This window comes from Kribbella sp. NPDC058693 (assembly GCF_042715335.1).
GTDB lineage: Bacteria > Actinomycetota > Actinomycetes > Propionibacteriales > Kribbellaceae > Kribbella > Kribbella jiaozuonensis.
On record NZ_JBHXSQ010000003.1, the window covers coordinates 1 to 53,409 of the forward strand.

Annotated in this window: 59 protein-coding genes, 2 tRNA genes and 1 riboswitch (1 of these 62 only partly in view); of the genes, 33 read left to right on the forward strand and 28 right to left on the reverse strand. The window is 67.7% G+C overall.

Annotation, left to right across the window (positions count from 1 at the left end; genetic code table 11):
* Positions 1-117: 117 nt before the first annotated feature.
* Positions 118-190 (reverse strand) — tRNA-Pro (locus ACFWUU_RS17780).
* Between the two features lie 545 nt (positions 191-735).
* Here ACFWUU_RS17780 and ACFWUU_RS17785 point away from each other — a divergent pair.
* A tRNA-Thr gene (locus ACFWUU_RS17785) sits at positions 736-811 on the forward strand.
* Between the two features lie 448 nt (positions 812-1,259).
* Positions 1,260-1,703: an HAD family hydrolase gene (locus ACFWUU_RS17790; protein ID WP_380176892.1), complete on the forward strand. Its 444-nt coding sequence runs from the start codon at positions 1,260-1,262 to the stop codon at positions 1,701-1,703.
* Here ACFWUU_RS17790 and ACFWUU_RS17795 read toward each other — a convergent pair.
* Positions 1,669-2,028 (reverse strand): hypothetical protein, encoded by a 360-nt coding sequence (locus tag ACFWUU_RS17795; protein ID WP_380176894.1) that lies wholly within the window; start codon positions 2,026-2,028, stop codon positions 1,669-1,671. The genes ACFWUU_RS17790 and ACFWUU_RS17795 overlap by 35 nt on opposite strands.
* Before the next feature lie 469 nt (positions 2,029-2,497).
* On the opposite strand from ACFWUU_RS17795, the gene ACFWUU_RS17800 reads away from it, so the two are divergent.
* Positions 2,498-2,977 (forward strand): hypothetical protein, encoded by a 480-nt coding sequence (locus tag ACFWUU_RS17800; RefSeq protein WP_380176895.1) that lies wholly within the window; start codon positions 2,498-2,500, stop codon positions 2,975-2,977.
* A 243-nt stretch (positions 2,978-3,220) separates the two neighbouring features.
* On the opposite strand, the gene ACFWUU_RS17805 is transcribed toward ACFWUU_RS17800, so the two are convergent.
* Together ACFWUU_RS17805 and ACFWUU_RS17810 are read right to left on the reverse strand one after the other, a co-directional pair.
* Positions 3,221-3,562 carry a TraR/DksA family transcriptional regulator gene (locus ACFWUU_RS17805; RefSeq protein WP_380176897.1) on the reverse strand — a complete coding sequence of 114 codons (342 nt, stop codon included), beginning with the start codon at positions 3,560-3,562 and terminating at the stop codon, positions 3,221-3,223.
* 59 nt (positions 3,563-3,621) lie between these two features.
* Entirely contained in the window at positions 3,622-4,545 is a 924-nt protein-coding gene (locus ACFWUU_RS17810; RefSeq protein WP_380176899.1) for a phosphotransferase, read from the reverse strand.
* A 63-nt stretch (positions 4,546-4,608) separates the two neighbouring features.
* On the opposite strand from ACFWUU_RS17810, the gene ACFWUU_RS17815 reads away from it, so the two are divergent.
* Both ACFWUU_RS17815 and ACFWUU_RS17820 read left to right on the forward strand, forming a co-directional pair.
* Positions 4,609-5,163, forward strand: a complete 555-nt coding sequence (locus ACFWUU_RS17815; RefSeq protein ID WP_380176901.1) for a GNAT family N-acetyltransferase — start codon at positions 4,609-4,611, stop codon at positions 5,161-5,163.
* Between the two features lie 42 nt (positions 5,164-5,205).
* Entirely contained in the window at positions 5,206-5,784 is a 579-nt protein-coding gene (locus tag ACFWUU_RS17820) for a DUF664 domain-containing protein (protein WP_380176903.1), read from the forward strand.
* Here ACFWUU_RS17820 and ACFWUU_RS17825 read toward each other — a convergent pair.
* From ACFWUU_RS17825 to ACFWUU_RS17845, 5 genes are all read right to left on the reverse strand, one after another.
* Positions 5,777-7,669, reverse strand: a complete 1,893-nt coding sequence (locus ACFWUU_RS17825) for a heparinase II/III family protein (protein WP_380176905.1) — start codon at positions 7,667-7,669, stop codon at positions 5,777-5,779. The genes ACFWUU_RS17820 and ACFWUU_RS17825 overlap by 8 nt on opposite strands.
* Positions 7,670-7,900: 231 nt before the next feature.
* A complete protein-coding gene (locus ACFWUU_RS17830; RefSeq protein WP_380176907.1) occupies positions 7,901-8,665 on the reverse strand; it encodes a hypothetical protein in 765 nt (254 codons plus the stop codon).
* Positions 8,666-8,714: 49 nt separating this feature from the next.
* Positions 8,715-9,458 (reverse strand): hypothetical protein, encoded by a 744-nt coding sequence (locus ACFWUU_RS17835; RefSeq protein WP_380176909.1) that lies wholly within the window; start codon positions 9,456-9,458, stop codon positions 8,715-8,717.
* Positions 9,459-9,681: 223 nt separating this feature from the next.
* Entirely contained in the window at positions 9,682-9,816 is a 135-nt protein-coding gene (locus tag ACFWUU_RS17840; RefSeq protein ID WP_267901759.1) for a hypothetical protein, read from the reverse strand.
* Between the two features lie 59 nt (positions 9,817-9,875).
* On the reverse strand, positions 9,876-10,250 hold the full coding sequence (locus ACFWUU_RS17845) for a VOC family protein (protein WP_380176911.1): 375 nt from the start codon (positions 10,248-10,250) through the stop codon (positions 9,876-9,878).
* A gap of 119 nt (positions 10,251-10,369) precedes the next feature.
* Between ACFWUU_RS17845 and ACFWUU_RS17850 the strand changes: the two genes are divergently transcribed.
* Both ACFWUU_RS17850 and ACFWUU_RS17855 read left to right on the forward strand, forming a co-directional pair.
* Positions 10,370-10,783 (forward strand): VOC family protein, encoded by a 414-nt coding sequence (locus ACFWUU_RS17850; RefSeq protein WP_137256363.1) that lies wholly within the window; start codon positions 10,370-10,372, stop codon positions 10,781-10,783.
* Positions 10,784-10,851: 68 nt separating this feature from the next.
* Positions 10,852-11,367: a DinB family protein gene (locus ACFWUU_RS17855; RefSeq protein ID WP_380176913.1), complete on the forward strand. Its 516-nt coding sequence runs from the start codon at positions 10,852-10,854 to the stop codon at positions 11,365-11,367.
* Here the strand turns inward: ACFWUU_RS17855 and ACFWUU_RS17860 are convergent.
* On the reverse strand, positions 11,347-11,838 hold the full coding sequence (locus ACFWUU_RS17860; protein WP_380176915.1) for a carboxymuconolactone decarboxylase family protein: 492 nt from the start codon (positions 11,836-11,838) through the stop codon (positions 11,347-11,349). The genes ACFWUU_RS17855 and ACFWUU_RS17860 overlap by 21 nt on opposite strands.
* Before the next feature lie 162 nt (positions 11,839-12,000).
* On the opposite strand from ACFWUU_RS17860, the gene ACFWUU_RS17865 reads away from it, so the two are divergent.
* Positions 12,001-12,885 carry an RNA polymerase sigma-70 factor gene (locus tag ACFWUU_RS17865; RefSeq protein ID WP_202877799.1) on the forward strand — a complete coding sequence of 295 codons (885 nt, stop codon included), beginning with the start codon at positions 12,001-12,003 and terminating at the stop codon, positions 12,883-12,885.
* Here the strand turns inward: ACFWUU_RS17865 and ACFWUU_RS17870 are convergent.
* Both ACFWUU_RS17870 and ACFWUU_RS17875 read right to left on the reverse strand, forming a co-directional pair.
* Entirely contained in the window at positions 12,882-13,703 is an 822-nt protein-coding gene (locus ACFWUU_RS17870) for an alpha/beta fold hydrolase (protein ID WP_380176917.1), read from the reverse strand. The two genes, ACFWUU_RS17865 and ACFWUU_RS17870, sit on opposite strands and share 4 nt — an antisense overlap.
* A 116-nt stretch (positions 13,704-13,819) precedes the next feature.
* The gene (locus tag ACFWUU_RS17875; RefSeq protein ID WP_170989849.1) at positions 13,820-13,948 is read right to left on the reverse strand and encodes an AraC family transcriptional regulator; all 129 of its coding nucleotides are present in this window, start codon (positions 13,946-13,948) and stop codon (positions 13,820-13,822) included.
* 467 nt (positions 13,949-14,415) lie between these two features.
* On the opposite strand from ACFWUU_RS17875, the gene ACFWUU_RS17880 reads away from it, so the two are divergent.
* Positions 14,416-14,928 carry a hypothetical protein gene (locus ACFWUU_RS17880; protein WP_137256369.1) on the forward strand — a complete coding sequence of 171 codons (513 nt, stop codon included), beginning with the start codon at positions 14,416-14,418 and terminating at the stop codon, positions 14,926-14,928.
* Positions 14,929-15,509: 581 nt separating this feature from the next.
* Here the strand turns inward: ACFWUU_RS17880 and ACFWUU_RS17885 are convergent.
* Positions 15,510-16,472: a 2-hydroxyacid dehydrogenase gene (locus tag ACFWUU_RS17885; protein ID WP_380176919.1), complete on the reverse strand. Its 963-nt coding sequence runs from the start codon at positions 16,470-16,472 to the stop codon at positions 15,510-15,512.
* 90 nt (positions 16,473-16,562) lie between these two features.
* Here ACFWUU_RS17885 and ACFWUU_RS17890 point away from each other — a divergent pair, with 90 nt between their 5' ends.
* The 3 genes from ACFWUU_RS17890 (at position 16,563) to ACFWUU_RS17900 (ending at position 19,062) form a co-directional block, all read left to right on the forward strand.
* Entirely contained in the window at positions 16,563-17,567 is a 1,005-nt protein-coding gene (locus tag ACFWUU_RS17890) for a magnesium and cobalt transport protein CorA (RefSeq protein WP_380176921.1), read from the forward strand.
* 75 nt (positions 17,568-17,642) lie between these two features.
* Entirely contained in the window at positions 17,643-18,593 is a 951-nt protein-coding gene (locus tag ACFWUU_RS17895; RefSeq protein WP_380176923.1) for a hypothetical protein, read from the forward strand.
* Between the two features lie 52 nt (positions 18,594-18,645).
* Complete coding sequence (locus ACFWUU_RS17900; protein ID WP_380176924.1) at positions 18,646-19,062, forward strand: VOC family protein; 417 nt, start codon at positions 18,646-18,648, stop codon at positions 19,060-19,062.
* 12 nt (positions 19,063-19,074) lie between these two features.
* On the opposite strand, the gene ACFWUU_RS17905 is transcribed toward ACFWUU_RS17900, so the two are convergent.
* Entirely contained in the window at positions 19,075-20,391 is a 1,317-nt protein-coding gene (locus ACFWUU_RS17905; protein ID WP_380176925.1) for a Gfo/Idh/MocA family protein, read from the reverse strand.
* Positions 20,392-20,470: 79 nt separating this feature from the next.
* On the opposite strand from ACFWUU_RS17905, the gene ACFWUU_RS17910 reads away from it, so the two are divergent.
* Positions 20,471-21,436, forward strand: coding sequence for a LacI family DNA-binding transcriptional regulator (locus tag ACFWUU_RS17910; protein ID WP_380176926.1), 966 nt, complete (start codon positions 20,471-20,473; stop codon positions 21,434-21,436).
* Positions 21,437-21,444: 8 nt separating this feature from the next.
* Here ACFWUU_RS17910 and ACFWUU_RS17915 read toward each other — a convergent pair whose 3' ends face one another.
* Positions 21,445-21,933: an Lrp/AsnC family transcriptional regulator gene (locus tag ACFWUU_RS17915; protein WP_130387870.1), complete on the reverse strand. Its 489-nt coding sequence runs from the start codon at positions 21,931-21,933 to the stop codon at positions 21,445-21,447.
* A gap of 120 nt (positions 21,934-22,053) precedes the next feature.
* On the opposite strand from ACFWUU_RS17915, the gene ACFWUU_RS17920 reads away from it, so the two are divergent.
* From ACFWUU_RS17920 to ACFWUU_RS17935, 4 genes are read left to right on the forward strand one after another with little or no spacing between them, the layout of a single operon-like run.
* On the forward strand, positions 22,054-23,142 hold the full coding sequence (locus tag ACFWUU_RS17920; RefSeq protein WP_380176927.1) for a thiamine pyrophosphate-dependent dehydrogenase E1 component subunit alpha: 1,089 nt from the start codon (positions 22,054-22,056) through the stop codon (positions 23,140-23,142).
* A 4-nt stretch (positions 23,143-23,146) separates the two neighbouring features.
* Positions 23,147-24,133, forward strand: a complete 987-nt coding sequence (locus ACFWUU_RS17925) for an alpha-ketoacid dehydrogenase subunit beta (protein ID WP_380176928.1) — start codon at positions 23,147-23,149, stop codon at positions 24,131-24,133.
* The gene (locus tag ACFWUU_RS17930) at positions 24,130-25,407 is read left to right on the forward strand and encodes a dihydrolipoamide acetyltransferase family protein (protein ID WP_380176929.1); all 1,278 of its coding nucleotides are present in this window, start codon (positions 24,130-24,132) and stop codon (positions 25,405-25,407) included. The genes ACFWUU_RS17925 and ACFWUU_RS17930 overlap by 4 nt, the downstream gene beginning before the upstream one ends.
* Positions 25,408-25,427: 20 nt before the next feature.
* On the forward strand, positions 25,428-25,769 hold the full coding sequence (locus tag ACFWUU_RS17935) for a hypothetical protein (protein WP_380176930.1): 342 nt from the start codon (positions 25,428-25,430) through the stop codon (positions 25,767-25,769).
* Here the strand turns inward: ACFWUU_RS17935 and ACFWUU_RS17940 are convergent.
* Positions 25,766-26,473, reverse strand: a complete 708-nt coding sequence (locus tag ACFWUU_RS17940; protein ID WP_380176931.1) for a TetR/AcrR family transcriptional regulator — start codon at positions 26,471-26,473, stop codon at positions 25,766-25,768. The genes ACFWUU_RS17935 and ACFWUU_RS17940 overlap by 4 nt on opposite strands.
* Before the next feature lie 106 nt (positions 26,474-26,579).
* On the opposite strand from ACFWUU_RS17940, the gene ACFWUU_RS17945 reads away from it, so the two are divergent.
* Positions 26,580-27,698, forward strand: coding sequence for a hypothetical protein (locus ACFWUU_RS17945; protein ID WP_380176932.1), 1,119 nt, complete (start codon positions 26,580-26,582; stop codon positions 27,696-27,698).
* Between the two features lie 12 nt (positions 27,699-27,710).
* Positions 27,711-28,811: a dienelactone hydrolase family protein gene (locus tag ACFWUU_RS17950; protein WP_380176933.1), complete on the forward strand. Its 1,101-nt coding sequence runs from the start codon at positions 27,711-27,713 to the stop codon at positions 28,809-28,811.
* On the opposite strand, the gene ACFWUU_RS17955 is transcribed toward ACFWUU_RS17950, so the two are convergent.
* A complete protein-coding gene (locus ACFWUU_RS17955) occupies positions 28,707-29,936 on the reverse strand; it encodes an MFS transporter (RefSeq protein ID WP_380176934.1) in 1,230 nt (409 codons plus the stop codon). The genes ACFWUU_RS17950 and ACFWUU_RS17955 overlap by 105 nt on opposite strands.
* A gap of 123 nt (positions 29,937-30,059) precedes the next feature.
* On the opposite strand from ACFWUU_RS17955, the gene ACFWUU_RS17960 reads away from it, so the two are divergent.
* The gene (locus ACFWUU_RS17960; protein ID WP_137256382.1) at positions 30,060-30,509 is read left to right on the forward strand and encodes a MarR family winged helix-turn-helix transcriptional regulator; all 450 of its coding nucleotides are present in this window, start codon (positions 30,060-30,062) and stop codon (positions 30,507-30,509) included.
* Position 30,510: 1 nt separating this feature from the next.
* Positions 30,511-30,699: a DUF3099 domain-containing protein gene (locus ACFWUU_RS17965; RefSeq protein WP_137256383.1), complete on the forward strand. Its 189-nt coding sequence runs from the start codon at positions 30,511-30,513 to the stop codon at positions 30,697-30,699.
* On the opposite strand, the gene ACFWUU_RS17970 is transcribed toward ACFWUU_RS17965, so the two are convergent.
* A complete protein-coding gene (locus tag ACFWUU_RS17970; RefSeq protein WP_380176935.1) occupies positions 30,665-31,618 on the reverse strand; it encodes a cation diffusion facilitator family transporter in 954 nt (317 codons plus the stop codon). The genes ACFWUU_RS17965 and ACFWUU_RS17970 overlap by 35 nt on opposite strands.
* The gene (locus ACFWUU_RS17975; RefSeq protein ID WP_380176936.1) at positions 31,618-32,502 is read right to left on the reverse strand and encodes a LysR family transcriptional regulator; all 885 of its coding nucleotides are present in this window, start codon (positions 32,500-32,502) and stop codon (positions 31,618-31,620) included. The genes ACFWUU_RS17970 and ACFWUU_RS17975 overlap by 1 nt, the downstream gene beginning before the upstream one ends.
* Positions 32,503-32,572: 70 nt before the next feature.
* On the opposite strand from ACFWUU_RS17975, the gene ACFWUU_RS17980 reads away from it, so the two are divergent.
* The gene (locus ACFWUU_RS17980; protein ID WP_380176937.1) at positions 32,573-33,625 is read left to right on the forward strand and encodes an SDR family oxidoreductase; all 1,053 of its coding nucleotides are present in this window, start codon (positions 32,573-32,575) and stop codon (positions 33,623-33,625) included.
* Here ACFWUU_RS17980 and ACFWUU_RS17985 read toward each other — a convergent pair whose 3' ends face one another.
* Positions 33,626-34,498 carry a hypothetical protein gene (locus ACFWUU_RS17985; RefSeq protein WP_380176938.1) on the reverse strand — a complete coding sequence of 291 codons (873 nt, stop codon included), beginning with the start codon at positions 34,496-34,498 and terminating at the stop codon, positions 33,626-33,628.
* An 89-nt stretch (positions 34,499-34,587) separates the two neighbouring features.
* Here ACFWUU_RS17985 and ACFWUU_RS17990 point away from each other — a divergent pair, with 89 nt between their 5' ends.
* The 5 genes from ACFWUU_RS17990 to ACFWUU_RS18010 all read left to right on the forward strand — a co-directional run bounded on the left by ACFWUU_RS17990 (position 34,588) and on the right by ACFWUU_RS18010 (position 40,123).
* Positions 34,588-35,172 carry a helix-turn-helix domain-containing protein gene (locus tag ACFWUU_RS17990; protein ID WP_380179025.1) on the forward strand — a complete coding sequence of 195 codons (585 nt, stop codon included), beginning with the start codon at positions 34,588-34,590 and terminating at the stop codon, positions 35,170-35,172.
* A 109-nt stretch (positions 35,173-35,281) separates the two neighbouring features.
* The gene (locus ACFWUU_RS17995) at positions 35,282-36,442 is read left to right on the forward strand and encodes an NAD(P)/FAD-dependent oxidoreductase (RefSeq protein WP_380176939.1); all 1,161 of its coding nucleotides are present in this window, start codon (positions 35,282-35,284) and stop codon (positions 36,440-36,442) included.
* Positions 36,439-38,226 carry an FAD-dependent oxidoreductase gene (locus ACFWUU_RS18000; RefSeq protein WP_380176940.1) on the forward strand — a complete coding sequence of 596 codons (1,788 nt, stop codon included), beginning with the start codon at positions 36,439-36,441 and terminating at the stop codon, positions 38,224-38,226. Before ACFWUU_RS17995 ends, ACFWUU_RS18000 begins: the two co-directional genes overlap by 4 nt.
* On the forward strand, positions 38,223-39,125 hold the full coding sequence (locus ACFWUU_RS18005) for a dihydrodipicolinate synthase family protein (RefSeq protein WP_380176941.1): 903 nt from the start codon (positions 38,223-38,225) through the stop codon (positions 39,123-39,125). Before ACFWUU_RS18000 ends, ACFWUU_RS18005 begins: the two co-directional genes overlap by 4 nt.
* Positions 39,122-40,123, forward strand: coding sequence for a proline racemase family protein (locus ACFWUU_RS18010; protein WP_380176942.1), 1,002 nt, complete (start codon positions 39,122-39,124; stop codon positions 40,121-40,123). The genes ACFWUU_RS18005 and ACFWUU_RS18010 overlap by 4 nt, the downstream gene beginning before the upstream one ends.
* On the opposite strand, the gene ACFWUU_RS18015 is transcribed toward ACFWUU_RS18010, so the two are convergent.
* From ACFWUU_RS18015 to ACFWUU_RS18025, 3 genes are read right to left on the reverse strand one after another with little or no spacing between them, the layout of a single operon-like run.
* Positions 40,120-41,901 (reverse strand): GH32 C-terminal domain-containing protein, encoded by a 1,782-nt coding sequence (locus tag ACFWUU_RS18015; protein ID WP_380176943.1) that lies wholly within the window; start codon positions 41,899-41,901, stop codon positions 40,120-40,122. The genes ACFWUU_RS18010 and ACFWUU_RS18015 overlap by 4 nt on opposite strands.
* A gap of 7 nt (positions 41,902-41,908) precedes the next feature.
* Positions 41,909-42,262, reverse strand: a complete 354-nt coding sequence (locus ACFWUU_RS18020; RefSeq protein WP_380176944.1) for a UBP-type zinc finger domain-containing protein — start codon at positions 42,260-42,262, stop codon at positions 41,909-41,911.
* 44 nt (positions 42,263-42,306) lie between these two features.
* Positions 42,307-42,939 (reverse strand): HD domain-containing protein, encoded by a 633-nt coding sequence (locus tag ACFWUU_RS18025; protein ID WP_380176945.1) that lies wholly within the window; start codon positions 42,937-42,939, stop codon positions 42,307-42,309.
* 35 nt (positions 42,940-42,974) lie between these two features.
* On the opposite strand from ACFWUU_RS18025, the gene ACFWUU_RS18030 reads away from it, so the two are divergent.
* Positions 42,975-43,955, forward strand: coding sequence for a GlxA family transcriptional regulator (locus ACFWUU_RS18030; RefSeq protein WP_380176946.1), 981 nt, complete (start codon positions 42,975-42,977; stop codon positions 43,953-43,955).
* On the opposite strand, the gene ACFWUU_RS18035 is transcribed toward ACFWUU_RS18030, so the two are convergent.
* The 3 genes from ACFWUU_RS18035 to ACFWUU_RS18045 are packed head-to-tail and all read right to left on the reverse strand — an operon-like array spanning position 43,915 to position 46,135.
* The gene (locus ACFWUU_RS18035; protein WP_380176947.1) at positions 43,915-44,781 is read right to left on the reverse strand and encodes a biotin-dependent carboxyltransferase family protein; all 867 of its coding nucleotides are present in this window, start codon (positions 44,779-44,781) and stop codon (positions 43,915-43,917) included. The genes ACFWUU_RS18030 and ACFWUU_RS18035 overlap by 41 nt on opposite strands.
* Entirely contained in the window at positions 44,778-45,383 is a 606-nt protein-coding gene (locus tag ACFWUU_RS18040; protein WP_380176948.1) for an allophanate hydrolase subunit 1, read from the reverse strand. Before ACFWUU_RS18040 ends, ACFWUU_RS18035 begins: the two co-directional genes overlap by 4 nt.
* Positions 45,383-46,135, reverse strand: coding sequence for a LamB/YcsF family protein (locus ACFWUU_RS18045; RefSeq protein ID WP_380176949.1), 753 nt, complete (start codon positions 46,133-46,135; stop codon positions 45,383-45,385). Before ACFWUU_RS18045 ends, ACFWUU_RS18040 begins: the two co-directional genes overlap by 1 nt.
* Positions 46,136-46,233: 98 nt before the next feature.
* Between ACFWUU_RS18045 and ACFWUU_RS18050 the strand changes: the two genes are divergently transcribed.
* The 3 genes from ACFWUU_RS18050 (at position 46,234) to ACFWUU_RS18060 (ending at position 48,865) form a co-directional block, all read left to right on the forward strand.
* Positions 46,234-46,980, forward strand: a complete 747-nt coding sequence (locus ACFWUU_RS18050; RefSeq protein ID WP_380176950.1) for a GntR family transcriptional regulator — start codon at positions 46,234-46,236, stop codon at positions 46,978-46,980.
* A 41-nt stretch (positions 46,981-47,021) separates the two neighbouring features.
* Positions 47,022-48,446, forward strand: coding sequence for an aminopeptidase P family protein (locus ACFWUU_RS18055; protein ID WP_380176951.1), 1,425 nt, complete (start codon positions 47,022-47,024; stop codon positions 48,444-48,446).
* A 191-nt stretch (positions 48,447-48,637) separates the two neighbouring features.
* Positions 48,638-48,865 (forward strand): hypothetical protein, encoded by a 228-nt coding sequence (locus ACFWUU_RS18060; RefSeq protein WP_130442273.1) that lies wholly within the window; start codon positions 48,638-48,640, stop codon positions 48,863-48,865.
* A gap of 4 nt (positions 48,866-48,869) precedes the next feature.
* On the opposite strand, the gene ACFWUU_RS18065 is transcribed toward ACFWUU_RS18060, so the two are convergent.
* On the reverse strand, positions 48,870-50,279 hold the full coding sequence (locus ACFWUU_RS18065) for an alpha/beta fold hydrolase (RefSeq protein WP_380176952.1): 1,410 nt from the start codon (positions 50,277-50,279) through the stop codon (positions 48,870-48,872).
* Between the two features lie 141 nt (positions 50,280-50,420).
* A riboswitch (glycine riboswitch) is annotated at positions 50,421-50,528 on the forward strand.
* A gap of 80 nt (positions 50,529-50,608) precedes the next feature.
* Here ACFWUU_RS18065 and ACFWUU_RS18070 point away from each other — a divergent pair.
* On the forward strand, positions 50,609-51,982 hold the full coding sequence (locus ACFWUU_RS18070; protein WP_380176953.1) for an L-serine ammonia-lyase: 1,374 nt from the start codon (positions 50,609-50,611) through the stop codon (positions 51,980-51,982).
* Positions 51,983-51,985: 3 nt separating this feature from the next.
* Here ACFWUU_RS18070 and ACFWUU_RS18075 read toward each other — a convergent pair whose 3' ends face one another.
* Positions 51,986-52,678, reverse strand: coding sequence for an SDR family NAD(P)-dependent oxidoreductase (locus tag ACFWUU_RS18075; RefSeq protein ID WP_137256404.1), 693 nt, complete (start codon positions 52,676-52,678; stop codon positions 51,986-51,988).
* A gap of 102 nt (positions 52,679-52,780) precedes the next feature.
* Here ACFWUU_RS18075 and ACFWUU_RS18080 point away from each other — a divergent pair, with 102 nt between their 5' ends.
* Positions 52,781-53,409, forward strand: partial view of a helix-turn-helix transcriptional regulator gene (locus ACFWUU_RS18080; RefSeq protein ID WP_380176954.1) — the 5' portion only. It continues 202 nt past the right edge of the window; the window shows 629 of its 831 coding nt (coding positions 1-629); it begins with the start codon at positions 52,781-52,783; its stop codon lies beyond the right edge, outside the window.

The window sequence follows — 53,409 nt, forward strand, 5'->3', positions numbered from 1 at the left end:
CTCGCCGCACGGGTGCAAAGGCCACGATGCTCCGCATCGAGACCTTCGCCCCCGCGCGCCGATGCACCGCACCGAGCACCTGCTCGCTACGGCGCGGAGCCGTCAGCCACCCCCTAGTCCAGCTGGAAGGACTCGAACCTCCGACGCCCTCAACCCAAATGAGGTGGCCTTGCCGCTGGCCTACAGCTGGTAATTCGCGAATTCAGTTGTCAATTGTTCGTGCCGGTATCCGTGAATACCGAATTAATTGCATGCGTAGCTGACCCGGATTCCGGGCAAAAGAAAAGAGCCGCCTGCTGCCGGTGCCCGGCTCAGACGGCTCCTGGAGGTCTCCCCAGTCGGAGACTACCCAGGCGAACCGCCCGCCCACGGGCCCGGCTCGATGCTGAGCCGGTGGTATTCGAAGGTGTTGTCGGTGCCGGGCCGCGCACATGCCGACAAAACCATGCGGCCACGCCGCCAGGTCTTTGTCAGGGTGCTTGCGCCGATCACGATCTCTCCTCAGGGTTTGGTCCTTGCGGGGAATAGTCTCACCCATCCCGCTGTGGTACGTCAACGCATTTCCTACAGCATTTATTCCACCACTTATTCCCTGGCCCGTCCGACGTACGCCGCCCCACCCGGGTTCCCCACCCGCCCCCGGCCCGGGTGATCCACCCCACAGCCCCACCCCTCCACCGGACAACCGATTCGGAATCACCCCCCGACTCCCGCTACACTCTTGCCTCGGCACCCGCCGCCTTAGCTCAGTCGGCAGAGCGTCTCACTCGTAATGAGAAGGTCGTCGGTTCGATTCCGACAGGCGGCTCCACCAGACCCCCAGGTCAGAGGGAAGTTTCCTCGGCTGGGGTTCTGTCGTTTCGGCGGCGGAGCCGTTCGAGGCCCCGAGAGCCCCCGGTGTGGGCAGTGAACCTTCTGCGCCGCGTCCCAAAGGCTGTCGTCTAGCAGGTGGCCGTAGAGGTCTATCGTCATCGCGGCAGTGGCGTCCCCGAGGATGCGCTGAACCACCTTCGGGCCAGCTCCAGCGGCCAGCCAGATGGACGCAGCAGTGTGCCGCAGGTCGTGCACCCAGAACCCGGGAACGCCGATCGCGGGTGGCTGCCGTCCAGCGAACCGAAGCGCTTCCAGTTGCCCTCGCTGAGAGGTCCGCCGCGAGGAGAGCGCTGCCGCCGAGGTATCTCCCGAGTTGGGCCGCCACGTCGAGGAAGCCATCCAGACCGCCGAGATCAAGGCCGTCGAAAGCGCCACACCAACCCCGAGTGTGGGAAGCCTTCTTGACCACCTGCCGGGACGCTGGCCGACCACTCGCGATCGTGAGCAACAACACCGGCGCATCAGTGCGCGCCTACCTCGACGGAGTCGGCTTGACCGGTCTCGTCCAGCACATCGAGGCTCGCGACGCATCCGATCCGGCTCTCATGAAGCCGAGCCCGCACCTGATCGAGCGAGCCGCCCAGGCCCTAGCCGTGGAGCCCGACGCCTGCACCCTGATCGGCGACCAGGCCACGGACCGTACAGGCCGCCCGTGCGATCGGAGCCGCGAGCCTCGGCTACGCCAACAAGCCCGGCAACGTCGCCGATCTGGCCGCAGTTGGAGCCGACGCCGCGATCGCCCACATCGACGAACTCACCGAGGCGATTCGGGCCGTGTGACAGCGAGGCGCGGAGCTAGTTGTCTGGTACCTCAGGTCCCTCACCGGTGATGCTCATGATGACCTGTAGCAAGCCGTCTACTCTGTCGTCGCCGGTGCCGACCCAGACGACTTGTCCATCTTCAAGTAGCTCGTACTGGATGACTCCATCCACGGCCTCTGATTCGTGGATGGTGTAGGTCTTAGTGATTGGGTAGCCCATCGTGGTCGTCGGGCCCGGGCCCCGCTGACCTGTCGCCGTCGTTGTCACCCGGACCACGACGACCCCGGCTCCGAAGGCCTCTGCGGTTGCCTCGGCGGTCTCGGGATAGACTAAGACGTGCGATTCGTCGCTCAAACCTGCGTCATCGGTGAACTCGTGCTCGTCTCCGGACATGGTGCCATTCTGCGACAAGTACGCCTGTCCGCGCACCGGCAGGCTGGCCGTCTCAGGTGGTCGTCAGTCTCCTAGCCTGTCGTGAATCAGTTGGCGGATCGCACGGGTGACGCCGAGCCCACTGCCGGATTTAGCCTTATGGATCAAGGCGTGCCTTCAGCGGGCGGCGCGGGCGTGCGCATGCGGCCTCCGGTCGTTCACCGCCCGCGCCCGCTCTCGGTGTCTTTCAGCAGAGCCAAGTGCAACGCCTCCGGCGGGGCCTCACGACTCCGGGATGACGGGTCCGATTCGGCCCGGGGCTTTGGTCGGGGGTCGGGGTGCGTCTTCCCGTCTGCCGCTCAGCCGAGTCAGCTCCTCATTGCGCTACGCGTGGGCTGAACGGCAGACCGGAAGACGCGAGGCGAGCGCATTGTTCGAAGCAACGTTCTTGGTCTTCCTGCTGCGGCAGGAGCGACGTACCCTCTCGCGCATGGATAACGAACTCGTCGGTCAGATCGTGGTCGCGATTGGCGGGGTGCTGAGTGCGGGAGTGCCCTTGATCGGCAATCGCAACAACCGCAAGAGCCTGCGGGACGACGCCGACCGCGATATCGCAGCCATGAATGCTCTGCCAGAGACGCATCCGGCCCGTGATGCGTACGACGCCCTGATTAAACGACAAGCAGTGCGGATGTCCGCCGAGCTCGATCTACGCCGCGACCCATTCGGCATCGGGCTCGCTGTCGCGTTCATCGTGATCGGCAGCCTGGGAGGCGTCCTCATCTTCCAGGACCAATCAATCTCCCGCTGGTGGTTGATCGGCGTGGCACTGGCTTTCCTTTTCGGAAGCGCGGGGTTGGCGCAAGATGCGTCAAAGCGGAAGCGCGACGACAAGGGCAGGCCGGTCGACGGGGATCAAGAGAAGCCCATCGATGTGAAACCAGCTGAGGAGCCCGCCGAGGAGAAGTAGCTCGGGCGAGGCCCCTCAGAGGCCCCCGGCGGGCCAGGAACAGCCGTCAACGACCCTCGATCACTGGGCACAACTAGCGCTCAGGATCGGGGGTCGTCTGCGTCTGGACGCCCACGGAAGGACTCGTAATGAGAAGGTCGTCGGTTCGATTCCGATAGGCGGCTCCACCAAACCCCCAGGTCAGAGGTCACTCTCTGAGGCTGGGGGTTAGTAACTTCGCTGTCCGTGGTGCAGGTTGTGGTGTCATCTGCCGGACGCACAGTCGATGCAGGTGCGGACCACCGGACGCGCTTGAAGCCGCTCTGCCGAGATCGGTCGGCCGCAGCGCTCGCACGTCGCGTAGGTTCCGGCCGCAACGCGTGCCAGGGCGGCATCGATCTCCGTCAGTGTCCTCTGGGCCTGCTCGGTGAGCGCACCGAGTTGGGATCGCTCGAACGCAATCGTCGAACCCTCAGGATCGTGCTCGTCGTCGGCGTTGCTGTCGCGCGACGCAGCCACGACCTTGTCGAAGTCCTCGGTCAAACTCGCCAGGCGCTCGATCGTCTTTTGCCGCTCACGCTCGAGCTGAGCACGCGGGTCGTCCATCCATCAATTCTGACTCGCGGATCCACCTCCCCCAACGCACTCCAGCCGGCCGTTCGGCCTCATCGCTCTCCGATCAGGTCGAGGAAGAAGAGCATCGAGTAGCTGTCGGTGGGGCTATCTACGTGGGGCAGGTTGGTGAGGTAGTCGGCTCCGGTGGCGGCGGCGTAGGTGGCGATGAAGTCGAGGGCTAGGTCGGATTCGCGGGTGGTGAGGGGGCGGGTTGCGGCGTACGCCTCGATGAGTTGGTGGATGCGGGTGGGGTCGGCGTGGTGGTCGGGGGTGCGGGCCCAGGTTTCGGCGATTCGGCCTAGGTCGTAGAGGTGGAAGGACGTCATGCAGTCGTCGAAGTCGATGAGGGCGGTGATGTCGCCGGACCGGTCGAGGAGGAGGTTGACGGCGCTGATGTCGTTGTGGACCAGGCCTTGGCGGAGGCCGGCTGGGTTGGCGTAGACGGCCGCGATCTTCTGCCGCAACACAGTCAGGTGATGGGTCGCATCTCGAAGGACCGGCAGATCGGCGTACGGCGAGCGCAGGAACGACTCGATGCGCTCGAGGGGATCGAGTCGCGTGGTCCGTCGGCCGGGGAAGGTCTGGTCTGCGGTCAGGGTGTGCAGCTGGGCAGCAAGCGCTGCGGCGGCGCGGCCGAGTTGCAGGTCGGTCGAGAAGTACCCGTCGATCAGGTCGGTTGGATGCGCGCCGGCGGCGTACGCGAAGAGCGCCGCTGGGCGGCCGTCGATCCAGCCCCACAATGATCCGTCGTCGGCCGCGATCGGAGCGGGCGTTGGGAATCCGCGACGCGCGAGGAACTCGGTCGCAGCCAGCTCATACTCCACCTCGGCAGCAGTACTGGAGCTGTAGCTCCGGGCAACAAAGGCGCCGTCGACCAGCCAGCTGCGGTTCTTTTCGCCGCCGAGAAGGGGTACGACGTCAAGCGCGTCAACGCCCCGCCCGCGAAGGAAGCCGGTCAGGTCGGAGGCGCTCATGGTGCCCGACCCTTCCACGGCCGACCAGCGAGCGCGACCGGATTCCCGTGGTTGAATGCGTCGATGGAGGTCCACCCCGTTGACCAGGAGCGATGGGACGACCTGGTCGAGCTCTTCGGACCCAGCGGCGGCACGCGCGGCTGCTGGTGCATGGCGCGCCGCTTGCCCCCTCGCGAATTCGCCGGCAACGAGAAGAACCGCGCCGCCCTCGAGCGCTTCGTCCAAGCAGGCATGCCGGTCGGCCTCATCGGGTACGTCGACCAGCGCCCGGCCGCGTGGTGCGCAGTGGCGCCGCGGCCGGAGTACCACGCGATCGTCCACTCACGCGTGCTGCCGATCGACGACCCCGACGACGACTCGATCTGGGCGATCAACTGCCTGTTCGTCAAGGCCGGCTACCGCCGCCGCGGCCTGACCCTGCCGTTGATCGAAGCAGCCGTCGAGTACGCCCGCACCGAAGGCGCCCGCCTCATCGAGGCCTACCCCGTCAAGACCATGCCCGCCGACCCGGGCCGCGGCGTCCTGACCACCTTCCTCGACGCCGGCTTCACGCCGTACGCCGAGAACCGCACCCGGGCGATGCACAACGTCGTCGTCCGCCGAAACCTTGCCGATTAGTTCCGGAAGGGGAGCGTCCGGAATGGGGTTTACGGTGCTGCCATGGCTGAGAACGAGTGGGTTTCGCCCTGGTGGGAACCGCCGATCGCCGGGACCGATGCCGAGCATCTGGTCGGGGCGTTGGATCGGTTGCGTACGACGTTTCGCTACAAGGTGGACGACCTGGATGCCGACGGGCTGAACACGCGGATCGGGGCGTCGTCGATCACGCTCGGCGGGCTGATGAAGCATCTCGCGGCGAACGAGGACTACATGTTCAACGTGAAGTTCCGCGGGCTGCCGATGGACGGTCCGTGGGTGCAGAACGGCTGGCGCGACGACAACGACTGGGAGTTCGACTCCGCTGTCGACAACACCCCGGAAGAGCTGTACGCCCTGTGGGACGGCGCGGTTGAGCGTTCCCGCCAGACGTTGGCCACGGCCATCGCGGACGGCGGACTCGACCAGCCGGCCGACATCAGCTGGCCGGACGGGCAGCACGCGAGCCTCCGCCGCCTGGTCTGCGACCTGATCGAGGAGTACGGCCGCCACACCGGCCACGCCGACCTCATCCGCGAGGCCGTCGACGGGCGGGTCGGCGAGGACCCGCCCAGCGACTGGAAGCCCAAGAGCACTACTTGATCCGCTGCAGGGTCCCGTCTGCGGAGACGGCGATGACCGTGGTCACCCCGTCCACCTTCAGGTTGACCAGCATCCGGGACCCCTGCTGTGAGGTCGTGTAGCTGACGAGGGCGTTGGTGCGGGTCGGCGCGATCACGGACAGGATGGTCGCGTCGTGGCCGGAGCGGTTGAACTTCACCACCGGCGCCGCAACCCGCTTGTCGATCGTCGCGTAGTGCCACCCCTGGATCGGATCCTGCGAACCGGAGACCACCTCGATCGGCGTCGTCTGCTGCTGGAACGGGATCTGCAGCAGCGTCGTCTTCACCCGATCGCCCGGCTTGGCCGCCACCGCGCGGTCGTTGCCGCTGACAACCACCTTCTGATCCGACGGCAGGTGCCAGAGCGTCGAGTAATCCTGATCCGAAGAAGACGTCCCGCGGTCCAGCACCACCATCAGGTCCGGGTCCTTCAGCACGAGTACGCCGCGGGTCCGGTCGAGGCCGGCGCCGAGCGAGTCGTGCAGCTCGTAGAACTCGGACGTCGCGCCGATCGACGACCGCGTCAGCTTGGTCTCCGGGTGCCCGGTCGCCGACTTCACCGTCAGCTCGTTGTGCGCGAACTGGCTCTTCGCCCAGAACCGCCAGTCGTCCACCTTGTACCCGGCATGCCCGCCGTCGATCAGGATGTCCCGCCCGTGCGAGGTGTACGTGACGGAGGTGTGGTCGTTGTGCCCGTGCAGCTTCTGCGACGGCCCGAACCGGATGCTGTACGTCGACTCCTGCGTGAACGGCCGCTTCTCGCCCCACCCGGTCCGCCCGAAGATGTACCCGGCGTCGAAGATCCCGATCCGCTGCGTCGGCCTGATCCCCTGCTTGCCGAGCGTCCCGGCGTACTCGAGAACGGTCCCGGGAACGGGTGACGTCCGTACGACCTCGGAGTCGCCAAGCTGTGGCAGGTTCCCGAGCGAGTTGGTCGCGAGCGCGAGCCATTTCGCCAGTTCCCGGCGCCGCGCGATGATCGTCGTACCGGGATCGACCCCGCACTTCCGCAGTACGTCGATCGCCCGTCCCCAGAGCGTGTAGTTGAACTGCGCGTACGCCGTCGACTGCTCGTTCGTGGACCCCTGCGTGTCGATCGAGGTCTTGATCGCACTCGTCAGCCGATCGGACGCGATCTTCTTCAGATCGTTCCGCTGCAGCGTGCAGCCGATCCCGAACAGCGCCAGGCTCTCATCGGTGCCGTGGTTCCAGTCGCCGCTGTAGTTCTTCTGCAGGAACCACGCGTGCTCCATCAGCGCATCGTCCAGCCACGTGTACGTCAGCGGGAGCTTGACCACGTGCAACCCGGACAGCACCGCCTGCCGCAGGCAGATCAGCACGTTGGTGCGGTGCATGGTCGACTCGTACGCGCCGACGTCGGACTTCCACGAGTACGGGTTGTCGTTGACCCAGTCCCGCGCGATGTTGCTCACCCGCTGCAGCGCCCGCTTGTCGCCGCGCGCGCCGGCCTCGATTCCTTGCCCCAGCCAACGAAGCGAGTGCAGCCACATGTACCAGCTCGGGTTCTTGTCCGGGTTGATCCGCCAGTTGATGTTCCCCTTGCCGTCACCGACCTTCGTCGGCGGCGTCGTACCCCAGGTGAACTTGTCCTGGTACAGGTTCGCGACCGGGTTCGTGTGGTCGATCCCGCTGTATGCCGGGCACGTGTAGGTGTTCTGCTTCGCCGGGGTCGGCGGTGCGGTCGGCGGTTCAGGGGTGTGACTCACGGTCGGGTCCGGGGCCGCCTCCGGCTCGGAGCCGCCCCACGGGATCACCAGTACGGCGGCCAGTACGGCGGCGCTGACGAGCAACGGGATCATCAGCCGGAGCGTCGTTCTGGTCGTGCGCAGATGTCTCGCGGGCATCGTTGGTCCTCCCCACATGCTTCACGCATGCCTCTTCTGGCCTAGACCTGAATTCGGGTAGGGCGCTCCCCGGGAAAAATGGTCAGGGTGTGTGTGGCGGTGTGCTCAGGAAACGTTCGGCGGACCGTCAAAGGTTGCGGTCGGCATCCTCTGTCTAATAGATGTTTTGAGGGGGGTAAAAAGTTGCGTCGGATCGGCCACTCCGGTTCGGCGTTGCCCGGAAGGGCAGTGTCAGCCGCGCCGGATCGCCTGCAGAATCAGGGCATTCCGCGCGTTCTGACCGGCCGGCACGGTGGTGTGCCGGCCGTCACGCAGGTCGGTGTGGATCCGGTCGGGACGCGCGGCAAGGAATTCGGCCCATGGCACGATCCGCAGATTCGGGTGATGTGAGACCGCCTGCTCCAGTTGCAGATCGATCCATTCGCTGTTGCGTTGATCGGCGACCTGGACAGACGGCGGCTCGTCGGTGCGGGAGACCTGGACGTTGACCCAGTACACGGTCCGGCCCGGGCCGGCGATCCGGAGTGCGCGCTCGACCTGCCCGGCGAACGCGGGCGGATCGAAGATGTCGTTCGACCCGACCGCCATCACGATCCGCTTCGGCAGGCCGTACGTATGCGCCCAGGAGGCCATCGCGTCGACGGCGGCCGAGGTCGGCTGGCCGGACCAGCTGTACTCCGCGAACGTCGTACCCAGCTGTTGTCCGAGAAGCCGGCCGAGTGCTTCGCCGTCCTGTACGGCGATGCTGTCGCCGAACAGCACGACGCCGTTCGTCGAAACGACGTGGCGGACGTGGGCGCCGCTGGAGATGACCCGGTTGTTCCCCTGCCAGGAACCGAGCGTGCCGGATCCGTAGCTTCCTGTGCTGATGGCCGACGTGGTCGTCTTCGCATGTGCGGCCGGGGCGTCGAAGTGCAGGAGCGCCAGCAGGAACGCGGTCAGCACCACGATGATGGCGGCTGAGGTCGACCAACCTCGGATGCTGGTGCGTGACATGGCTCGTCCCTCCCGTACTGCGGACGCGGAGGGAGGTCCGGAGGTTGTCCTACGGCCCGCTCTTGATCGCCTCGGCGATCAGCTCGTTGCGGGCGCTGCCGCCGAGCGGCTCGCTGGTGTGCACGCCGTCGCGCAGGTACGGCGTGGGCCCGTTCGGCCGGGAGGTGAGGAACGAGGACCAGTCGATGATCCGCAGGTTCGGGTGGACGGCTGCTGCCTCGTTGAGCTCCTGGTTGACCCAGGCGCTGTTCGCGAGGTCCGCGTCCCGTACGGCGGTCGGCTGCTTCGTGCGGCTGACGTACACGTTCACCCAGTACACGGTCCGATCTGGCCCGGCGATCTTCATCGCGCGCTCGACCTGGGCGGCGAACGCGGGTGGGTCGAAGATGTCGTTCGTACCGACTGCCATCACGATCCGCCGGGGCAGACCGTAGTCGCGCGACCACTCCTCGAGTGCGTCGACCGCAGCCGAGGCCGGCTGACCGGACCAGTCGTGGAAGGCGATCGAGTCGCCGGTGCTGTCCGCGAGCCGACGCTCGAGGGCCGCGCTGTCCTGTACGGCGATGCTGTCGCCGAACAGGAAGATGCCGTCGAACGTGAGCGTGTCGCGGATCTGGTCCTCGGGCGAGATCCGCCGGATCAGGTCCTGCCACGGGCCGAGCGTGCCCGAGCCGTACAGGCCGGGGCCTTTCGTCGGCACGCTGTACGAGCCGGTGCCGTCGGCCGTGGTGTCGGCATCGGTGGTCCGCGGCTCGAGTACGACGAGCGCGCCGGCGAGGACCGCCAGTACCACCAGGGTGACGAAGATCGAGGCGACTGACCCGAGGAACGCCCGGAGTATCGATACACGCTCGTGCTGCGGATGGTTTTGGGCCTGTTTCAGCGTGCCGACACCCCCCAGCTTGAGTCGTCGTCTCCGCGCCGCGACATGTCGCGGCGCGCCCCGAACCTGGTGCATCCCCCCGGCCCCCCACTTACTAAACGCTTCAGACCACCCGATTGGTTGCATCGAGCGGTCAGTGCTTCAGCGTGTACCCCTCACCCGTCAGACGAGCCCGGAGGTCCTTGACCTCGTCCCGCCGCAGGCCGCGCCGCCGAGGTTCCCCGTCCTCGGCAGCCTGCTTCTTCTTCCTCCGCCACCACCACTTCATTCCCCAAGCATCCCTGAAGATCCGACCCACGCATAGGTTTCTGGCTAGACCGGATGGAGTCAGCCGGCGCGTTCCGCCTCGCTCCGCTCCACGCAGAATTCGTTGCCCTCGGGGTCCTTCATGGTGACCCAGCCGCGGCCGTCGGGCATCCGGTGGTCCTCGTGGATCGTGCCGCCGAGGGAGAGGATGCGCTCGACCTCTTCGTTGCGGGTGCGCTCGGTGGGACCCCAGTCGAGGTGCACGCGGTTCTTCACGGTCTTGCCTTCCGGTACTGCGATGAACAGCAGCCCGGGGACCGGCGCGGGCGCCACCACCAGCACCTCGTCGTCGCCCGGCTCGTCCCCGTCGGCGACCGGCCAGCCGGTGACGGTACTCCAGAATTGCGCGAGGTCGTAGGGGTTGCCGGCATCGATGGTGATGTGTCGCGGGATCATGCCGAGACCTTAACCGGATGGCCGGGTTCGAAGGGTCGCGGACTGTCGGCGGCCGGGTTTACTGTGCGGGCATGAGCGCCGTACCAGAGGGTCCGGCCGTTGGGGGAAGGAAAGATTCGATGGCATCCCGGCTCAATCCGTACATTCAGTTCAAGAGCGAAGCCCGTCCGGCGATGGAGTTCTACCAGGGAGTCTTCGGCGGTGAGGTGGCCCAGAACACCTTCAAGGAGTTCGGTTCGGGCCACGGGCCGGAGGACGACGACCTGCTGATGCACGCGCAGCTCGAGACCCCGAGCGGGTTCACGCTGATGGCGGCCGACACCCCGCAGGGCATGCCGTACAACCCGGGCGACAACATCTCGATCAGCCTGAGCGGCGACGGCGACGAGCTGCGCGGGTACTACGAGAAGCTGTCCGCCGACGGCGGCAAGGTGACGGTCCCGCTGGAGAAGCAGATGTGGGGCGACGAGTTCGGCATGGTGACCGACAAGTTCGGCGTCAACTGGATGGTGAACATCGCCGCCAGCAGCTGACGGCTCGCGCCGCGCCCGGGGTGAAATCCAGTACCCCGGGCGGGGCCGGCGCGGCTAGCTTGGCCCGCATGGGACTCAACGACCTGCTGTACGACCCCATCCGGCACAACAACTGGGCGACCGGGAGCCTGATCCGGTTCTGCCTGGACCAGAAACTCACGGCCGAGCAGCTGGAGATCACCGGCGTCGGCACGTTCGGCGGCATTCTCGCGACCCTCGACCATATCGTCCGGTGCGACGGCGGCTACCTGCGCCGGATCGTGGACCGGCCGCTCGACTACGTCGACAGCGACCCCGCGACCGACCTCGAGACCCTCGAGGGCTGGAACGCCGAGGCCGGCGCGCTGTGGGAGGTGTTCCTGACCCAGCCGATCGACGTCGAACGCGTGATCATCGTCGACAACAACACCCGCGGTACCCGGGTCGGCATCTTCATCGCCCAGGCGATCAACCACGCCAACCACCACCGCGAGCAGGTCTGTGCCATCCTCACCGGCCTCGGCATCGAACCGCCCGACATCCAGGCCTGGGAGTACGCCTGGGAGACCGAGCGGATCTGGGATCTAGCCGTTGACGGCAGCTGACATCAGGCCCGGCTCGTAGGAGCCGCCGAGCTGGTTGAGCGTCACGGCCATCCGGTTGGTGGCGTTGATCATCGCGATCAGCGTCACCAGCGCGATCAGCTGGTCCTCGTCGTAGTACTTCGCGGCCCGGGCCCACGTCTCATCGGAGACGCCCTCAGAGGCGTCGGCCAGCCGGGTCGCCTCCTCGGTGAGCGCCAGCGCAGCCTGCTCCTCCTCGGTGAAGACCGTCGAGTGCCGCCACCCGGCGACCAGGTTCAGGCGAGTGGCGGTCTCACCCTCCGCCGCAGCTTCCTTGGAGTGGATGTCGATGCAGTGCCCGCAGCCGTTGATCTGGCTGGCGCGCAGCATCACCAGGTTCTGCGTCGCGTGCGGCAGGCCGGTCTGCTGAAGCAGGTTGTGTACCGCGAACAGCCGCTTGGCCAGCTTCGCTCCGAGCTCGTTCTGCATCACGTCGATACGGGGTTCGGTCATCATCGTCCTCATTCATGAGATCTACTGGATGACCACGAGATGCCGCCGGCGCGGCCGCCGTGACGGTCCCAGGACGTGACGAGCGCCATACCGGACTTTGTGTCACAGAAGTCCGGTGAGCGGCATCTGATGGCGATACCCGCGCGCACTAGGAGTCCAGCCATGACCGGTACCGACAAAGCCACCGAGGCTTTCGTTGCCCATCGCAACCTCCTGTTCACGGTCGCCTACGAGCTCCTCGGCTCGGCCGCGGACGCCGAGGACGTTCTCCAGGAGACCTGGCTGCGTTGGGTCGGCGTCGACCTCGACACGGTCCTGGACCAGCGCGCGTACCTGGTCCGCATCGCCAGCCGCCAGGCCCTCCAGCGCCTCCGCACCCTCGGCCGCCGCAAGGAGTCGTACGTCGGCCCGTGGCTGCCCGAGCCGCTCCTCACCGCCCCCGATGTCGCCGATGACGTGGAGCTCGCCGACAGCGTCTCGATGGCAATGCTGCTGGTCCTCGAAACGCTCAAGCCCACCGAGCGCGCCGTCTTCGTCCTCCGCGAGGTCTTCGGCCTCGAGTACGACGAAATCGCCGAGGCCGTCGACAAGAAGCCGGACGCCGTCCGCCAGATAGCCCACCGGGCCCGCTCGCACGTGGCCGCGCGCCGCCCTGCCGGCCCCGTCAGCCCCACCGAGACGCGCAAGGCCCTGGCCGCCTTCCAACGAGCCATCGAGACCGGTGACCTCCAAAGCCTGGTCGACATCCTCGCCCCCGACGTCGTCTTCCTCGGCGACGGTGGCGGCGTGGTCCAGGCCGTCCAGCGCCCGGTCGTCGGCGCCGACAAGGTGGCCCGCCTCCTCGCCGCCGCCGTGGACCACCTAACCGAAGCCACCCTGGAACTCACCCAGATCAACGGCCAGCCGGCCCTGATCCTCCGCTTCGACGGCGAGATCGACACCGTCACCGCCCTGAGGATCGACCACGGCCAGATCACCGGCCTCTACTCCGTCCGCAACCCTTCGAAGCTCTCCCACCTGACCGAGGAGGTCCCCCTCACCCGCTAGCCCTGGATGAAGGCCAGCAAGTCGGCGTTGATGACGTCCGCGTGGGTGGTCGGCATCCCGTGCGGGTAGCCGGGGTAAGTCTTGAGCGTGCCGTTCGCGACGAGTTCGGCTGCCCGCGGCGCGGTGGTGGCCGGGTTGACGACCTGGTCGTCCTCACCGTGCAGCACCAGTACCGGCACGCTGATCTTCTTCAGGTCCTCGGTGAAGTCCTCGCAGAACGCGGCGATCTCGTCGTGCTCCGCCTTCGCCGCGCCCGTCATCGCCTGCCGCCACCAGTTCTGGATGACGGCCTCGGACGGCTCGGCGTCAGGCCGGTTGAAGCCGTAGAACGGCCCCGAAGCCACCGCTCGGAAGAAGTCCGAGCGGTGACCGGCCAGCTGCGCCTGGAAGTCGTCGAACACGCGCTTGGGCAGCCCGTCCGGCCGGCCCTCCGCGGCCATCACGTACGGCGTGACTGCGCTGATCAGCACGACCTTCGCGACCCGGCCCTCGCCGTGGCGACTGACATAGCGAGCCACCTCGCCGCCACCGGCGGAGTGCCCGACGTGGACGGCGTCGTGCAGATCGAGGTGTGCGGTCAGAGCGGCGAGGTCGTCGGCGTAGTGGTCCATGTCGTGGCCGTCGCCGACCTGCTCGGAGCGGCCGTGACCGCGGCGGTCGTGCGCGATCACCCGGTAGCCGTTCGCGAGGAAGAACATCAGTTGGGCGTCCCAGTCGTCGGCCGACAGCGGCCAGCCGTGGCTGAAGACGATCGGCCGGCCGGTACCCCAGTCCTTGTAGAAGATCTCGACGCCGTCGGTGGTCGTGATGGTGGGCATGGTGTGTTCGCCTTCCCTGCGAGAGCCGGTTGCTTCCGTGGATCAGCACATCCGACGCGGGTGTCCCGCAGTACCGCGATCCTGCCGGGCAATGCCCCAATCCCGCCGGGATCGGGTCAGTGCACCTCGTCGCGGTGGTTGAGCTCGCTGAAGTACGTGCCCGGCGTCATCCCGTAGCGCGTCCGGAACTCCTTGATGAAATGCGAGACGTTCGTGTAACCGACATGCCGCGACACCTTGGCCACTCCGCACCCGAGACATCTTCGGCTGGTCCCTACCCCGCTCAAACAACTGGCTCCTGACCCGCGTAACCACCGCAGTCCTACGCCCCGAGCGGAAGCTGTAGTAACGCCTCGCGCAAGATGGCCGGACAATCGAGCGGCCAGGGGACGCAGGGAAACCGCCTACCTCTGATGATGCCGCTGCCGACGGCCAATTTGGCGGCTAGGCGGTTGCGTATCGCTTCTTCGCAGATTGTGCGCGTGGCTTGCGGTGCGACTTGATTCCCAGAAGCCATCGACAAGCGCAGCCGCGCGGTCAAGCCGGTGTCGTTGCGGGTACTTGGACGATGGTCGGCCGCCTGCTTGATCGGCGAGGCGACGGCGTGTCAGGAATCCTCAGGAAGTTCTTCGATCCGACTCATGCGGCGGCTAGGAGCAGTCCTTAGCATCAGAAGCGACACATCGCCACACAGTCAATTGGGGGCCCGGCGATGACGAACGACACGCAGATTCGCCAGCCGGGAAGGCTGGCTGGAAGTCGCCGCCGCATCACCCACGCCGTTGGGCGCGTTGAGCGCTGGCAGACAATTCTGGTCGCCCTCATTGGTTCCTGCGCAACTATTGCTGTTGCTGTCATTGGAGTAGCTGCTAGCGCAGCGGGAGGCGAATCCCAATCGGGCAGAGACCGTATCAGTGTGGATACGGTTTCGTTCTCTGAACACGGCGGAGCCTGGCAGATAGAAATGCGCGGGACGTACAAATCTTCCCGAGCAGACGGCTACCTGCTCGCGATCGCGATACTCCGGGTCTCGGGAGGTAGGACTCAATGGTTCGTCTCTGAGCCCATCGAACCAGACCAGGATGGACGCTGGGTCGCCCGGATTCTCCTAGCGGCCCATCGCCAATCCGTAACCGTGCTGGCTTTTGTTCCCAGCGGCGGCTGCGCGCCAGGCAATGTCTGCGGTGCAAACCCCGAAGCTCTCCGGCAGGCGCTGGAGAACTGACGAGCACGCATGACGGAGCAGGACATTGGCAACACATCGATGCATATGGGCGCGAAATGCGCCCGTGGGCGAAACCTTCAGCGTTGGCTCCAAGGCCAGGGCTCAAAGGACTCGCAAGGAAGCGTTCATCGATCCGAGCCACCGACTTCTTCAGCCTTCGCTGGTGTGCAACTCCTCAAGCTGCCGAGTCCCGGCGCGTCTGCGGGAGCTGGGTCGTCGCACATTCAGGGGCATAGCAGCAGCTCCGCATCATAGGACCCGCGCTGATCCCACGTCACGACGTCGGCTGGCGCGGCTCGCAGGTGTGGCTTGATCGCCCACCGCGCTGGCGACCCGGTCCACGCTGCAGCGGTCAGCTAGGCACGAGCCTCGCCGCCGCGTGGCTTGGCCGACGGGCGCTGGCCCTGTAGTCACCGCGCGATAAGCGCGCACTTGCGGGCGGTAGCCCGCCACGTCCGGCGATAGCCGGAAGGGATGCACCGGCGATGAGCCGGGGGGCGGGTGGGTGCGTGCGGAGCGGCCGCGGTGAGGAGCGGAGCGACGAGGAGAGCGGCTGCGTAGCACGCGGGGGTGAACCCCAGTCAGTTGACCAGGTCGGTGGATTCGGGGACGGGGGTGAGGGGAGTGCCGTCTGAGAGCCAGTGGCGGATGTTGTCGACTACGAGGTTGGCCATGGCGGTGCGGGTGGGGATGGTGGCGGAGCCTACGTGGGGGAGGAGGACGGCGTTGGGGAGGGTGAGGAGGTCGGGGTGGACCTTGGGCTCGTGTTCGAAGACGTCGAGGCCGGCGGACAGGATCGTCTTGGTGCGGAGCGCGTCGACCAGGGCTTGTTCGTCGACGACCGTGCCGCGGGCCACGTTGATGAGGATGCCGTCGGGGCCGAGGGCCTTGAGGACCGACGCGTCGACCAGGTGGCGGGTGCTGTCGCCGCCGGGGATGACGATCATCAGGATGTCTACGTTGGCGGCCATTTCCGTCAACGACGAGTAGTACGGGTAGTCGACGTCCTTCGGGTGACGGTTGTGGTAGGCAACGGATACGCCGAACGGCTGGACGCGGTCAGCGATGGCCTGGCCGATGCGGCCGAGGCCGAGGATGCCCATCCGGCGACCGTGCAACGTTGCCGGCGTCAACGGATACGGGCGGCCGCCGGCCCACCTGCCTTCGCGGAGGTACTGCTCGGCCCGCCCCAGCTCGCGGACCGTCATCAGCAGCAGACCGAGCGCCGTGTCGGCAACCTCGTCGTCCAGCACCCCAGGCGTGTTCGTGACCACGACCCCACGCGAGGCGGCGGCGCCCGCGTCGATCCGGTCGTACCCGACGCCGAAGCTCGCAACCAGCCGTACGGCGGGAAGCCCGTCGAGGAACGGACCGTCGATCGTCGTACCACCGGTGGCGACGGCAACGATCTCGTCCCGGCGGGCCGCGAGTACGGCGTCGGGGTCGCTCTCCTCCCACAGCCGGATCAGCTCGCAGTGGTCACCGAGACCCTCGGCGACGGCGGGATGCATCGGGCCTGGCATCAGTACGACCGGTTGTCCCACGGTTTCTCCTCACGGATGTTCACCACCGCTTTCCCAGCCAACCCTATTTCCTATCGGCGTCGAGTACGACGATCGGGGGAGGAGGTCACCATGATCATCGACTGCGCTTACTACCGGGACGGACGCCGCCAGCACGTCGAGGCGATGTCGGTCGAGGATGCTGCCGCCCACTGCCAGCAGGGTGGGTTCGTCTGGCTGGGCATGTACGAGCCCACCGCCGAGGAACTCGCCCAGACGAGGGAGAGCTTCGGCCTGCACGAGCTGGCCGTCGAGGACGCGCAGACCTTCCATCTCCGGCCCAAGGTCGAGCCGTACGCCGGTGACGTGGAGCTCGTCATCCTCCGGACCGCTCGGTACGACGACGAGCGCAAGGAGGTCGACTTCGGCGAGGTGAGTGTCTTCGTCGGACCGTCGTTCGTGATCACCGTCCGTCAAGGTGTCGCCAGCGACCTGCACGGAGCACGGATCCGCCTCGAGCAACGTCCCGAACTCCTGGAGTGCGGCACGAGCTCGGTCCTCTGGGCGATCCTCGACCAGGTCGTGGACAGCTACGGTCCCGTCGTCGCCGAACTCGAACGCGACATCGAGCGCGTCGAGCAGACCGTCTTCGCCGGCTCCGTCGCTCCGACCGAGCAGATCTATTTCCTCCGTCGTGAGGTCACCGACTTCTACCGGGCCGTCCACCCGCTGCTCGCCGTACTCGCGACGATCGAACGGGGCTCCCGCGACACCGCGCTCCTGCCGTACTTCCGCGACGTCCACGACCATCTCGTCCTAGTGAACGAGGAAGTCGCCGCCCAGCGCGATCTCCTCGCGACCGTCCTGGAGGCGAACATGGCGGTGATCGGCGTCGAGCAGACCAAGATCAGCGTCCGGCAGAACGCGTCGATGGAACAGCTCACCAAGCTGGCCACGGTCTTCCTGCCATTGACCTTCCTGACCGGGTTCTTCGGGCAGAACTTCGGCTGGCTGGTCGACCACATCAGCGCCGAGTGGGACTTCCTCGTACTGGGCATCGGCGGGCTCGTGATGCCCTGTATCGCGCTCGCGATCTGGTTCCGCCGCCAACGAACAGCCCGACGGCAAGCTGCCTGACGCATCAGATTCATGCAGCGTTCCAACGGTGAAACGAGGGTCGGGGAGCAGGATCCATCCCCTCGGAGGTTGTGAATGCGAAAGCTCCCCGCCCTCATCGTCGCGACGACAGTCCTGGCCGCCGTCGCGCTCCCGCCCGCCTCGGCCGCGCTCCCGGCCGACCAGATCCATACCAAACAGTATGGTATGGCCGCCGTCGCCGAGCCGCCGACGTACGACGCCACCCCGCTGAAGTCGTACGCCGCGTTCGACGCGAACCAGGCCGTCGCCGTCGACTCGAAGTACTTCTACGCGGTCAACAACACCACGATCACCAAGCACGACCGCCGTACCGGTGAACCGCTGCTGCAGTTCGCCGGCGACGAGGACGGCCCGTTCATCCACATGGACAGCGGCATGGTCCTCGGCAACAAGCTGTACGCCGTCCACTCGAACTACTCGGACTGGCCGATGGAGAGCTCGATCGAGGTGTTCGACACCAAGACGATGCGGCACATCGACTCGTACTCGTTCGGCATCTACCGCGGCTCGCTGACGTGGCTGGACCGGCACGATGGCGCGTGGTGGGCCGGGTTCGCCAACTATGACGACGTGTCGGACCAGACCGGCGAGCCGTACGGCCAGACGTACAACACCCAGATCGTGAAGCTCAACGACAAGTTCGAGCCGCTCGCGTCGTACACGATCCCGAAGCAGATCCTGGACCGCTTCAAGCCGATGTCGAACTCGGGCGGCTCGTGGGGTCCGGACGGCCGGCTCTGGCTGACCGGTCACGACCTCGGCGAGGCGTATGTGATGGAGTTGCCGACGGCAGGCTCCGAGCTGCGCTGGATCGCGACGGTCAACCTGCCCGACGTACAGGGCCAGGGCATCGCGTGGGACCGCTCGGACCCGCGGCACCCGACGTTCTGGGCGATCAGCCGCCCGAACCGGTTGGTCCACACGTTCTCGATGCCGATCAGCTCGATCAAGACGCCGACCGCGAAGGGCTGGTCGGTCCTCGGCCCGGGCCAGTTCCGGAAGTAATCGAATGGGGTAGCGGACGGGTCCTGTCCGCTACCCCGTCGATGCTGGAGGTATGACCAACACAGCGACATTCCACGCGTACTTCGGTTACCGCGACGCCCCCGCCGCACTGCGCTGGCTGGAGAAGGCCTTCGGGTTCGAAACAACCATGGAGGTCCCGGACGACAAAGGCGGCATCATGCATGCCGAGATGCGGTACGGCGGGGTCGCGTTCACGCTCTTCACCGACGAGGCGAGGTACGACCGGCCGGCGCGCAAGGGCGACACGGTCGGCCATGGGATGTACGTCGCGTTCGACACGCAGGACGAGGTCGACGCGGTGTATGCGACTGCGACCGCCGCCGGCGCCGAGTCCGTCTGGACCCCCGAGTTGTCGGAGTGGGGCAACTACCGCTGCCGCGTCGCCGACCCCGAAGGCTACGAATGGACCTTCGGCACCCACCGCCCAGGTCAGCCTGCCACCTGGTAGACGTCTACAGGGCTAGGCGGACCAACCGCCTAGGTTCAGGTCCGCAACTGTGACCGGCTGGCCGGTGGCGAGGGACTGGTTGGCGGCGATGCCTACAGCAACGGCTCGGACGCCGTCGTTGACGTCGGCGGCCCGCGCCAGCGGGTCGTTGGTCGGGCCTACGAAGAGGTCGGTGTAGAGGAGGCGGTCGCCGCCGCCGTGGCCGCCTTCGCCGCGGGGGATCTCCACCTCGACCGCGGTGGCCCAGTGCTTCTGTAGGACCAGTCGCTCACCGTTCGTCCGGACGTCGCCGGCGATCACGCGATCGGACGGGTAGCTCGGATCGATCTGGTCGTCGACCACCGCGGCACGCTCGACAACTTCCAGTTCAGCACGGCCGAGAGTGCCGTTGACCGATACGCGGTACCCCTCCCACGGTGAGTGCGCGTTGAGCGAGTAGCTCATTCGCGCACCGTTCGCGTACTCCGCGATCACGGACATGTTGTCCTCGATCGTGATCCCCGGACCGAAGACGTCCTGGTCGCGCAGGTACCCGTCGTACTTCTCGCTCTCGTAGTACAACTGCCGGTTCGTCTCATCGTTGCGCAAGTCAAGCAACCACGGATCGTTGGCCGAGCCATCGATCGTGCCGCGCGCCGGTCGTTGCCCGAGGCCCCGAGCGGTCGCGTTCTCGTCGCCGTAGAAGGACAGTCCACCGGATGCGAACACCCGTGTCGGCGAGGAGGCGATCCACCAGTTCACCAGGTCGAAGTGGTGAGACGCCTTGTGGATCAGCAGGCCGCCGGAGTTCAGCTTCTCGCGGTGCCAGCGGCGGAAGTAGTCGGCGCCGTGCCGCGTGTCGAGCACCCACTGGAACTCGACGCTGGTGATCTTGCCGATCTCGCCGTCCGCGATCACCTGCCGGAGCGCGCTGTTCCGCGGCGAGTAGCGGTAGTTGAACGTGACGACGACGGACTTGCCCGACTCGTTCATCGCGTCGACGATCTGGCGGGTCCCCTCCGCGTTGATCGTCAGCGGCTTCTCCACGATCACGTCCGCGCCGGCGCGCAGCAGCTGCGACACGACCGATGCGTGTGTGTAGTCGGGGCTGGTCACCACGACGCGGTCGACGGACTGCTCCTTGACCATCCGCTCCAGGTCGTCAGCGCCGTACTGCGGGAGCTCCGCCCCACCGAGCTCCGTGACGAGCCGCTGGTGGAACGCGAGCCGGCCCGGGTTCGGGTCGAGCAGGGCGACGAGCTGGGCTTCCTCGGGGTGTGCCTGGAACATCGCGCGGATGTACGACTGCGCCCGCGATCCGGTCCCGGCGACGGCATAGCGTCTGGCCACGACGATCTCCTTCTACTCGTGTAGATGACACACGCTAGCAATCGCTTTCCGGGGCGGTCAACCGTCGTACCATCACTGCATGCCGAAGGAACCGGTGACGCGCAACGACGTGGCGGAGTACGCCGGGGTCAGCACGGCCGTGGTCAGCTACGTGGTGAACGAGGGGCCGCGCAAGGTCGCGCCGGAGACTCGCGAGCGGGTGCTGGAGGCGATCCGGGTCCTCGGGTATCGGCCGAATGCGACGGCGCGGGCGTTGCGGATGGGTACGACGCGGACGTTCGGGCTGATCACGCCGGATGGTGGGAACCCGCTGTTCGCGGAGCTGGCGAAGGCGATCGACCGGGAGGCGGCGTCGCGCGGCTACGTCGTACTGCAAACCAGCACCGACGGCGATCCGGCCACCGAACGCGCGAAGATCGCGGAGCTGTTGGTGCGCCAGGTCAGCGGCCTGTTGCTGGTCGCACCCCACGAGGACCCGGACCTGACCGACGCCGAGGTGCCCGCGATCGCAATCAACCGCGTGCTCCCAACGGTCAGCTCCGTCCGCCCCACCTACCGCGAAGGCGCCCGCCAAGGCGTCGAGCACTTGATCAGCCACGGCCACCAGGTCATAGGCCTGGTAATCGGCGGCACCGGCCACCCCGAACGAGAACTCGGCTGGCAGGACGCCCTCGAGTCCGCCGGCCTTCCCCGCGGCCCGATCGCCCGCGCAACATTCTCCCGAGAAGGCGGCTACGCGGCGGCCCACCGCCTACTCGAGACAGCCCCCCGCCCGACAGCCATCTTCGCCAGCTCAGACCTCCAGGCGATCGGCGTCCTACGAGCCCTCCACGAGTCAGGCATCCGCGTCCCCGAAGACATAGCCATAGTCGCCTTCGACGGCACCCCCGAAACCGAATACACCTGGCCCCCACTAACCGTCGTCCGCCAGCCCCTAGAACTCGTCGCCCAGGAAGCAGTCCGCCGCCTCATCGAAGGCGAGCAAACCATCGAGGCCCTAACCCTCCCCACACAACTAATCCTGCGCCGCTCCTGCGGCTGCTAAGCGTGCCGCTACAGAGTGCCTACGTCTTCGAAGATGAGGGCGGTGCGGGTGGCTAGTACTTCGGGGATGGCTTGGAGTTTTTCTAGGACCAGGCGGCGTAGGCCTTCGTTGTCGGCGGCTCGGACGAGGAGGATGGCGTCGAAGTCGCCGCCGACGAGGGCCATGTGTTTGATCTCCGGGATCGCCTGGAGTTGTTTCCGGAGGGTTCGCCACGAGCTTTGCCGGAGACTGAGGGTGACGTACGCCGACGTCGCCAGCCCCAGCCGCAGCGGGTCAACCGTCACCGTGAAACCGGTGATCACCCCGGTGTTCGTCAGCCGCTCGACCCGCGCGTAGGCGTTCGCCCGCGAGATGTGCACCTCGTCCGCGAGAGCCCGGATCGACAGCCGTCCGTCCCGCCCGAGCGCCTCGATGATCTGCCGATCGATCTCGTCGAGCGCGGGGGCGACGACAATCTGTCCAGGACCGGCCCGGTGGACCATCACCTCGTCGGACATTGTGCGACCTCCTGAGCCGGGACCTTTTGCCAAACGTCTCTCAATTCTCCCAGCTATAGATCCACTTGGCCAGGAGGTACGACGATGTGGCTACCGTCCGTCTCCTGCGCTGGAGGGTCAATGACCACCGTCACGGAGCATCTGCTCCCCTCCGCGGAACCCGTCTGTCTGATCGATCAGCACGGCGTACCGCACGAACATCCGTCGTATGACCTCCCCGCCAAGGAAGCCCTGCTCGACGGCTACACAGAGTTGATCCGCGGCCGTCGCTTCAACGATCAGGCGAGTGCGCTCGTCCGCCAGGGCCGGCTTGCGGTCTACCCGTCCTCGCACGGGCAGGAAGCCTGTCAGGTCGCAGCGACGATGGTCCTCAAGGAGGGCGACTGGCTGTTCCCGACGTACCGCGATTCGGTCTCGATCGTGAGCCGCGGCGTCGACCCGATCGAGACGCTGACGCTGCTCCGCGGCGACTGGCACTCGGGCTACGACCCGTACGCGCGCAAGGTCGCGCCGCAGTCGACCCCGCTCGCGACCCAGCTGCCGCACGCGGTCGGCGTCGCGCACGCGGCCCGGCTGAAGGGCGAGGACACGGTGGTCATGGCGCTCGTCGGCGATGGCGGTACGAGCGAGGGCGACTTCCACGAGGCGCTGAACTTCGCGGCCGTGTTCCACGCGCCGGTCGTGTTCTTCGTCCAGAACAACGAGTACGCGATCTCGGTCCCGCTCGCCAAGCAGAGCGCCGCGCCATCGCTTGCCCACAAGGGCATCGGGTACGGCGTACCGGGCGAACGGGCCGACGGCAACGATCTCGCCGGCCTCCTCGCCGTCCTCGGACAGGCTGTCGACAAGGCCCGCGCAGGCGAAGGACCGCAGCTGATCGAGGCGCACACGTACCGCGTCCAGGCGCACACCAACGCCGACGACGCGACCCGCTACCGCCAGGACGACGAGGTCACGCCGTGGCTGGACCGCGACCCGATCCAGCGGCTGACGACGTACCTCCAGCAGCAGGGCTGGCTGGACGACGACGTACGGCAGCGGGCAGAGACTCAAGCCACGCAGGTGGCTCAGCAGTTGCGCGACGGTCTGATGCCGGAGCCTGAGGTGGATCCGGCGGAGCTGTTCAAGCACCTGTACGCCGAGGAGACGCAGCAGCTGCGCGAGCAGGCCGCGTTCCTGCGCGACGAACTGGCGCGAGAGGAGGCCTGACGCCATGACGCACACGAAGATCTCGATGGCCCAGGCGCTCAACCAGGCATTGCGGGACGCGATGCACGCGGACGACAGCGTGGTGATGTTCGGCGAGGACGTCGGCGCGCTCGGTGGCGTCTTCCGGATCACCGACGGACTAACCGCGGAGTTCGGCGAGAATCGTTGCTTCGACACCCCATTGGCCGAGGCCGGCATCGTTGGTATGGCGGTCGGCATGGCGATGAACGGGATGCGCCCGGTCGTCGAGATGCAGTTCGACGCGTTCGGGTACCCGGCGTTCGAGCAGGTCGTCTCGCACGTCGCCAAGATGCGCAACCGGACCCGCGGCCGCGTCCAGCTGCCGATGGTCATCCGGATCCCGTACGGCGGCGGCATCGGCGGCGTCGAGCACCACAGCGACTCGTCCGAGAGCTACTTCGCGCACACGCCCGGGCTGACCGTGGTGACGCCGGCAACGGTCGCGGATGCGTACGGGTTGTTGCGTAAGGCAATCGAGTTCCCCGATCCTGTTGTGTTCATGGAGCCGAAGAAGCTCTACTGGGCCAAGGAAGAGGTCGACCTCACCGAGGACCAGCCCGGCATCGGCTCGGCCGTCGTACGGCGTGAAGGTGCCGACGCGACGTTGATTGCCTACGGCCCCGCGTTGCCGGTCGCGCTCGAGGCGGCCGAGGTTGCGGCGGCGGAAGGGCGGCAGCTGACCGTGGTGGATCTGCGCTCGGTGGTGCCGTTCGACGACGAGACGGTGTACGCGGCGGTACGGCGTACCGGCCGCGCGGTCGTCGTTGCCGAGGCGAGCGGGTTCGCGAGTGTGTCGTCGGAGATCGTTGCCCGGGTCACCGAGAAATGCTTCCACTCGCTGGCGGCGCCGGTGCGGCGCGTGACGGCGTTCGACATCCCGTTCCCGCCACCGAAGCTGGAGAAGTACCAGCTGCCGAGCGTCGACCGGATCCTGGACGCGGTGGACGACTTGCAGTGGGAGGACTCGTGAACACGTTCCTTCTCCCCGACCTCGGTGAAGGGCTGACCGAGGCGGAGATCGTTCGCTGGCTGGTGAAGGTCGGTGACGTGGTCGTCGTCGACACCCCGGTCGCGGAGGTCGAGACGGCGAAGTCGATCGTCGAGCTGCCCTCGCCGTACGCCGGTGTCATCGAGGAGCTCCACGGCGAACCCGGTACGACGATCCCGGTCGGCAAGCCGCTGATCACGGTCGGCGATCCCGCGGGGGAGGCGTACCGCGAGGAAGAACGCGCCGGGTCCGGGAACGTACTCGTCGGCTACGGCACGACCGAGGTCTCCGGGGCGGGGCGTCGTCGCAAGCCTCGGTCGTCCGGGAGAAGTCTGCCGGCTGTTACGGAGACGGTTCCTGAGAAGCGAGTGCCGCTGGTGATCTCGCCGCTGGTTCGTCGGTTGGCGCGGGATGCTGAGGTGGATCTGCGTACGCTGGACGGATCCGGACCGGACGGGCTGATCGTCCGTCGTGATGTCGAGCTGGCCATCGCCCGCCGCACCCAACTCGAGCCGGCCCCGGCCGTACAACAGACCCAGCCGGCCCCGACGCGAACGGGTCTGCCGGAGTTGCGGCGTACGCCGATGAGCGGCTTCCGCAAGGCCGTCGTCGCCACGCTGACCCGCAGCCGCGCCGAGATCCCGGAGGCAACCACCTGGGTCGACGTCGACGCGACCGCCCTCATCGACCTCCGCGCATCGTTGCGCACAGCAACAGACCCCGGCCCCGGCCTCCTTGCGCTGATGGCCCGCTTCACCGTCGCCGGCCTGCTCAAATACCCCGAGCTCAACGGCTACGTCGACACCGAGCGCGAAGAACTCGTCCAGTACGACGGCGTGAACCTCGGCCTCGCCGCCCAGACCGACCGCGGTCTCGTCGTACCCGCCGTAGCGAACGCACACTCGATGACCACGAGAGGACTCGACGCCGAAATCCGCCGCCTGACCGAATCGGCACGAGAAGGAAAGCTGACCCAACACGAGCTGACCTCCGGAACGTTCACACTGAACAACTACGGCAGCTTCGGCGTCGACGGCAGCGCGGCGATCATCAACCACCCGCAGGTCGCGATCCTCGGCGTCGGCCGGATCATCGACCGTCCGTGGGTGGTGGACGGCGAACTCGCCATCCGCAAGCTGACCCAACTGTCCCTTGTCTTCGACCACCGCGTCTGCGACGGCGGCACCGCAGCGGCCTTCCTCCGCTTCGTCGCCGACGCCTTCGAAAACCCGGCCTCAGCCTTCGCCGATCTGTAAACCCGTCCTACGGTGGCGACATGGCCAAAGCTCCGGCTGACAGGGTCGCCCTGTTCGACGCACTCGTCGCGCTGTTCCCGGACGTCGAGCGCAAGGGCGCCGGCTTCCCGTACACCTCGGTGAACGGGAACATGTTCTCGATGCTGAACGAGAACGGCGTCCTCGCGCTGCGCCTGCCCACGGCCGAGCGCGAGGCGTTCCTGACCAGGTACGACGCGGCGCTCAACGTTGCGCACGGCGTGGTGCAGAAGGAGTACGTCGCCGTACCCGACGCGCTCCTTGCCGACACCGAACAGCTCCGCGAGCACTTCGCGGTGAGCGTCGCGTACGCGCGATCGCTCAAGCCGAAGAAGAAGTCCTAGGACAGCTGTCGCGGCCTCAGGCCGACCAGGATGACCCGGAGTCCGGAGGCGAAGCGAGCTTCCGGGCCGGACCGGCTCTTGCGGTTCAGGTACGCCGCGAGGTGGGTCGCGTCGACGCCCATTCGGCCGGCCGACTCGGTGGCCCAGCGCGCGTCGTTCAGGCCACTGCGTCGTACGACGGAGAGCCAGGCCGAGTCGGTGACCGCGGAGCCGACCAGGTAGTGGAAGATCGCGGACACCGCGGCGTCCAGGTGCGTCCCCTTGAAACCGGCCGCGTCCAGCACTGACTCCACCCGGTCGATGAGTGCGTGGTAGTTCGGCCCGAGCCCACCGTGGGACGCGAGCAACCGCGCCGCCCAAGGGTGCTCCCACAGCGCGTCGTACGCCGCCTGCACGACAACCGTCACGTGATCGCGCCAGTCTCCCCGCTCGGGCGCCGGCACGAGCGCGTCCGCGAAGATCTCGTCGACCACCAGCTCGAGCAGGTCGTCCTTGGTCGCGATCCGCCAGTACAGCGCCGACGTCGCGGCCGCATCCAGCTCGGCCGCCATCACCCGCATCGAGAACTTGTCCAGGCCCTCCCGGTCCAGCACCCGGATCGCTGTCTTGACGATGTCGTCGCGGCTCAGCCGCGCCCGGGTCGGCTCCGGCTCGTCCCGCAGCCACACCGATCCCAGCACCGATCGTCGATCCGCTTCTCGCACTAAAACAGTGTGTCAGATCCGAGGACACTGTTTCATCATCCAAAGTCAGACAGCCGGCGACCTCGGTACGACGACCTCGGCCACGTTCCGGCGAAGACTCGAGACCATGAGCGCAATCAACCGGGCCCAGTTCCTCCGCCGCGCCGCCGCCCTCGGGCTGATCACCACCGCGGGCATCACCACGACCGCCGCCGCGGCGAGTCCCAAGCTCGCCCTCAGGGGCGTCGCGTACGACACCGGCGGCGGCCCCGCCGAGGAGGACAGCCGGGCGCGCTGGCGTAACAGCACGATGCGCGGCGAGATCCACGCCATCCGGCACCGGCTGCACGCGAACTGGGTCAGCATCTACGGCAGCGACGTACGGCGCCTGATCGACACCGCGACCGCTGCGCTCGAGGAGGGGCTGACCGTGTCGATCCAGCCGCGATCGTTCGACGAGCCGCAGGCGGCGGAGCTGGAGAAGCTGCGCAAGGTCGCGGTCGAGGCCGAGCGGCTGCGGCGACGGCACGGCCAGGAGGTGATCCTCGTCGTCGGGTGCGAGTTCATGCTGTTCACGCCGGGGATCGTGCCGGGAGCGAACTTCTACGAGCGGGTCGAGTACCTGACCAAGGGCGAGTTCGACATGGCCGAGCTGCAGCGCAAGTTCCGCGCGTTCACGGCGAGGATGGCGAAGGTTGCTCGCAGCAACTTCCACGGAAGGATCACGTACGGCGCCGCGTCGGATCTCGAGCAGGTCGACTGGTCGATCTTCGACATCGTCGGGCTGGACTACTACTCGTACCACGCGAACCGCGCCGACCACACGAAGGAACTGGCGCGGTTCCGCCGGTGGGGCAAGCCGATCCTGATCCTGGAGTTCGGCTGCTGCACGTTCACCGGTGCGGCCGAGCTGGGCGGGATGGGCTGGGACATCGTCGACTACAGCGGCGACGTCCCGGTCATCCCACCGCAGTACGTCCGGAACGAGCAGGAGCAGGCGGACCACCTGGCCGATATGCTGGGTGTGTTCACCGACGAGGGCTTCCTCGGGGCATCGCCGTACACCTTCATCTCACCTGACGCCCCACACCGCCCGCACGACCGTCCTCACGACGAGGACATGGCCGCCTTCAGCCTGTGCAAGGTCCTGCGCATCCATGATGGCGATGCGGCCTCGCCGTACCACTGGCTGCCGAAGAAGTCTTTCCATGCGGTCAGTGCGTTCTATCGGCGTCAGGGGTCGTGACAGTCTGCGGGGATGAGCTCCACACACTTGGGTGTCTACAGCGACTGGATCGACCACGCGATTGCGCCGGCTGTGCGGGAATCTGCGCGCCCGGCCGCGGATCAGGTCCGCGAGATCGTACGGCGGATGGTGGCGACCGCCGGAGACGATGACGGCCCGTCGGACGTTCGGGTCGAGCGGCGTTGGACGGCGGACGGGCTGGTCGGCGAGGAGATCTCGTACTCCGTCGGCTTCGGCCCGCGGACTCGTGCGCGGGTACTGAAACCGGCGGACGCCACCGGCCCGCTGCCCGGCGTACTCGCTCTGCACGGTCATGACGGCTTCAAGTACTACGGCCGCGAGAAGATCGCCGACACCGACGAGGAGCCCGCGGCCGAGGTGCGTGCGCTGCGAGAGCAGTACTACGAGGGCCGCGCCTACGCGAACGACCTGGCGGCGCAGGGGTACGTCGTACTGGTGCCGGATGCCTTCTGCTGGGGCAGCCGCCGCTTCCCGCTTACCGAGATGCCGCCACAGGTCCGAGAGGATGCCGTCGACGGAGACGCCGCCGCATACAACGCTGCAGCCGGCCGTCACGAGCACCTGGTCGAGAAGTACTGCACCCTGCTCGGTACGACCTTTGCCGCCGTCGTCGCGCGGGAGGACCGCATCGCCCTCGACTACCTGCGCGGTCGGGACGACACCACTGACCGGACGGCCAGTATCGGACTGTCCGGAGGCGGTTGCCGCTCTGCGTTGCTGCGGGCAACGAGCAGTGAGCTGACCGCTGCCGTTGTGATCGGGATGATGGGCACCTACAACTCGTTGCTCGACGAGAACGTCGTGACCCACACCTGGATGCTGATGCCCCGGATGTTCCCGCCGCAGATCGACTGGTCCGATGTCGCCGCCTGCCAGGCACCTGCACCACTCCTGGTGCAGTACAACCGGCATGACGAGCTGTTCCCGTTGGACGGCGAGGAGGCGGCGAATGAGCGGATCTCCGCGCAGTACGCCGCCGCCGGGTCCTCAGCGTCGTACGTCGGTCAGTTCTTCGACGGGCCCCACAAGTTCGACCGGGCGATGCAGGCCGCTGCCTTCACCTGGCTGCGCAACGTCCTTGCGGTCGAGTAGGCCGGAGACGAGAGCGACGAGCAGACCGGACACCGCGAGAGCCGCGCCGACCCAGTTGGGCGCGGTGTAGCCGAGGCCGTGCTCGATGGTGAGTCCGCCGAGGTACGCGCCGGCCGCGTTGCCCAGGTTGAACGCGGCGATGTTGGCCGCGGACGCCAGCGCCGGAGCGCCCTTCGCCTTGTCCATCACGCGCTTCTGCAGCGGAGCGACGGTCGCGAAGCCCGCTGCGCCGAAGAGTGCGATCGTCACGGCAGACGGCAGCTTGGCGTGCGCCGTAAACACAAAGGCGACCAGTACGGCGGCCAGTAGGGCCAGGATCAGGTAGAGACTCGGCATCAGCGACCGGTCTGCTGCCTTGCCGCCCAGCAGGTTGCCGACGACGAGCCCAGCGCCGAACAGCACCAGCAGCCAGGTCACAGCGCCCGCAGAGAAGCCAGCGACGTCAGTCATCATCGGTGCGATGTAGGTGAACGACGCGAACACTCCAGCGAACCCCAGCGCAGTCATAGCCAGCGCCAGCCACACCTGCACGTTCTTGAACACAGCCAGCTCGGTCCGCAGCCCTGGTCCCTCTGCCGTGCCCTGTCGCGGTACGAGGAACACGATGCCGAGCAACCCGACCACGCCGAGCGCAGTGACGGCCCAGAACGTCGACCGCCAGCCGAAGTGCTGTCCGAGCGCAGTCCCACCCGGTACGCCGAGCACGTTGGCCACAGTGAGCCCCGTGAACATCAGCGCGATCGCACTGGCCTGCTTCGCCTTCGGTACGAGCGACGCCGCGACGACCGATCCGACCCCGAAGAACGCTCCGTGGGACAGCGCCGCAATGATCCGCCCGGTCATCAGAACGCCGTACGACGGAGCGAGCGCGGACACGAGGTTGCCGGCGATGAAGACACCCATCAGCGCGATCAGCACGGTCTTGCGGGAGACCTTCGACCCGATCGCGGTGAGCAGCGGCGCGCCGACCACGACCCCCAGCGCATAGCCGGAGATCAGCAGGCCGGCCGACGGGATGCTGACGCCGAAGTCGGTCGCGACGTCGGGCAGCAGACCCATGATCACGAACTCGGTGGTGCCGATTCCAAAGGCACCGATAGCCAGGGCCAGCAGAGCTGCGGGCATGACGCGGACTCTCCTCGAATGTAGTCTTGTGACTGTTACCGGCGTGCGCGATAGTTGCATACGCGGGCTATTGCACAAGCGCTATGATTGCGCATGCAAGCGTGAAGTTCAAGTGGAGGTGTGGTGGGACTACCGGATGACGCCGCGGAGGCGCGGGCGCAGGGGTGGCGCACCCTGGCGGCTCTGCATGCCCGGATCGAGGACGAGCTGGAGCGCGCGCTGCAGAAGCAGCACGGCCTGTCCGTGAGTGAGTACAGCGTGCTGGACGTGCTGGCGCGGCAGGACGACTACCACCTGCGGATGAACCAGCTGTCCAACGCTGTGGTGCTCAGCCAGTCCGCTACTACCCGGCTGGTGAACCGGCTCGAGGACCGCAAGCTGCTGGAGCGGTACCTGTGCCCGACGGATCGGCGTGGCATCTACACCGAGGTCACCGAGGCCGGCCGCGAGCTGCTCGACCAGGCGCAGCCGACCCACGACGCCGTACTGACGTCTGCCCTTAAGAACGCCTCCGAGCTGCCCGAGCTCTCGCCGCTGGTCGACGCCCTCGGGAAGCTGTCGCTGGCGGTCTGACATGGCACGCCGGTGGGACAACCGGAAGGCCTACTACTGGCTGATGGGCAGCTGCCTCGCCCTGATCGGTCTGGCGTGGTTCGTGGTCCGGCTGTTCTCGATCCCGGTCGCGATCGGGATGAGCGCAGTGGCCGCCGTACTGCCGCCGATCGCTGTCATCGTGGCGAACTGGGGTCACGACCAGCGCTGACGCGGCCCTCCGCGGGTGTCGGGTCCAGATAGAGGTGCCGCACGATCGGGAACGCCTCCCGCACTCGTACGTCGACCTTCTCGGCGAGCTGCTCGACGGCGGAGCCGGTGGTTTCGGAGTCATCCAGATCGACGGTCGCAACGGCCAGGACCTGGTCCGGCGCGAGCTGCAAGGTGAGTAGCTCGAGTACTTCGTCGATGCCTGGCGTGCTCGCGATCAGCTCGCGTAGTTCGCGTTGGGCGTCGGCCGGTAGTGCGCGTCCGATCAGCATGGTCTTGTTGTCCCGGCCGAGTGTGAACGCGACCACGATCAGCAGCAGACCGATGGCGATCGACGCGGCACCGTCCCAGATGTGCTCGCCGGTGACGACGGACAACGTCACACCGGCCGCTGCGATGAGCAGTCTGATCAGTGCGGCCGAGTCCTCGAAGGCCACTGTCTTCACAGCAGGCTCGGCGCTCCGCAGATGTGTGAGGAACGGTACGTCGGCTTCGCGCGCCTCCCGGCGGAGCTGGAACACCGCCCGGAGCCAGGAGCTCCCCTCGAACAGGAACGAGATCCCCAGCACTGAATAGATCACTGCCAGGGCGGCGATCGGTGAAGGCGCGAAGATCGAGCGCAGACCCTCAGTGATGGAGAAGCCGGCGCCGAGGACCAGGATGCCGACAGCGGCGAGCAGCGACCAGAAGTACCGCTCCATGCCGTAGCCGAACGGATGCCGGGCATCGGCCGGCTTGCGACTGCGGTGCAGCGCGGCCAGCAGGAACACCTGGTTGAGCGTGTCCGCAACGGAGTGCGCTGCCTCGGCGAGCAGCGCGGTGGATCCGGACAGCAGACCGGCGACGATCTTGGCGATCGCTATCGCCAAGTTCGCCGTACCGGCTATCAGGACTGTTGCGTCCGACTCTTCCTCAGCCATCACCTCCGCGTGCCCGCGGCGTCATCACCCCAAACGAGGACCTCGATGAACGCCGCGGCCAGCGGGTCGGGCTCACCGCGCGTGTACGCCGTAAGCGTGCGACGCACCGGTGGATCCAGGTGGAGGACGTGGCTGCCGCTCGGGAGACCGATGTTGTCGGGAACCAGTGCAGGTCCGAGACCGGCAGCGGCGAGCGCTGGTGCGGCGGCGGTCTGCTCCGTGCGTACGGCGATCCGCGGCTCGAACCCGGCCTGCGCGCACGCGTGGTCGAGGACGTCCGCGAGTCCGTGGCCCGGCGCGTAGTGAACCCACGCGCGGTCGGCGAGGTCTTGCAGTTTGATCGTGTCGCCGGTTGCCGCGGGATCGTCGGAAGCGACCACGACGACCAGTTCCTCGGTGCCAAGCGTGCGGGTGACGCCTGGCCAGTTGCTGGGTTCGGGGCCGACGGCGAGGTCGGCCTCGCCTGCGTTCATCGCCTCGATCAGCTCGTCGGTATGGCGGTGCTCGAAGAGCCGGATGCCGACGTCGGGATGCGTCTGTCGCCAGCGACGGAGTGCCGCGGGTAGCACGCCCAGAGTCATCGAGTAGAGCGTGGCGATCTGCAGTTCGCCGACCTCGAGCCCGGCGGCCTGGCGGGCGGCGCAGCGGGCGCGCTCGGCGTCGGCCAACGCGGCCCGTGCGTGCGGGAGCATGGCGCGGCCGGTCGGGGTGAGGCGAACTGTGCGGGGGAGCCGCTCGAGCAGCGGTCCGCCGGCTGAGCGTTCGAGCGTGCGGATCTGGTGCGAGAGCGCCGGCTGGGTGACGTGCAGGAGCTCGGCGGCCTTGGTGAAGGAGGTCTCGTCGACGACGGTGACGAAGTACTCGAGCTGCCTGAGCGTTGCCATGATCTGAGCTTATGGATTCGGTGAAAACTATGCCTTGGTTTTATCCGCGCAGGTCAGCAAGGCTGTGGTCATGGAGAACGTCGCGTTGGTCGTCGGTGCCCGGGGTGTCATCGGGACGAATCTGGTCGAACATCTGGCGTCGCTGCCGGACTGGCGGGTGATCGGCCTGTCGCGTCGCGGCGGCGTCGACGTACCTGGTCGCGTTCGGCATGTTGCGGTGGATCTGCTCGATCCGGACGACACCCGGACCAAGCTCTCGGGGCTCTCCGACGTGACGCACGTGTTCTACGTCGCCTACCAGGACCGGCCGACCTGGGCCGAGCTGGTCGCGCCGAATCTCGCGATGCTGGTGAACGTCGTGGACGCGATCGAGCCGGTCTCGCACGGGCTGCGGCACGTGAGCCTGATGCAGGGCTACAAGGTGTACGGCGCACATCTCGGACCGTTCAAGACGCCGGCCCGCGAGGACGATCCGCCGCACCTGCCGCCGGAGTTCAACGTCGACCAGCAGCGGTTCCTCGAGGAGCGGCAGCAGGGCAAGGCCTGGACCTGGTCGGCGCTGCGACCGTCCGTGGTCGGTGGCGCAGCGTTGGGCAATCCCATGAACCTCGCGGTGGCGATCGCTGTGTATGCGTCGATCTCGAAGGAGCTCGGCGTACCGCTGCGCTTCCCGGGCAAGCCTGGTGCGTACGACGCGCTGCTCGAGCTGACCGACGCCGGTTTGTTGGCGAAGGCAACGGTCTGGGCGGCGACCTCGCCCGCGGCGGCGAACCAGGCGTTCAACATCACGAACGGCGACCTGTTCCGGTGGAACGAGTTGTGGCCCCGGCTGGCGGCGTGGTTCGGACTCGAAGCGGCGCCTCCGCTGCAGATATCGTTGCAGGACGTGATGGCCGACAAAGAGCCGCTGTGGAAGGAGATGCAGGCCAGGCACGGACTGGCCACGACGTCCTTCGCAGAGGTGTCGTCGTGGCCGTTCGCGGACTTCGTCTTCGGATGGGACTACGACTTCTTCGCCGACTCGTCGAAGTCCCGGCGGGCGGGGTTCCACGAGTACGTCGAGACCGAGCAGATGTTCTACGACATCTTCGCCGACCTGCGCCGGCAGGGGATCATTCCCTGATCAGTCGCCGCGCAGATCGGTGCCATGGGTCCGGAGGAAGTAGATCGGGTCGGTGTAGGTGCCGGGCAGCTTGCCGAGCGTCTGGATGACCGTCGACGGTCCGTTGGCGTGGCTCATCGCGTACAGGTACGCAGTACCGGCGTCTTTGTCGACGCCGATGAGCAGCGTGCTCACCTGGCCGCAGCGCTGGGCGACCAGGTAGTCGAAAGCTCCCCAGGTCCCCGAACGGACCTGCTTGACCACTGGGGTCATCGCCTGCGTGAGTGGCAGGCGGATCGTGTACAGCGCCCCACCGCGGGTCGTGGCCAGGAACGTGTCGTACGTCGTGGACTGGCCGAGCAGCGCCCACGTCTTCACTGCGCTGAAGCCACCGGTCTGCCCGGTCGGTGTCCAGCCGAAGCCGTTGATGACCCAGCGGTGCACAGTCCCGTTGCTGAGGCCGTAGAACTGATTGCGAGCCGTACGACGGTCAGGATCCACCGAGAGCCCGATCGCGGAGTACGAGCCCCAGCCTGCACTGATCTGGGTGAAGGACGGGGCAGCGGGCTCCGCGGTGTTGGAGTTGTACGACGCCTGTCCGATGACGTTGCTGTTGGTGACGGCGATGCCGGACTCGAGCGATGGCAGGTTGCTGCTCCAGTTCCAGATCGTGCTCAGCCTGGCCTGACCCGGGCTGAAGACGGTCACCTGCCGCTGGACCGATGAGACCGTCGCGGGCTGGGTCGCCGTGACGGTCCGGTACAGGACGACGCCCTGGCTGGTGATGGAGCCGAGGTCCATCGTGCAGGCGGTCGCGGTCGGTGCCGCATGGGCCGGGCTGGTCAGGAGGGTGAACGGGAGTGCGAGCGCCGGGAGGGCACGCAGGAGCTTCATGTGGGTCACCAGTCCTCTCAGTGAGGTTGATGCGCGCAACGGATCCGAAGTTACCGCCTCGATGTGGCATGCTCCGGGCTGTGACGGCGATGGGTGCGGGAAAGCTGCTCGGGACGAACCTGCGGGCGCGGCGGGACGAGCAGGGCATCTCGCTGTCCGAACTGGCCCGGCGGTCCGGGATCGCGAAGGGCACGCTGTCCCAGCTCGAGTCCGGTGCGGGCAACCCGACGATCGAGACAGTGTTCAGTTTGTCGAACGCTCTCGGCGTGCCGGTGTCGGCTCTGCTGGCCGAGTCGCCGGCGTCGGACCTGGTCCTGGTGCGGTCCGCGGACGTCGACGTACTGTCCGGTGAGGCGATCGATCTGCGGATGCTGCGGCGGCTCGAGCACCCGGGCGGGCTGTTCGAGATCTACAACCAGGAGATCCGGCCGGATGCGGTCCAGCACTCCGACGGCCATCCGGGCACCGAGCACCACATCGTCCTGGCTGGTCGGCTACGTGTCAGTACACATGGGCAGACCGAGGAACTGGGGCCTGGCGACTACCTGGCCTTCCGGGCGGCCGGAGCGCACGGCTATGAGGCCGTCGACGGTCCGGTGCGGTCGGTGCTACTGCTCGAATACCCGCCGGATGTGTACCCGACGGCGGCCGGCGGCCCGCATTTGCAGGGATAGTTCCGGGAGAAGTCCAGGAGAGGTCCGGTTGAGTACATTGACCGGTCGTCGGAACCGCGCGTACTCTCGATATCGTTCATTTTAGCGAACGTCATCGAGGAGAGCCGTCATGCACCGGTCCGCGACACCCGATGTGGTGGTGGTCGGCGCGGGCATGGTCGGGGCGGCCTGCGCGGAGGCGTTGTCGGCGGCCGGCGTGCGGGTGCTGGTCATCGATCGCGACGGCCCGGCGGCGGGGACGACGGCGTCCGGCGAGGGCAACGTGCTGGTCTCCGACAAGGAGCCGGGGCCGGAGCTCGACCTGGCGATTGCCTCGCGTGCGGAGTGGGATGTCGTGCGCGGCCGCCTGCCTGAGCGAGTCGCGGATATCGAGTGGGAAGCCAAGGGCGGCGTGGTGGTGGCGACCGGGGATCCGGAGCCGTTGACCGCCTTCGCGGCCAAGCAGCAGGAGGCCGGGGTCGCTGCGCAGGTGATCACGCCTGCAGAGGTTTTTGAGCTCGAGCCACTCATCACGCCCCGAGTGACGATCGGGGTGCATTACCCGGACGACGCGCAGGTGCAGCCGGTGCTGGCGGCAACGGCTCTACTGGCGGCCGTTCGCGAGCGCGGTGGTGAGGTGAGATCGGGGGTTACCGCGCTGGGCGTGCGGCAGTCGCGTGGGCGGGTAGTGGGTGTGGATACCTCGGACGGCGATATCGCTTGTGGGGCAGTGCTCAATGCGTGCGGACCGTGGGCTGGTGCCTTCGGTGCGGCCGCGGGTGCGCCGATCGAGGTGCTGCCGCGGCGCGGGATGATTCTGGTGACCGCACCGCTGCCGGAGTCCGTGCGCCACAAGGTGTACGACGCGGATTACGTCGGCGCGGTCGGGAGTGGCGACGCCGAGTTGCAGACGTCGACGGTGGTCGAGTCGACGCGCGCCGGGACGGTGCTGATCGGGTCGAGCCGCGAGCGGATCGGGTTCGACGAGACGGTCCGGGTGCGGGTGCTGCGGGAGCTTGCAAGGAAGGCTGTCGGGCTGTTCCCGTTCCTCGGCGATGTGCCGGTGATGCGCGCGTACGGCGGCTTCCGTCCGTACGCTCCGGATCATCTGCCGGTCATCGGTGCGGATCCACGGGTGCTCGGGCTGTGGCATGCGACCGGTCATGAAGGCGCCGGTATTGGGCTCGCGCCTTCGACGGGCCGGCTGATCACCGAGCTGTTCCTCGGACTCGCGCCACACCTCGACCCGTCACCGTTCCGCGTCGACCGCCCGGCGGTGATCGCATCATGAGCGCTTATCTTCGTCCCCGCGCAGGCGATCCGGCTGCGGTCGGTGTGCCGCCCGCGGTGGATGTCACGGTCGACGGGCATCCGGTCACGGCTCATGCGGGTCAGACGGTGGCCGCCGTACTGCTGGCGAACGGCCGCGACACGTGGCGGACGACTCGTGTCCACGGTCGTCCTCGTGGGACCTTCTGCGGTATAGGGGCGTGTCAGGACTGTCTGGTGACCGTCAACGGTCTTGCCGATGTGCGGGCGTGCCAACGGACGATTGCGACGGGCGACGCGATCACCACGCAGGACGGCGCGGTTCTGCCCGCTACGTCGGTTGGTGTGGAGCCACCGGTGTCCGAGACTGCTGTGCATGCGGCGATGTCCGCCGAGGTTGTGGTTGTGGGTGCTGGGCCGGCGGGGGTTGCGGCCGCGGTTGCTGCTGCCGATGCCGGCGCCGAGGTGCTGCTGGTCGACAACGGACGGGGGATTGGCGGGCAGTACAACCGGCAATTGCCTGCAGAGTTCGCGGCGCGGCGGCCGGATCGCATTCAGCATGAGTGGAAGGCGTTTGCGGCTCAGCGGGAGGTGCTCGGGGGACACCCGCGGATCACTTACTTGCCGGAGACTTCGATCTGGGCGATCGAGGACCCCGTCGATGAGCGCCAGGAGCTGCCAGCGGCTCGGCTTTGGGCGCAACGAGGTCCGGCGGATGCTGCTGGTCGACAGACGTTCCCGATCGATGCGAAGGCTGTGGTGCTGGCGACCGGAGCGTATGACCGCGTGCTTCCCTTCCCTGGTTGGGATCTGCCGGGGGTGTACACAGCGGGCGCGGCGCAGGCGCTGGCCAAGGGACAACGCATCGCGATCGGGAAGCGTGTGCTCGTCGCGGGCACCGGGCCGTTCCTGCTTCCGGTAGCCGAATCGCTCCTCGGCGTCGGCGCGGACGTCGTCGCGCTCCTCGAAGCCAACTCGCTCACCACGGTGCGCAAGGGATGGGCCACCGACCCATTGGTTGCCCCAAGCAAGCTTCGGGAGGCGGTCGGGTACGGCGCGCTCCTCGCCCGGCATCGAGTCCCGCTTCGCCACGGCTGGACCGTGATCGCTGCCCACGGGACGTGTCACGTCGAAGCCGTCACGATCGCACGTCTCGACTCCACCTGGCGCCCGGTGCCTGGCAGCGAACGCCGTGTCGAGGTCGACGCCGTCTGCGTTGGCTTCGGCTTCACGGCCAACCTGGAGCTGGCAGTCGCGGCCCGCTGCAACCTCACCACCGGCCCCGACGGCGGCCCAGCCGTCGCCGTAGACGACCGCCAGCAAACCACCACCCCCGGCATCTACGCCGCCGGCGAACTAACCGGCATCGGCGGCGCCGCCCTCTCCACCGCCGAAGGCACCCTGGCCGGAACAGCCGCAGCCCAACACGCCCTCTCTTCAGGTGATGCTCCTTTGGATCCTGCTGCGGTTGTTCGGGGGCGGCGGCTTGCCGTCGCGTTGGCTCGGGCTTATCCGGTGCGGGACGGGTGGAAGAGCTGGAGTGATGCGGACACGATCGTCTGCCGGTGTGAGGAAGTCACGCGGGGAGAGCTCGAGGCCGTCGCGGGGGAACGCGGTCTGGACGACGGCCGGGCAATGAGGCTCAGCAGTCGCGCGGGGTTGGGGATGTGTCAGGGGCGGGTGTGTTCGCGCACCGTCGCCGCATTGCTGGCCGCGCCCGGCGACGTACCGAAAGCAAGCATGAAACGACCGATCGCCGTACCAGTGAGGCTGCGCGATCTTGCCCAAGCTGAGGAGACAACATGAGCGAGAAACTGGACGGCGTGATCGTTGCGACCGCGTTGCCGTACGCCGAGGACGCGTCGGCGCCGGCGGGGTTGCGGCCGGACCTGGACAAGTACGCCGAGCATTGCCGCTGGCTGGTGGACAACGGCTGTCGCGGCGTCGGGCCGAACGGGTCCCTCGGCGAGTACTCGTCGCTGACCGACGACGAGCGCCGCGCGGTAGCGAAGACCGCGATCGAGGCGGTCGGTGACGACGGCATCGTGGTCGTCGGCGTACACGGCGTCGGCTCCCACCAGGCACGCGCATGGGCTGAGAAGGCCGCCGAGGACGGTGCGGACGGCGTACTGTGCCTGCCGCCGACCATGTACCGCGCGAACCGTGGCGAGGTGATCAACCACTTCACCGAGGTCGCGAAGGCCGGCCTGCCAGTCATGGTCTACAACAACCCGCTCGACACCAAGGTCGACCTGACGCCGGACCTGCTCGCCGAGATCGCGGGCATCGAGAACATCGTCGCGGTGAAGGAGTTCTCCGGGGACGTCCGCCGGGTCCTGGAGATCCGCGAGCTCGCGCCGGACCTGGCCGTGATCGCGGGCGCCGACGACCTGACGCTCGAGGCGCTGCTGATGGGAGCCACCGGCTGGTTCGCCGGCTTCCCGAACGTGTTCCCGAAGGAGTCGGTCCGTTTGTACGACCTGGCCCTGGAGGGCAAGCTGGAAGAGGCCCGCGCGCTGTACGAGCCACTGGTCGCCGCGTTCCGCTGGGACTCGCGACCCGAGTTCGTCCAGGCGATCAAGTACGGCATGGACTACGTCGGTCGGTACGGCGGACCGTGCCGGCCGCCGCGCGGACCGCTCGTCCCCGAGCACGTTGCCCAACTGGAGCAGGACATGAAGAAAGCCGTGGAATCCCTGCGATGAGATCCGTCCGGACGATCAGCGCGATCGATTCGCACACCGAGGGCATGCCGACCCGCGTCGTGACCGGCGGGGTCGGCGTCGTCCCGGGTGCGACGATGGCCGAGAAGCGCGAGTACTTCATCAAGCACCTGGACGACCTGCGGTTGTTCCTGATGAACGAACCGCGCGGTCACGCCGCGATGAGCGGAGCGATCCTGCAGCCGCCGACGCGTTCCGACGCGGACTGGGGCGTGCTGTACATCGAGGTCTCCGGCCTGCTGCCGATGTGCGGCCACGGCACGATCGGTGTCGCGACCGTGCTGGTCGAGTCCGGCATGGTCGAGGTGACCGAGCCGGTCACACAGGTCCGCCTGGACACCCCTGCCGGCCTCGTCGTCGTGGACGTTGCCGTGAGCAACGGTCGTGCGGAGCACGTGACGCTGCGGAACGTCCCGTCGTACTCGCACGCCTTGGATGCTTCGGTTGACGTGCCCGGGCTGGGCAAGGTCACCTACGACCTGGCGTACGGCGGGAACTTCTACGCGATCCTGCCGCTCGAGCAGCTCGGGATCCCGTTCGACCGCGCCGAGAAGGACCGCATCCTGAAGGCCGGCCTCGACATCATGGACGCGATCAACGCCGCCGACCGACCGGTCCATCCGCTCGACCCGGGGATCAACGGCTGCAAGCACGTCCAGTTCACCGCACCGGGCGAAGACGGCGCGGACTCCCGGAACGCGATGGCGATCCACCCCGGCTGGTTCGACCGCTCACCTTGCGGCACCGGTACGTCGGCCCGCATGGCCCAGCTCCACGCCCGCGGCGAGCTCCCGCTCAACACCGACTTCGTCAACGAGTCCTTCATCGGCACCCGCTTCACCGGCCGGCTGATCGAGGAAACGACCGTCGGCCCTCATCCCGCCGTCGTCCCGACGGTCACCGGTCGAGCCTGGATCACCGGCACCGCGAACTACCTGTTGGATCCCGACGACCCGTTCCCGACCGGCTTCGTGCTCTAGACCCAGATCGACGCGAGCTCGACGACTTCGAGCTCGCCCAGTGTGCAGTCGGCTCCGGATGCGGTGAGCGTCAGTTCGTAGTGACCCGGCTGCACGCAGGCGGTCAACGAGGCTTCGCCGTCGTTCGCGAAGACCTCGATCGAGGTCGTGTCGACGAGGATGTCGAGCTTGCGAACCGCGGTGATCGTCGGCTGCTCGGCATCGAGTACGGCGATGCTGCCCGCGGTCACCGTGACCCGCGTGCCGCAGATGTCGATCGCCAGCTCGCCGTCCGGTGCGAGAGCGACGTCGCAGGTGATCCGAAGCAACGGCCACGCCGTCCCGATCCGCCACGGGCCGCTCCAGGGCGCCCCGGTGTCCGTCTGCGACCGGGCCGAGCCCGACGATGAGATCGAGTCGGTGCTCGCCGCTGAGGGGTCAGTGCTTGCCGGGGACGAGGTGGTGCTTGCCGGGGAGGAGGTGGTGCTTGCCGGGGACGAGGTGGTGCTTGCGGGTGAGGAGGCGGCGCTTGCCGGGGAGAGGGTTCGGGCGGGCCAGGTGTGTCGGCTTCGCGCCAGGGTCTCGAGCTCGGGCACCGGCGTGCGGTACATCCGTAGGCCGTCGGCCGTGCGGTGCAACGAGAGGTCGCAGGGGATGCTCACCTGTTGGTTGAATGGCATGTTCGGGTAGCGGCCGCCGCGCATCCACGCCACCTGAACCCGGCGAGGACCGGCTGCCCAGCTCTGGGTTGCGTAGAAGTGCGGCCCGCCGTCGACCTGCAACTGTGCGGTCTCCTCGACGAAAGTCCGTCCGTCGAAACTCCCGATCGAATACCGGCCGTCACCACGCACGAGCACCCATCGCGACTCGTCCGAGCCGGCCACCCCGAGCTCGAAGAAGTCCGGGCACTCGAAGCTGTCCGAGATCGAGCTGTCCAGCGACTCCCAGTGCAGCAGATCGTCGGAGCGCAGCAGCTGGTACCGGTCGTCGCCGTACAGCACCATCACCCACTGCGCGCGCCGGTGATCGCGGAACACCATCGGATCACGCTCGGGCAGGTCCATGATCGGGTTGCCGGCGTAATGCGCCCAGGTCCGTCCGCGATCCAGGCTGTACGAGATGCACTGCGACCGGTTGTCGTTACGCGACCAGAAGGCGACCATCGCCGGCCCAGCGCCGGGCTCGGCGAGGCCCGAGGTGTTGTCGACGTCGATCACACAGCTGCCCGACTGCACGCCACTGTCGAGAGATTCCTCGAAGAACGCCGGGGCAAGTTCGGTCCAGTGCACCAGGTCGTTGCTGACGGCATGGATCCAGCACTTGTTCCAGCGCTGGGCGAACAGGTGGTACTCGCCGTCGAAGAAGACCAGCCCGTTGAGGTCGTTGAGCCAGCCCTCCTCACGCTCGACTGGGTTCAGCCGCTGGATCGCCCATTGCCGGGCGGTGAAGTGGAGCTGCGGGCGGAGCGCCTCGGCGTACAGCGGTGGCATCACCGGCACGACGACGGAGGGCGTCGAGCTCAGGACGATATCGCTCACGCGCAGGTGCCCGTTGGGCTCGTCGACGATTTCCAGCTGCGCTTCCTTGCCGAGCCAGTCGGTCAGGTCGAAGGATGCCGGGTGCAACAGCTCGGTGCCGCGGCCGGTCTCGCTGCGGACGATGTGGCCGTTCACGACCACGTTCAAGCAGGTCTTGTACTCGTAGTCACCACCGCTGATCCGGAAGTTCAGGTACGGGCGTGAGACGACGAACGGCACGGTGAAGTCGCCGATGACGACATCGGCGGAGAGGTCGGTCACGGCGTCCTCAGCGGTGGAGCTTGCCCTGCCAACCGGTGGGGACATTGCCGCCGGGGACCGGTTGGGTCTCGGGGTGGGCTGCAGGCGGGGCCAGCTCGGGGCCGTTGTAGTACTCGGACTCGCCGTAGTGCCAGAACCAGTCCTCGCCCGGCTCGAAGCTGCGGACGATCTGATGACCGCTCTCGGCCGCGTGGCGGGAGGCGTGCTGCTCGGGTGAGGAGTCGCAGCAGCCGACGTGGCCGCACTGCGCGCAGCGGCGGAGGTGGAACCACCAGCCGTCGGCGGCCAGGCACTCGACACAGCCGGTGCCGCTCGGAGGGACAGAACTGTCGATGCCCGGGACCGCGGAACTCTCCGTCATACCGCACATCTTTGCCGCTCCCCGCCGCCCTCACAAGCAACGCCCTACTCGGGCCACGGAGAGTTCTTGATGACGTCGACGAAGTCGGTGTGGTGGAAGCCGGGCAGGAAGTGCTCGAGAACGTCGGACTTGACGTTGCCGAACGTCGTCGCGGGCCGGTCCTGGATTCCCTCCGTGAACGCCTCGAGGATCCGGTTCTTGAAGTCCGGACGCGGGTGGGCGGCGGTGACGGCGGCGCGCTGCTCGTCGGTGATGGTGCCGTACCCGATGCCGAGTACGTCGAGTTCGACACCGCGGGTGACGAGCGCGACCTCCGCCGACAGGTGCAGCGGGATCTCCGGCGTGGTGTGCAGCGCGATCGCGGTCCAGACCAGGTCGGCGTTCTCGCCGGTGATGCCGTGCTGGTGGAGGAAACGCCGGGCCTCGTCGGCGCCGTCGATCTCGAAGCGCTGATCGATACGGCGGTACCGCTCGGTCAGACCGAGGTCGTGGAACATCGCGCCGACGTACAGCAGCTCGGCGTCGTACTCGAGGTCCTGGCCGCGGAGGGCGCCGAACAGGAAGACCCGGCGGGAGTGGTCGAACAGCAGCGGTGACGCCACGTCACGGACGAGCTCGGTGGCCTCGCGGGCCAGGGCGCTGTCGGGGATCCGGATCCCGGCGATGGTTTCGATCATGACTACAGGTTCGGGGTGCCGGTTACGCTGATGCCATGTCCAATTCGCCGCATCAACCACAGATTCGGACACGTCGGGTCGCGTTCGTGGTGTACGACGGCGTCACGCTCCTCGACGTGAGCGGCCCACTGGAGGTACTGCATCAAGCGAACCGGGCGCAGGACAGCCGCCGGTACGAGACGGTGCTGGTGTCCGCATCGAGTGCGCAGGTGACAACGGCATCGGGCGTCGTGCTCGCGGGGCTGGCCGCGGCCTCGGAGGTCGGCGTGGTCAACACGGTGGTGGTGGCTGGTGCCGATCACTTGGTCGACGGGGTGCCGACAGAGGTCGCCGACCTGACGCGGGTGCTTGCGGACGGCGCTGAGCGGGTGGCGTCGGTGTGCAGCGGTGCGTTCGTACTCGCGGGACTAGGCCTGCTCGACGGGCGGCGCGCGACTACGCACTGGCGGCATGCGGGCACGATGGCGCGGCAGTACCCCAACGTCAAGGTCGAGCCCGATGCGCTGCACATCACCGACGGGCGCTACGTGACCTCGGCCGGCATCAGCGCCGGCATCGACCTCGCGCTCGCACTCGTCGAGGCTGACCACGGCGCCGACGTCGCACGGACCGTTGCCCGCGAGTTGGTGGTCTTCATGCAACGCCCGGGCGGGCAGTCCCAGTTCTCGACCGCCTTGGACACGCCGCCGGCACGCAGCGATCCCCTCCGGGCTGTGACCGAAGCCGTCGCGGCCGATCCCGCGGGCGACCACACCCTGCCCAACCTGGCGGCATCGGCGGCCGTCAGTCCCCGGCATCTGACCCGCCTGTTCCAGAGCGAGTTCCAGACCACGCCAAGCCGCTGGGTCGAGCGCGTCCGACTCGACCGGGCCCAGCAACTCCTGCTCGACGGCCACAGCATCACCAAAGCAGCCCGCCTCAGCGGCCTCGGCAGCGACGAGACCCTACGCCGAGCCTTCGCCAGACACCTCAGCATCACGCCGACGGAGTACCTACGCCGCTTCCGTACGACGTGAACCCCAACTGCTGGCCCGGTCGTACCTGTGCACAGGCATCCAGATCTGACTCAGTCACGTATGCGATGACGGGATAGCCGCCGGTGACGGGATGGTCGGCGAGGAAGATGACCGGCGTGCCGGACGGTGGGATTTGGATGGCGCCGCGGGCCATGCCTTCGCTGGCGAGTTCGCCGGTGCGGGAGCGTTCCAACGGAGAGCCGTCGAGGCGTACGCCGACGCGGTTGCTGTTGCTGCTGACCTGGTAGGTCTGCGAGACCAGCGACTGCCAGCCCTCGTCGGTGAACCAGTCCCGCCGGGGTCCGGGTGTCACGCGGAGTGTGACCTTCCCGCCGGTCGGGTGTGCGACGGGAGCCAGGTCGACGCCGGGCATCGGTTCAGAGGAACGTCCGACCGGGAGCGTCTGGTCGGCCGTCAAAGGCGCCGGTCCGAGGCCAGACAAGAGGTCGGTGGAGCGCGAGCCGAGGACCGGCGGTACGTCGATCCCGCCGCGGACGGCGAGGTAGGTACGCAGGCCACTGGGCGGTGGGCCGAAGCGCAAAAGCTCACCGGCTCGCAGGACGGCGGGGGCGTTCAAAGGCACGCCAGGGCAAGGAGCTCCGGTGATGGCGACGACGAGGTCCGCATCCGCGTGCATCACCAGGCCGCCGAACGTCACCTCGATGGCCGCCGCGCCGGGAGGATTGCCGACCAAACGATTGGCCAGCTCGTAGGACGACCGATCGCAGGCGCCCGACGCCGGTACGCCGAGTGCCGCCTGCCCGGCTCGTCCGCGGTCCTGGATTGTTGCCAACGGCCCCGGTTCGAGGACGGTCAGGCTGGTCATCCACGGCCCGCGTCGACGAACCGGACCCTGCGGCCCGGGTGGAACAGCGCGGCCGGGTCGCGTCCCTGGTCGAAGATCCGCACCGACGTCCGGCCGATCAACTGCCAGCCGCCCGGAGACTCGCGTGGGTACACACCGCTGAACTCACCTGCCAACGCAACCGCTCCGGCGGGGACCTTCGTCCGCGGCGATGACCGGCGAGGGATGTCCCAGCCGCCGGTCGAGGTCAGGTAGCCGAAGCCCGGGGCAAAGCCGCAGAAGGCAACCGTCCACTCGTCGGCGGTATGGCGGCCGATCACGTCGTCCGCCGTGCAGCCGAGGAGGTCGGCGACGTCGCCCAGGTCTGCCCCGTCGTAGACGACCGGGATCTCGATGAGGTCGCCGGTTGTCCGGCTGTCCAGGGAGGGAGTTACGTCGCGCAGGGCCCGCGACAACGTGGCGAGATCGCCGGTTGTGGTGACCAGCACGGTACGGGCCGCCGGGACGATGTCGACGACGTCCGCCGGTGCATCGGCGGTCAGCGCGGCGTAGTACCCGAGCACCTGGTCGAGATCGTCGAGTTCGACCAGCAGCGCCCGGTCGCCCGCCGGGAGGATTCGCATCAGCCGGTGAACGGGCGCAGGGTGACGCCCGCTCCCTCCAACGCGCCACGCACGCGCCGAGCGATGTCGACGGCGCCCGGAGTGTCACCGTGCACGCAGATCGAGGTCGGGTCGAGGACCAACGATCCGCCGGAGCTGTCCTGGATCGGTCGGCCGGTAGCCATCGCAGTACACCGGGCCGCGATCTCTGATGCGTCGTGCAGCACGGATCCGGCCTCGCGCCGCGACACCAACGTGCCGGACGGCGTGTACGCACGATCCGCGAAGGCCTCGTGCACCGCAGTCAGACCGGCCTCCGCCGCGAGCCGCAACCACACCGAGCCCGGAAGGCCGAGCACAGGGAGCGTCTTGTCGTACTCCGCGACCGCGGCGACCACTGCCGTCGCCTGCTCCACGTGGTGGCCGATCGTGTTGTAGAGCGCGCCGTGCGGCTTCACGTACCGCACCCGATCGCCGGCGATCCGCGCGAACGCGTCAAGCGCCCCGATCTGATAAACGACCTCGTCGCGCAACGCGTCCGGCTCGATATCCAGGAACCTCCGGCCGAAGCCGGGCTTGTCGGCGTACCCGACGTGGGCTCCGATCGCGACCCCGCGCTCGACCGCCTCGGCCGTCACCCGCCGCATGATCGACGGATCGCCGGCGTGGAACCCGCAGGCCACGTTCGCGCTGGTGACGACGTCGAGCAGGGCCGAGTCGTCACCCATCGACCAGGAACCGAATCCTTCACCCATGTCCGCGTTGAGGTCCATGCGGCCACCTCCCTCGCCCGAGCCTAGAGATTGTTCAACAATCCTGCAAGAGGCTTGTTCTACTTTTCCTCACCGCTCCGGTGCGGGATGATGCGGAGATGAGTACGGGTGGGGCCGAGACCGAACGGCAGGCGTGGTTGCGAACCGTCGCCGCCGACGTCGCGCGACTGGATCGGAGCAGCTCCGCGGAGCGGGCCGCCGACATCCTTCGCCGCAGTATCACCGAAGGCGCGCTGCCGCCCGGCGCCCAACTCTCCGAGATCGAGCTGACCGAGGTCCTGGAGGTCAGCCGGAACACGCTGCGCGAAGCGTTCCGTCTGCTGACCCACGAGGGCCTGCTGGTCTACAAGTTGCACCGCGGAGTGTTCGTTCCCGAGCTGGACGAGCGCGATGTCATCGACCTGTACCGGTTGCGCCGCGTCCTGGAGGTGGACGTCGTACGCGGACTCGCCGACCGCGACCCGGAGCTGCCCGCGAGCCGCCTCGAGCCGTTGCAGGACGACGTCGAGGCTGCCGAGGCCGCCGCCCGCACTGACCGCTGGCCGGCCGTCGGTACGGCGAACATGCGCTTCCACGAGCACCTGATCGGTCTGGCCGACAGCTCCCGGATGGATGCGATGACCGGCCGGCTGCTCGCGGAGTTGCGGCTCCTTTTCCACGTGATCGCGACCCCGCGCGAACTGCACGAGCCGTACATCGAGCGCAACCGCAGGCTGTTCGAGCTGCTCGACGCCCGCAAGTACGACGAGGCCGCGGCCGACCTGCATCAGTACCTGCTCGACTCCGAGGCGGGGATCCTCGCGGCGTTCCGAGATAAGGGCTTGCGCACGCCTGCAAGAACCTGAGTTGATGAGTCAAACCGTCAGCTGCAAAGGGGAGCACAGTCATGACCGATGACGCCCGGACCGAAGAGACGCCGAAGTCGTACCGCCCCATCGACGCCAAGGGGTTCCGGGACTTCATCTCACGGGGCTGGGGGCCGGTGGACCGCTCGGTATCGGTGCCGGAAGGGCTCGCCGAGGCGGCCGCCGAGCACCGGCGGAAGCTCGCCGCGGCGCTGCCGGGTCGGCGGATCGCGATCGCGGCCGGTCGCGCACCGGTCCGGTCGAACGACACCGACTACCTGTTCCGGGCCGACAGCGACTTCGTCTGGCTGACCGGTTGCCAGGCCGAGGGCGCCGTACTGGTCATCTCCGGGGACGGCGACGCGACGCTGTACCTGCGCGAGACGGCCGGCCCGGGCGAGGCGGACTTCTTCGCGAACGCGCGCGACGGTGAGCTGTGGATCGGCCCGGTGCCGGGGCTCAAGGACTGGTCGGACGCGCTGCAGATCGCCTGCCGCCCGCTCGAGGAGCTGCCCGCCGCGGTGCGCGGCGCGGTCCCGTTCATGCTGTCGGTGCCTGGCGTCGAGCCGATGCTGGACGCGTTGGTACGGACGTCGCCGACCGACGGCAACGCGCTGCGGCAGACGCTCGCCGAGCTGCGCCGGATCAAGGACGACTGGGAGCTCGACCAGCTGCGCGAGGCGGTCGCGGCCAGCGTGCTCGCGTTCGGCGACGTGGCTAGTGAGCTGCCGGAGGCGATCCGCGGCGGCGGCGAGCGCTGGCTGCAGGGCACCTTCGACCGGCGCGCGCGGACCGCGGGCAACGGCGTCGGGTACGCCTCGATCGTTGCCGCTGGCAAGCATGCGCCGGTGCTGCACTGGGTTCGCAACGACGGCGCGGTGAACGAGGGCGACGTGATCCTGCTGGACGCGGGCGTCGAGACCCGCACGCTGTACACCGCTGACGTGACCCGGACGTTCCCGGCCACGGGCGAGTACACCGCTGCGCAGCGGCAGGTGCATGACCTGGTGCACAAGGCTCAGCTCGCCTCACTCGACGCGGTCAAGGTCGGAGCGCCGTACCGCGCCTTCCAGTACGAGGCGCTGCGGGTGCTGGCGGAAGGGCTGCGGGACTGGGGTCTGCTCGAGGCGTCGATCGACGAGCTGCTCGGGCCGGACGGGCAGCAGCACCGCCGCTACATCGTCTGCGGGACCGGTCACTACATCGGCCTCGACGTCCACGACTGCGACGCGTCCCGTCCGGAGGCGTACTTCGCCGGCACGATCGAGGCCGGGATGGCGCTCGCGGTCGAGCCGGGGCTGTACTTCCACCCGAACGACGAGACCGTGCCGCCGGAGCTGCGCGGCATCGGCATCCGGATCGAGGACAACGTCGTCGTCCACCCGGACCGGCTCGAGATCCTGACCGAGGACCTGCCGATCACCACCGACGGCCTGGAGCAGTGGACCAAGTCACACCTGAAGTAATCAAGCGATCGCTCAAAATTAACCGTCACAAGCGGTAACACTCTCCCGCCCAGCACGATGTACAGAGCGGGGGAGGGTCGAACTCGGCCGGGCGCGTGGCTAGTGGGGGGCCGCGTTCCACGCGCCAGGCCGAGGCGGCCCCGACTGGGCCCGGGGGGACCCAGGATCCCTGGGTACGGGGAGTAGTCATCATGAATCTACGGGTGCGAGTAGTGCACTACGGCAGCCGGCACTGGTACGCCGACATCGACGACGCCGACGATCCGCAGCCCGACGATCCGTTCTGGTTCGTCGACAACTGCCGGACCCAGGCGCAGGCACTGGAGACGGCCTGCAGCGAGCTCCGGCTGATGACGGGCCGGCTGGTCCGCGGGGACCAGCTCGACCGCGTCCTCGAAGTGACCGGCGTACCGGTCTGAGCTTTCAGCCGACCGGTGGTACGGCGGCGCAGCTGCTGCCGCGCTTGGGTACCGCACGCGCGATCAGGTAGTCGTCGATCGTCGTTTGCATGCACGGGCTCGAGTTGTAGCTCCCGTGTCCCCAGCCTTCGTACGTGAGCAGCACGCCGGACCGGCCGAGCTGACGCTGCACGTCCTGCGCCATGCGGTACGGCGTAGCGGGGTCATGGATCGCGTTGGCGAGCAGCACCGGCGTCTTCAGCCCATGGACGTTCAGCACGTGCTGCGGGTTGTTGGCCTTCGGCGCACCGAGACAGATCGACACCGCCATCAGCTGACCCGGGTAGCGCATGTCCTGGTTGTTCCGGGCCAGCCGCTGCAGGTGTGCGGCGTACTCGCGGTAGTCCTTCACCGGAAGGTTCCAGTCCTGACAGAACACCGCCAACGGATACTGCGCGAGCCCGCTCGGGACGGCGGCAGTTGACGGCGTTTCAAGGTCCTTCAGCGTCTGCGCCAGCGCGGACCACTCCGGGTCGTAGAGCATCCGAAACACCTGGAAGCTCAACTTGAACGGATCACTCGACCGAGCCAGCAGTCCGGCCCACACCGCATGGACGTCCTGCCCGTGCAGTGCACAGGACGACGCCGCCGAGCACCACTTCACGAACTCGTCGAACGAGTCCTGCGCCGCGGCCGCCTGGACGTCGAGGAAGCTCTTCGTCGTCGGGGAGCCATGGTCGATCACGCTCTCCACCACCATCGCGCGCACCCGGTTCGGGTACGTCTCGGCGTACTGCGCTCCGAGCAGCGTCCCGTAGGAGCTGCCGTGGAACGAGATCGTGGACTCGCCGAGCGCCCGGCGTACTGCGTCGACGTCGCGCACCGTCTGCCAGGTGTCGATGTGGTCGTACAGCGGACCGGTGTGCTCGCGGCAGTCTGTCGCGAGTTGCTTGTTGTAGTTGATCGTCGCCGTGAACTCCGCCTTGCTGCTGATGATTGGCGACGGCTGCTTGGCGAGCAGCGCGGCCGAGCACTGCACCGGGTTGCTGCGGTCCACACCGCGCGGGTCGAAGCTGACGATGTCGAAGCGGTCCTGCAGGTTCGCGCTGAACCGCGTCATCCCGGTCTTGATCCGGTCGACCCCGGAGTCGCCCGGTCCACCCGGCCCGAACACGAGCACCCCGACCCGCGCGCCCTTCGCAGTACGTCGGGCGATGGCGAGGTCGAACGTCGGTCCGCCCGGGTTCCGCCAATCGACGGGCAGTCGGAGCGTCGCGCATTGCGAGCCCTTCACCAGGGCGGGATCGTCGTGCCCTTCTGGTTTGCAATCGGCCCAGCGCACGCGGCTGGGACTGGCGGAGGCGGTCGTCGTCAGCCCGGCCGCGGCGACCGCGAATACTACGGCGCCGGCCAGGGCGCGTCGTGTGAACTTCATACCGACGATCCTTCGGCAATCGCTTGCTGACGGCATCAGGGACGAGCCCCGCGCGACCCTGGTCACGGATTCAGGGGCCGGATTGACGACGCCCGGGCGACCGCCGTACCGTCCACAGCGTCAGTGAACTCAACAGCCGCATGAACCCGTGCGGGAGAGTCCCGGGCCAGGTCGACAAACTCTGGACCCGGGCGCCGTAGGAGCAACTCTCCCCAAGAATCTCTCAGGCACCTTCACCGCACGGGCGAGGCATCTCTGGAGGACGTCGGGTCCAACAGAGCGGGGAGGACACCAAACGGTCAACGGCGACCGGAAGGAACCTCCACACGATGGCGATCAGCGTCTTCGACCTGTTCAGTATCGGGATCGGCCCGTCGAGCTCCCACACCGTGGGACCGATGCGCGCCGCCCGCACCTTCGCACTCGGCCTGGCCGCGGACGGCCTGCTGGCTGCGACCACGACCGTCCATGCCGAGCTGTTCGGTTCGCTCGGCGCGACCGGGCACGGTCACGGCAGCAACAAGGCCGTCCTGCTCGGCCTGGAGGGCGCCGACCCCGAGACCGTCGTCACGCACTCGGTCGACGCCAGGGTCGAGACGATCCGCGAGCGCGGCCGGATCGTGCTGGCCGGCGAGCACGAGATCGCGTTCGACGAGAACACCGACCTGATCATGCACCGCCGCAAGGCCCTCCCGTACCACCCGAACGGGATGACCTTCGTCGCCCGCGATACGCAAGGCGCAGTACTGCGGGAGCGCACGTACTACTCGGTCGGCGGCGGATTCGTCGTCGACGAGAACGCCGCCGCGGGAGACCGGATCGTCCTGGACACCACCCCGCTGAAGTACCCGTTCACCACCGGCGCGGAGCTGCTCGACCGGTGCCGTGAGTCGCAGTTGTCGATCAGCGAAGTGATGCTCGCGAACGAGCTGGCCTGGCGGACCGAGGACGAGATCCGGTCCGGGCTGCTGCACATCTGGCAGGTCATGCAGGACTGCGTGCGCGAAGGCTGTGAGACCGAGGGCATCCTGCCGGGCGGCCTGAAGGTGCCGCGCCGGGCGCACTCGCTGCACCGCAAGCTCAGCGGCGACCCGTGGTCGGTGGATCCGCTCAAGGTGATGGACTGGGTCAACCTGTTCGCGCTCGCGGTGAACGAGCAGAACGCGTCCGGCGGCCGGATCGTCACCGCGCCGACGAACGGTGCCGCAGGCATCATTCCCGCCGTACTGCACTACTACCGCGGGTTCGTGCCGGGCGCGACCGAGGACGGCGTTGTCCGGTTCCTGCTGACCGCCGGGGCGATCGGCGTGCTCTACAAGGAGAACGCGTCGATCTCCGGTGCCGAGGTCGGTTGCCAGGGCGAGGTCGGATCCGCCTGCTCGATGGCCGCCGCCGGTCTGTGCGAGGTTCTGGGCGGTACGCCGCAACAGGTCGAGAACGCCGCCGAGATCGCGATGGAGCACAACCTCGGCCTGACCTGCGACCCGGTCGGCGGCCTGGTGCAGATCCCGTGCATCGAGCGGAACGCGATGGCGTCGGTGAAGGCGATCAACGCGGCCCGGATGGCGATGCACGGCGACGGCGTCCACGTGGTCACGCTCGACAAGGTCATCAAGACCATGCGGGAGACCGGTGCCGACATGAAGGTCAAGTACAAGGAGACGTCTCGCGGCGGCCTCGCCGTCAACGTCATCGAGTGCTGAGGATCACCACGGGACGGTCCCGTGCAGGCTCAGGTACTCCGCGGTCGGCCCGGACTGGTCGATCTGCGCGAGCCGGGCGATGATCTCCGCGCCCTCCTCGACGGTCTGGTAACCGCTGTGGCCGTTGAAGTCCGTCGCGGTGTAGCCCGGGTCGACGGTGTTGATCCGCAGGTTCGGCAGCTGTCGTGCGTACTGCACCGTCAGCATGTTGAGCGCTGCCTTCGAGGCGCCGTACGCCGGGGCCGGCACCCAGACGGGCACCGTGCTGATCACGTCCGGATCGACGGCAGTGGCGATCGAGCCGAGGCCGCTGGAGACGTTCACGATCACCGGGTTGTCGCTGCGCTCCAGCAACGGCAGGAACCGGCGGATCATCCGCACCGGCCCGTACACGTTCAACTCGAAGACCAGACGGAAGTCGTCGGCGGTCAGGTCCCGGATCTCCTTGCGCGGCCCTGGGATGCCGGCGTTGTTGATCAGTACGTCGAGTGAATCCAGCTGCTGCGCGGCCGCGTCGACGGACTCGTCGCTGGTGACGTCCAACTCCAGGTACTGCGCGCCGAGGTCCGCCGCGGCCTGCTTGCCGCGTTCGGGGTCGCGGGCGCCGAGGTAGACAGTGTGTCCGGCCGCGATCAACTGCCGGGCCGTTTCGTATCCGAGGCCTCTGTTTGCCCCGGTGATGAGTGTCGTGGTCATGGCTCCACCCTCCCGCCGCGGGTACCGGGTAGGTAGTACCCGCGATGTCCTAGGGAACGGCAGTACCAGGCTGTTCCGGCCAGGGCGCGGAATACTGGGGGCATGGCTGAGCTCGGCAGGACGCTGCATGCCTGGCGCGACCGGGTGACACCGGAGCAGGTCGGACTGCCGGCCGGTGGGAACCGCCGCGCGCCGGGGCTGCGGCGTGAGGAGCTGGCCCAGCTCGCCGGGCTGTCGGTCGACTACATCGTCCGGCTCGAACAGGGCCGGTCGGACTCGCCGTCCGCGCAGGTACTGACCGCGCTGGCCCGGGCGCTCCGGTTGTCCGATGCCGAGCGCAACCATCTGTTCGTGCTGGCCGGCGAGGTGGAGCCGTCGCCCGGCCGGCTGTCGGCGTACATCCCGCCGGGTGTGCAGCGGATCGTGGATCAGCTCGACGGTGCGCCGCTGTGCGTGTGCGATGCCGCCTGGACGATCATCACCTGGAACCCGTTGTTCGCCGCGATGATCGGCGATCCGTCCGAATGGCGCGGGCGGGACCGCAACATCATCTACCGGCATTTCGTGGCACCGGGCGATCGCGTCGTACAGACGCCGGAGCAACAGCGGGACTTCCGGATCGCGATGGTGACGGATCTGCGCGCATCGCTCGCGCGGTACCCGCACGACACCGACCTCCGGGCGCTGATCGACGAGCTCCGAGCCCGGCACGACGACTTCGCGCGGCTGTG

Bases quoted from the DNA above. Each gene is read 5' to 3' on its own strand.
- ACFWUU_RS17945 (WP_380176932.1), top strand. From the start codon at position 26,580: ATGAGCGCAATCAACCGGGCCCAGTTCCTCCGCCGCGCCGCCGCCCTC.
- ACFWUU_RS17995 (WP_380176939.1), top strand. From the start codon at position 35,282: ATGCACCGGTCCGCGACACCCGATGTGGTGGTGGTCGGCGCGGGCATG.
- ACFWUU_RS18030 (WP_380176946.1), top strand. From the start codon at position 42,975: ATGTCCAATTCGCCGCATCAACCACAGATTCGGACACGTCGGGTCGCG.
- ACFWUU_RS17925 (WP_380176928.1), top strand. From the start codon at position 23,147: ATGACGCACACGAAGATCTCGATGGCCCAGGCGCTCAACCAGGCATTG.
- ACFWUU_RS17990 (WP_380179025.1), top strand. From the start codon at position 34,588: ATGGGTGCGGGAAAGCTGCTCGGGACGAACCTGCGGGCGCGGCGGGAC.
- ACFWUU_RS17955 (WP_380176934.1), bottom strand. From the start codon at position 29,936: ATGCCCGCAGCTCTGCTGGCCCTGGCTATCGGTGCCTTTGGAATCGGC.
- ACFWUU_RS18000 (WP_380176940.1), top strand. From the start codon at position 36,439: ATGAGCGCTTATCTTCGTCCCCGCGCAGGCGATCCGGCTGCGGTCGGT.
- ACFWUU_RS17890 (WP_380176921.1), top strand. From the start codon at position 16,563: ATGATCATCGACTGCGCTTACTACCGGGACGGACGCCGCCAGCACGTC.
- ACFWUU_RS18045 (WP_380176949.1), bottom strand. From the start codon at position 46,135: ATGGACCTCAACGCGGACATGGGTGAAGGATTCGGTTCCTGGTCGATG.
- ACFWUU_RS17845 (WP_380176911.1), bottom strand. From the start codon at position 10,250: ATGATCCCGCGACACATCACCATCGATGCCGGCAACCCCTACGACCTC.
- ACFWUU_RS17920 (WP_380176927.1), top strand. From the start codon at position 22,054: ATGACCACCGTCACGGAGCATCTGCTCCCCTCCGCGGAACCCGTCTGT.
- ACFWUU_RS17965 (WP_137256383.1), top strand. From the start codon at position 30,511: ATGGCACGCCGGTGGGACAACCGGAAGGCCTACTACTGGCTGATGGGC.
- ACFWUU_RS17935 (WP_380176930.1), top strand. From the start codon at position 25,428: ATGGCCAAAGCTCCGGCTGACAGGGTCGCCCTGTTCGACGCACTCGTC.
- ACFWUU_RS17825 (WP_380176905.1), bottom strand. From the start codon at position 7,669: ATGCCCGCGAGACATCTGCGCACGACCAGAACGACGCTCCGGCTGATG.
- ACFWUU_RS18035 (WP_380176947.1), bottom strand. From the start codon at position 44,781: ATGACCAGCCTGACCGTCCTCGAACCGGGGCCGTTGGCAACAATCCAG.
- ACFWUU_RS17865 (WP_202877799.1), top strand. From the start codon at position 12,001: ATGACCGGTACCGACAAAGCCACCGAGGCTTTCGTTGCCCATCGCAAC.
- ACFWUU_RS17815 (WP_380176901.1), top strand. From the start codon at position 4,609: ATGGAGGTCCACCCCGTTGACCAGGAGCGATGGGACGACCTGGTCGAG.
- ACFWUU_RS18010 (WP_380176942.1), top strand. From the start codon at position 39,122: ATGAGATCCGTCCGGACGATCAGCGCGATCGATTCGCACACCGAGGGC.
- ACFWUU_RS17800 (WP_380176895.1), top strand. From the start codon at position 2,498: ATGGATAACGAACTCGTCGGTCAGATCGTGGTCGCGATTGGCGGGGTG.
- ACFWUU_RS17830 (WP_380176907.1), bottom strand. From the start codon at position 8,665: ATGTCACGCACCAGCATCCGAGGTTGGTCGACCTCAGCCGCCATCATC.
- ACFWUU_RS17820 (WP_380176903.1), top strand. From the start codon at position 5,206: ATGGCTGAGAACGAGTGGGTTTCGCCCTGGTGGGAACCGCCGATCGCC.
- ACFWUU_RS17805 (WP_380176897.1), bottom strand. From the start codon at position 3,562: ATGGACGACCCGCGTGCTCAGCTCGAGCGTGAGCGGCAAAAGACGATC.
- ACFWUU_RS18025 (WP_380176945.1), bottom strand. From the start codon at position 42,939: ATGATCGAAACCATCGCCGGGATCCGGATCCCCGACAGCGCCCTGGCC.
- ACFWUU_RS17970 (WP_380176935.1), bottom strand. From the start codon at position 31,618: ATGGCTGAGGAAGAGTCGGACGCAACAGTCCTGATAGCCGGTACGGCG.
- ACFWUU_RS18070 (WP_380176953.1), top strand. From the start codon at position 50,609: ATGGCGATCAGCGTCTTCGACCTGTTCAGTATCGGGATCGGCCCGTCG.
- ACFWUU_RS18075 (WP_137256404.1), bottom strand. From the start codon at position 52,678: ATGACCACGACACTCATCACCGGGGCAAACAGAGGCCTCGGATACGAA.
- ACFWUU_RS17900 (WP_380176924.1), top strand. From the start codon at position 18,646: ATGACCAACACAGCGACATTCCACGCGTACTTCGGTTACCGCGACGCC.
- ACFWUU_RS17915 (WP_130387870.1), bottom strand. From the start codon at position 21,933: ATGTCCGACGAGGTGATGGTCCACCGGGCCGGTCCTGGACAGATTGTC.
- ACFWUU_RS18055 (WP_380176951.1), top strand. From the start codon at position 47,022: ATGACCGATGACGCCCGGACCGAAGAGACGCCGAAGTCGTACCGCCCC.
- ACFWUU_RS17850 (WP_137256363.1), top strand. From the start codon at position 10,370: ATGGCATCCCGGCTCAATCCGTACATTCAGTTCAAGAGCGAAGCCCGT.
- ACFWUU_RS18050 (WP_380176950.1), top strand. From the start codon at position 46,234: ATGAGTACGGGTGGGGCCGAGACCGAACGGCAGGCGTGGTTGCGAACC.
- ACFWUU_RS17975 (WP_380176936.1), bottom strand. From the start codon at position 32,502: ATGGCAACGCTCAGGCAGCTCGAGTACTTCGTCACCGTCGTCGACGAG.
- ACFWUU_RS17980 (WP_380176937.1), top strand. From the start codon at position 32,573: ATGGAGAACGTCGCGTTGGTCGTCGGTGCCCGGGGTGTCATCGGGACG.
- ACFWUU_RS17950 (WP_380176933.1), top strand. From the start codon at position 27,711: ATGAGCTCCACACACTTGGGTGTCTACAGCGACTGGATCGACCACGCG.
- ACFWUU_RS17860 (WP_380176915.1), bottom strand. From the start codon at position 11,838: ATGACCGAACCCCGTATCGACGTGATGCAGAACGAGCTCGGAGCGAAG.
- ACFWUU_RS17880 (WP_137256369.1), top strand. From the start codon at position 14,416: ATGACGAACGACACGCAGATTCGCCAGCCGGGAAGGCTGGCTGGAAGT.
- ACFWUU_RS17840 (WP_267901759.1), bottom strand. From the start codon at position 9,816: ATGAAGTGGTGGTGGCGGAGGAAGAAGAAGCAGGCTGCCGAGGACGGG.
- ACFWUU_RS18060 (WP_130442273.1), top strand. From the start codon at position 48,638: ATGAATCTACGGGTGCGAGTAGTGCACTACGGCAGCCGGCACTGGTAC.
- ACFWUU_RS17870 (WP_380176917.1), bottom strand. From the start codon at position 13,703: ATGCCCACCATCACGACCACCGACGGCGTCGAGATCTTCTACAAGGAC.
- ACFWUU_RS17895 (WP_380176923.1), top strand. From the start codon at position 17,643: ATGCGAAAGCTCCCCGCCCTCATCGTCGCGACGACAGTCCTGGCCGCC.
- ACFWUU_RS18065 (WP_380176952.1), bottom strand. From the start codon at position 50,279: ATGAAGTTCACACGACGCGCCCTGGCCGGCGCCGTAGTATTCGCGGTC.
- ACFWUU_RS17810 (WP_380176899.1), bottom strand. From the start codon at position 4,545: ATGAGCGCCTCCGACCTGACCGGCTTCCTTCGCGGGCGGGGCGTTGAC.
- ACFWUU_RS18020 (WP_380176944.1), bottom strand. From the start codon at position 42,262: ATGACGGAGAGTTCCGCGGTCCCGGGCATCGACAGTTCTGTCCCTCCG.
- ACFWUU_RS18040 (WP_380176948.1), bottom strand. From the start codon at position 45,383: ATGCGAATCCTCCCGGCGGGCGACCGGGCGCTGCTGGTCGAACTCGAC.
- ACFWUU_RS17855 (WP_380176913.1), top strand. From the start codon at position 10,852: ATGGGACTCAACGACCTGCTGTACGACCCCATCCGGCACAACAACTGG.
- ACFWUU_RS17985 (WP_380176938.1), bottom strand. From the start codon at position 34,498: ATGAAGCTCCTGCGTGCCCTCCCGGCGCTCGCACTCCCGTTCACCCTC.
- ACFWUU_RS17795 (WP_380176894.1), bottom strand. From the start codon at position 2,028: ATGTCCGGAGACGAGCACGAGTTCACCGATGACGCAGGTTTGAGCGAC.
- ACFWUU_RS17910 (WP_380176926.1), top strand. From the start codon at position 20,471: ATGCCGAAGGAACCGGTGACGCGCAACGACGTGGCGGAGTACGCCGGG.
- ACFWUU_RS18005 (WP_380176941.1), top strand. From the start codon at position 38,223: ATGAGCGAGAAACTGGACGGCGTGATCGTTGCGACCGCGTTGCCGTAC.